Origin of the sequence: Xenorhabdus anantnagensis (assembly GCF_028598555.1) — a bacterium.
Taxonomy (GTDB): domain Bacteria; phylum Pseudomonadota; class Gammaproteobacteria; order Enterobacterales; family Enterobacteriaceae; genus Xenorhabdus; species Xenorhabdus anantnagensis.
The window spans coordinates 1-57671 of sequence record NZ_JAQRFN010000001.1 but is presented as its reverse complement, the minus strand read 5'-3'; the positions used below and the strand labels follow the sequence as shown (position 1 = coordinate 57671).

The 57671-nt window shown below is 39.9% G+C and carries 48 protein-coding genes and 3 pseudogenes (1 of these 51 running past the window's edge); 24 read left to right on the top strand and 27 right to left on the bottom strand.

Annotated features, from left to right (window positions below):
* Positions 1–1105 carry the 3' portion of an HlyD family secretion protein gene (locus PSI14_RS00255; RefSeq protein ID WP_273573832.1) on the top strand. Its footprint begins 146 nt before the window's first position, so only the last 1105 of its 1251 coding nucleotides appear in the window; its start codon lies off the left edge, out of view; the stop codon is at positions 1103–1105.
* A gap of 123 nt (positions 1106–1228) precedes the next feature.
* Positions 1229–1396, top strand: a pseudogene (locus PSI14_RS00250) (IS4 family transposase); the annotation flags it as partial.
* A 1-nt stretch (position 1397) separates the two neighbouring features.
* Here the strand turns inward: PSI14_RS00250 and fghA are convergent.
* The 3 genes from fghA to PSI14_RS00235 form a co-directional block, all read right to left on the bottom strand.
* The gene (gene fghA / locus PSI14_RS00245) at positions 1398–2243 is read right to left on the bottom strand and encodes an S-formylglutathione hydrolase (RefSeq protein WP_273573831.1); all 846 of its coding nucleotides are present in this window, start codon (positions 2241–2243) and stop codon (positions 1398–1400) included.
* A 100-nt stretch (positions 2244–2343) separates the two neighbouring features.
* A complete protein-coding gene (locus tag PSI14_RS00240) occupies positions 2344–3453 on the bottom strand; it encodes an S-(hydroxymethyl)glutathione dehydrogenase/class III alcohol dehydrogenase (RefSeq protein ID WP_273573830.1) in 1110 nt (369 codons plus the stop codon).
* Between the two features lie 384 nt (positions 3454–3837).
* On the bottom strand, positions 3838–4545 hold the full coding sequence (locus PSI14_RS00235) for a YrpD family protein (protein WP_273573829.1): 708 nt from the start codon (positions 4543–4545) through the stop codon (positions 3838–3840).
* A 585-nt stretch (positions 4546–5130) separates the two neighbouring features.
* On the opposite strand from PSI14_RS00235, the gene sfnG reads away from it, so the two are divergent.
* Positions 5131–6213: a dimethylsulfone monooxygenase SfnG gene (sfnG, locus tag PSI14_RS00230; RefSeq protein WP_273573828.1), complete on the top strand. Its 1083-nt coding sequence runs from the start codon at positions 5131–5133 to the stop codon at positions 6211–6213.
* 349 nt (positions 6214–6562) lie between these two features.
* On the opposite strand, the gene PSI14_RS00225 is transcribed toward sfnG, so the two are convergent.
* From PSI14_RS00225 to PSI14_RS00215, 3 genes are all read right to left on the bottom strand, one after another.
* Entirely contained in the window at positions 6563–6814 is a 252-nt protein-coding gene (locus tag PSI14_RS00225; RefSeq protein WP_273573826.1) for a hypothetical protein, read from the bottom strand.
* Between the two features lie 224 nt (positions 6815–7038).
* Positions 7039–9147 carry a peptidase domain-containing ABC transporter gene (locus PSI14_RS00220; protein ID WP_273573825.1) on the bottom strand — a complete coding sequence of 703 codons (2109 nt, stop codon included), beginning with the start codon at positions 9145–9147 and terminating at the stop codon, positions 7039–7041.
* Positions 9144–10415, bottom strand: a complete 1272-nt coding sequence (locus PSI14_RS00215; protein ID WP_273574087.1) for an HlyD family secretion protein — start codon at positions 10413–10415, stop codon at positions 9144–9146. The genes PSI14_RS00220 and PSI14_RS00215 overlap by 4 nt, the downstream gene beginning before the upstream one ends.
* Before the next feature lie 534 nt (positions 10416–10949).
* Between PSI14_RS00215 and PSI14_RS00210 the strand changes: the two genes are divergently transcribed.
* A complete protein-coding gene (locus PSI14_RS00210; protein WP_273573824.1) occupies positions 10950–11141 on the top strand; it encodes a hypothetical protein in 192 nt (63 codons plus the stop codon).
* Positions 11142–11325: 184 nt separating this feature from the next.
* Here the strand turns inward: PSI14_RS00210 and panP are convergent, their stop codons facing one another.
* Positions 11326–12915 (bottom strand): pyridoxal-dependent aspartate 1-decarboxylase PanP, encoded by a 1590-nt coding sequence (panP, locus tag PSI14_RS00205; RefSeq protein WP_273573823.1) that lies wholly within the window; start codon positions 12913–12915, stop codon positions 11326–11328.
* A gap of 126 nt (positions 12916–13041) precedes the next feature.
* Positions 13042–15081, bottom strand: coding sequence for a thioesterase domain-containing protein (locus PSI14_RS00200; RefSeq protein ID WP_273573821.1), 2040 nt, complete (start codon positions 15079–15081; stop codon positions 13042–13044).
* Position 15082: 1 nt separating this feature from the next.
* Between PSI14_RS00200 and PSI14_RS00195 the strand changes: the two are divergent.
* Positions 15083–15202, top strand: a pseudogene (locus PSI14_RS00195) (IS481 family transposase); the annotation flags it as partial.
* A gap of 225 nt (positions 15203–15427) precedes the next feature.
* On the opposite strand, the gene PSI14_RS00190 reads toward PSI14_RS00195, so the two are convergent.
* Complete coding sequence (locus PSI14_RS00190; protein ID WP_273573819.1) at positions 15428–15823, bottom strand: structural protein; 396 nt, start codon at positions 15821–15823, stop codon at positions 15428–15430.
* Positions 15823–16137: a phage holin, lambda family gene (locus PSI14_RS00185; protein ID WP_086109151.1), complete on the bottom strand. Its 315-nt coding sequence runs from the start codon at positions 16135–16137 to the stop codon at positions 15823–15825. The genes PSI14_RS00190 and PSI14_RS00185 overlap by 1 nt, the downstream gene beginning before the upstream one ends.
* Positions 16138–16957: 820 nt before the next feature.
* On the opposite strand from PSI14_RS00185, the gene adiA reads away from it, so the two are divergent.
* The 10 genes from adiA (at position 16958) to PSI14_RS00135 (ending at position 34292) form a co-directional block, all read left to right on the top strand.
* Positions 16958–19231 (top strand): arginine decarboxylase, encoded by a 2274-nt coding sequence (adiA, locus tag PSI14_RS00180; protein ID WP_273573817.1) that lies wholly within the window; start codon positions 16958–16960, stop codon positions 19229–19231.
* 17 nt (positions 19232–19248) lie between these two features.
* Positions 19249–20577 (top strand): arginine/agmatine antiporter, encoded by a 1329-nt coding sequence (gene adiC / locus PSI14_RS00175; RefSeq protein WP_273573815.1) that lies wholly within the window; start codon positions 19249–19251, stop codon positions 20575–20577.
* Between the two features lie 513 nt (positions 20578–21090).
* Positions 21091–22182: a PfkB family carbohydrate kinase gene (locus PSI14_RS00170; RefSeq protein ID WP_273573814.1), complete on the top strand. Its 1092-nt coding sequence runs from the start codon at positions 21091–21093 to the stop codon at positions 22180–22182.
* Positions 22179–23123, top strand: coding sequence for a pseudouridine-5'-phosphate glycosidase (locus tag PSI14_RS00165; protein ID WP_273573813.1), 945 nt, complete (start codon positions 22179–22181; stop codon positions 23121–23123). Before PSI14_RS00170 ends, PSI14_RS00165 begins: the two co-directional genes overlap by 4 nt.
* 101 nt (positions 23124–23224) lie before the next feature.
* A complete protein-coding gene (locus tag PSI14_RS00160; RefSeq protein ID WP_273573811.1) occupies positions 23225–24481 on the top strand; it encodes a NupC/NupG family nucleoside CNT transporter in 1257 nt (418 codons plus the stop codon).
* A 129-nt stretch (positions 24482–24610) separates the two neighbouring features.
* On the top strand, positions 24611–25039 hold the full coding sequence (locus PSI14_RS00155; RefSeq protein WP_273573809.1) for a universal stress protein: 429 nt from the start codon (positions 24611–24613) through the stop codon (positions 25037–25039).
* A 110-nt stretch (positions 25040–25149) separates the two neighbouring features.
* Positions 25150–25587, top strand: a complete 438-nt coding sequence (locus PSI14_RS00150; protein ID WP_273573808.1) for a universal stress protein — start codon at positions 25150–25152, stop codon at positions 25585–25587.
* Between the two features lie 451 nt (positions 25588–26038).
* Positions 26039–27043: an endonuclease gene (locus PSI14_RS00145; RefSeq protein ID WP_370688799.1), complete on the top strand. Its 1005-nt coding sequence runs from the start codon at positions 26039–26041 to the stop codon at positions 27041–27043.
* 961 nt (positions 27044–28004) lie between these two features.
* Complete coding sequence (locus PSI14_RS00140; protein WP_273573805.1) at positions 28005–29081, top strand: hypothetical protein; 1077 nt, start codon at positions 28005–28007, stop codon at positions 29079–29081.
* A gap of 180 nt (positions 29082–29261) precedes the next feature.
* Positions 29262–34292 carry an RHS repeat-associated core domain-containing protein gene (locus tag PSI14_RS00135; protein ID WP_273573804.1) on the top strand — a complete coding sequence of 1677 codons (5031 nt, stop codon included), beginning with the start codon at positions 29262–29264 and terminating at the stop codon, positions 34290–34292.
* A 209-nt stretch (positions 34293–34501) separates the two neighbouring features.
* Here PSI14_RS00135 and PSI14_RS00130 read toward each other — a convergent pair whose 3' ends face one another.
* Entirely contained in the window at positions 34502–34714 is a 213-nt protein-coding gene (locus tag PSI14_RS00130) for a hypothetical protein (RefSeq protein ID WP_273573803.1), read from the bottom strand.
* A gap of 149 nt (positions 34715–34863) precedes the next feature.
* Positions 34864–35115 (bottom strand): histidine kinase, encoded by a 252-nt coding sequence (locus PSI14_RS00125; RefSeq protein ID WP_273574086.1) that lies wholly within the window; start codon positions 35113–35115, stop codon positions 34864–34866.
* A 74-nt stretch (positions 35116–35189) separates the two neighbouring features.
* Between PSI14_RS00125 and PSI14_RS00120 the strand changes: the two genes are divergently transcribed.
* Positions 35190–35384: a hypothetical protein gene (locus PSI14_RS00120; RefSeq protein ID WP_273573802.1), complete on the top strand. Its 195-nt coding sequence runs from the start codon at positions 35190–35192 to the stop codon at positions 35382–35384.
* Positions 35385–35698: 314 nt separating this feature from the next.
* Here PSI14_RS00120 and PSI14_RS00115 read toward each other — a convergent pair whose 3' ends face one another.
* The 9 genes and pseudogenes from PSI14_RS00115 to yegD all read right to left on the bottom strand — a co-directional run bounded on the left by PSI14_RS00115 (position 35699) and on the right by yegD (position 44918).
* Positions 35699–35857, bottom strand: coding sequence for a DUF2474 domain-containing protein (locus PSI14_RS00115; protein WP_273573800.1), 159 nt, complete (start codon positions 35855–35857; stop codon positions 35699–35701).
* Positions 35838–36845 (bottom strand): cytochrome d ubiquinol oxidase subunit II, encoded by a 1008-nt coding sequence (gene cydB / locus PSI14_RS00110; RefSeq protein ID WP_273573799.1) that lies wholly within the window; start codon positions 36843–36845, stop codon positions 35838–35840. Before cydB ends, PSI14_RS00115 begins: the two co-directional genes overlap by 20 nt.
* Complete coding sequence (locus PSI14_RS00105) at positions 36835–38184, bottom strand: cytochrome ubiquinol oxidase subunit I (protein WP_273573798.1); 1350 nt, start codon at positions 38182–38184, stop codon at positions 36835–36837. Before PSI14_RS00105 ends, cydB begins: the two co-directional genes overlap by 11 nt.
* Before the next feature lie 635 nt (positions 38185–38819).
* The gene (locus PSI14_RS00100) at positions 38820–39686 is read right to left on the bottom strand and encodes a 2OG-Fe(II)-dependent halogenase WelO5 family protein (protein ID WP_273573797.1); all 867 of its coding nucleotides are present in this window, start codon (positions 39684–39686) and stop codon (positions 38820–38822) included.
* A gap of 2 nt (positions 39687–39688) precedes the next feature.
* Positions 39689–40636 carry a fatty acid desaturase family protein gene (locus tag PSI14_RS00095; RefSeq protein WP_273573796.1) on the bottom strand — a complete coding sequence of 316 codons (948 nt, stop codon included), beginning with the start codon at positions 40634–40636 and terminating at the stop codon, positions 39689–39691.
* Between the two features lie 191 nt (positions 40637–40827).
* Positions 40828–41919, bottom strand: a complete 1092-nt coding sequence (locus PSI14_RS00090) for an amidinotransferase (protein WP_273573794.1) — start codon at positions 41917–41919, stop codon at positions 40828–40830.
* 338 nt (positions 41920–42257) lie between these two features.
* Positions 42258–43124 carry a DMT family transporter gene (locus PSI14_RS00085; RefSeq protein WP_273573793.1) on the bottom strand — a complete coding sequence of 289 codons (867 nt, stop codon included), beginning with the start codon at positions 43122–43124 and terminating at the stop codon, positions 42258–42260.
* Positions 43125–43174: 50 nt separating this feature from the next.
* Positions 43175–43366, bottom strand: a pseudogene (locus tag PSI14_RS00080) (recombinase family protein); the annotation flags it as partial.
* 199 nt (positions 43367–43565) lie between these two features.
* A complete protein-coding gene (gene yegD, locus PSI14_RS00075; RefSeq protein WP_273573792.1) occupies positions 43566–44918 on the bottom strand; it encodes a molecular chaperone in 1353 nt (450 codons plus the stop codon).
* A gap of 370 nt (positions 44919–45288) precedes the next feature.
* Between yegD and PSI14_RS00070 the strand changes: the two genes are divergently transcribed.
* From PSI14_RS00070 to PSI14_RS00060, 3 genes are all read left to right on the top strand, one after another.
* On the top strand, positions 45289–46431 hold the full coding sequence (locus tag PSI14_RS00070; RefSeq protein WP_273573791.1) for a hypothetical protein: 1143 nt from the start codon (positions 45289–45291) through the stop codon (positions 46429–46431).
* A gap of 305 nt (positions 46432–46736) precedes the next feature.
* The gene (locus tag PSI14_RS00065) at positions 46737–48158 is read left to right on the top strand and encodes an aminotransferase-like domain-containing protein (RefSeq protein ID WP_273573790.1); all 1422 of its coding nucleotides are present in this window, start codon (positions 46737–46739) and stop codon (positions 48156–48158) included.
* Positions 48159–48284: 126 nt separating this feature from the next.
* A complete protein-coding gene (locus tag PSI14_RS00060; RefSeq protein WP_273573789.1) occupies positions 48285–48854 on the top strand; it encodes a HutD/Ves family protein in 570 nt (189 codons plus the stop codon).
* A gap of 92 nt (positions 48855–48946) precedes the next feature.
* Here the strand turns inward: PSI14_RS00060 and PSI14_RS00055 are convergent, their stop codons facing one another.
* The gene (locus PSI14_RS00055; RefSeq protein ID WP_273573788.1) at positions 48947–49606 is read right to left on the bottom strand and encodes a 50S ribosomal protein L11 methyltransferase; all 660 of its coding nucleotides are present in this window, start codon (positions 49604–49606) and stop codon (positions 48947–48949) included.
* 434 nt (positions 49607–50040) lie between these two features.
* Here PSI14_RS00055 and rnd point away from each other — a divergent pair, with 434 nt between their 5' ends.
* A complete protein-coding gene (rnd, locus tag PSI14_RS00050) occupies positions 50041–51198 on the top strand; it encodes a ribonuclease D (protein ID WP_273573787.1) in 1158 nt (385 codons plus the stop codon).
* 169 nt (positions 51199–51367) lie between these two features.
* Here the strand turns inward: rnd and minE are convergent, their stop codons facing one another.
* The 3 genes from minE to minC are packed head-to-tail and all read right to left on the bottom strand — an operon-like array spanning position 51368 to position 53160.
* A complete protein-coding gene (gene minE / locus PSI14_RS00045; RefSeq protein WP_045970705.1) occupies positions 51368–51637 on the bottom strand; it encodes a cell division topological specificity factor MinE in 270 nt (89 codons plus the stop codon).
* 3 nt (positions 51638–51640) lie between these two features.
* The gene (minD, locus tag PSI14_RS00040; RefSeq protein WP_273573786.1) at positions 51641–52453 is read right to left on the bottom strand and encodes a septum site-determining protein MinD; all 813 of its coding nucleotides are present in this window, start codon (positions 52451–52453) and stop codon (positions 51641–51643) included.
* A 23-nt stretch (positions 52454–52476) separates the two neighbouring features.
* Positions 52477–53160 carry a septum site-determining protein MinC gene (gene minC / locus PSI14_RS00035; protein ID WP_273573785.1) on the bottom strand — a complete coding sequence of 228 codons (684 nt, stop codon included), beginning with the start codon at positions 53158–53160 and terminating at the stop codon, positions 52477–52479.
* Positions 53161–53320: 160 nt separating this feature from the next.
* On the opposite strand from minC, the gene PSI14_RS00030 reads away from it, so the two are divergent.
* The 4 genes from PSI14_RS00030 (at position 53321) to ycgN (ending at position 55934) form a co-directional block, all read left to right on the top strand.
* The gene (locus tag PSI14_RS00030) at positions 53321–53602 is read left to right on the top strand and encodes a YcgL domain-containing protein (protein WP_273574085.1); all 282 of its coding nucleotides are present in this window, start codon (positions 53321–53323) and stop codon (positions 53600–53602) included.
* A gap of 54 nt (positions 53603–53656) precedes the next feature.
* Positions 53657–54754: a lytic murein transglycosylase gene (locus PSI14_RS00025; protein ID WP_273573784.1), complete on the top strand. Its 1098-nt coding sequence runs from the start codon at positions 53657–53659 to the stop codon at positions 54752–54754.
* A gap of 67 nt (positions 54755–54821) precedes the next feature.
* The gene (locus tag PSI14_RS00020) at positions 54822–55478 is read left to right on the top strand and encodes a fumarylacetoacetate hydrolase family protein (protein WP_273573783.1); all 657 of its coding nucleotides are present in this window, start codon (positions 54822–54824) and stop codon (positions 55476–55478) included.
* A 21-nt stretch (positions 55479–55499) separates the two neighbouring features.
* Entirely contained in the window at positions 55500–55934 is a 435-nt protein-coding gene (ycgN, locus tag PSI14_RS00015) for a cysteine cluster protein YcgN (RefSeq protein WP_306309164.1), read from the top strand.
* Between the two features lie 34 nt (positions 55935–55968).
* Here ycgN and PSI14_RS00010 read toward each other — a convergent pair whose 3' ends face one another.
* Positions 55969–57249, bottom strand: a complete 1281-nt coding sequence (locus tag PSI14_RS00010) for a site-specific integrase (RefSeq protein WP_273573782.1) — start codon at positions 57247–57249, stop codon at positions 55969–55971.
* Between the two features lie 31 nt (positions 57250–57280).
* Positions 57281–57529, bottom strand: coding sequence for an excisionase family protein (gene xisR / locus PSI14_RS00005; protein WP_273573781.1), 249 nt, complete (start codon positions 57527–57529; stop codon positions 57281–57283).
* Positions 57530–57671 lie beyond the last annotated feature (142 nt).

Genomic DNA, 57671 nt, shown 5'->3' with positions numbered 1-57671 from the left:
AGAAAAACGGCTAGGCTTGATAGGCAATCTGCAATCTGGGCGTATTGAAACCATACCCGCTCCATTTGATGCAATTATCAAACAAGTCTTGGTCAAAGAAGGACAGCGGGTAAATGCTGGTCAGATATTAGTCACGCTTGATACCCGAAAGCTTGATATTGAGCTTCGGCAAGCGCAAGTTGAGATGATCAAGTCCTCGTCTGTTGTTGACCAATTGCATGACTGGGAAAACAGTCAGGAAGTCATCCGGGCCAGAAGAAACGTCGAAAATGCGAACCATACGATTATGGAATTGAAAGATACTCTCGCAAAAACACAGGCTCTTTTTTCACGGGGCATCATTCCACGAATGGAAGTGGAAGCCCTCCAACAGCAACATCGCCGACAACTAATGGAACTCGCTTCAGCACAGGACGATCTTAAGTCCATTAGACAAAAAGGAAGTCTTAATAATTTAAATGTCGCAAAGATGGAGCTTCAGAATGCAACGAGCCGCTATCAGGCATTACAGGAACAATACTTACATAAAGAAATCAAAGCGCCATTTTCAGGGGTCGTGCTTAGGGCCAAACAGGGAGAAAGTGGGAAGTTCTTAACGATTCAGACAGGAGTTCGCGTTACCGAAGGAATGCCCTTACTGGAAATTATGGACACTGCACAATATCAGGTATTGGCACAGGTTGAAGAAGCCGATCTCGCCAAACTCAAAGAAGGACTGACAGTAAAAATCAGTGGGGAGGGATTTTCTGATCACCCTCTGGATGGAGAAATTGAAACCATTGCCATGCAAAGTGTGAGTACGGACAAACCGGGATCGGCGATTTATTATGATGTTGTGATTAAAGTGACTTCATCCATGAGTCAGGGTTATCCCATCAGACCCGGTATGAGTGCCAGAGTCAATATTGTTATTTATCGCAATGAACAGGGAATTGTCGTACCGGAAGCAGCACTGATTCATGATAGCAATGGACAATTAATAGTAAATTGGCGCCCGGATTTAAAACGTCAGGCCGTGTCTCGTCAGGTAACTGTTGGGGAGGCTATGCCGGAAGGTATGGAGGTTCACGGACTGGAAGAGGGATTTATTGCCCTGCCTCATTGAAAACAATTTGCGGGGCACAGCTTTTAAACGCCAGATACGACGACAAACACACAGCAAATATCACTTACTAAAGTGAGCTGGTTTGACGATTCAAGTGATCTTAAGCGTTTTACCTATCCTACAAAGATGATCGATAGATTGCTGGAGAATACAGCATTACATCACGATCTCCCTCCCACATTTAATCGCCTTATTTCTATGCTGACCCGACAGTTATCCCTGTACGTTATTGTCATTGACTGGAGCGGCTATCCTTCTCAGGAATATCATGTGCTCCATGCCAGTTTAATAATTATTTCTTTCCAATATACTTTTGCATCGCTTTGGCATGATGAGCAATATGCTCTTCGATAAAGCTGGCGATAAAGTAGTAGCTATGATCATATTCTGGTCGAAGATTTATCGTCACCGGATAACCGATTTTATCGCAAATATCTTGCAATAAATGGGGACGTAATTGTTCATCCAAAAAGTCGTCATTGAGGCCTTGATCGATCAGAATAGGGAGCCGTTCTTTTGCATTCTTGATCAGTTCTACAGTGTCATACTGTTTCCAATCAGAGGTGTTTTCGCCAAGATAGGTCGAAAATGCTTTTGTTCCCCAAGGAACCTGGCTGGGAGCCACAATAGGTGAGAAGGCCGAAACGCTGCAATAACGTCCCGGATTTTTCAATGCAATGATCATTGCACCATGGCCTCCCATTGAATGCCCACTGATTGCTCGTATATCAGTCACTTCAAAATGTGTTTCAATCAAATGGGGTAGTTCTGAAACAATATAATCATACATACGATAGTGTGAAGCCCAAGGCTGTTTTGTTGCATTGAGATAAAAGCCTGCACCTTTTCCAAGGTCATAGGCTGGATCATCAGCGACATCATCACCTCGAGGGCTGGTATCTGGAGCAACAATAACGATACCCTGTTCAGCAGCATAACGCTGAGCCCCTGATTTTGTGATGAAATTTTGCTCTGTGCAGGTCAAGCCAGAGAGCCAGTAAAGGACTGGCAATCTTCTCTCTTTAATCTGAGGGGGCAAGAAAACTGAGAAACGCATCTGGCAACCCAAAACCGTTGATTCATGCAGATAGACATCCTGCCATCCACCAAAACAGGCGTGATGTTCAATTCTTTCCATTATTTTCCTCTCTAAGGCCATTTATTGCGTGTCAGATACCGTGTTGCAAGCCAACACGGTTTTCTTTCTACGATAGGTTTTTTCTGTAATAACGAATTAATCAGTAGTGAATGACTGTTCGGATCGATTTGCCTTCATGCATCAGTTCGAAAGCCTCATTAATCTCTTCCAGAGGCATCGTGTGGGTAACAAAAGGCGCTAGCTTAATTTCACCTTTCATGGCGTCTTCCACCATTCCCGGTAATTGGCTGCGTCCTTTTACTCCGCCAAAAGCAGTGCCTTTCCATGTACGCCCCGTAACTAATTGGAATGGGCGGGTAGAAATCTCTTGTCCGGCACCCGCGACACCAATGATTACAGATTGCCCCCATCCTCGGTGTGCGCTTTCGAGAGCAGCACGCATGACATTGACATTACCGATACATTCGAAAGTATGATCAACACCCCATTTTGTCATATCCAGAATAACTTGCTGAACAGGCTTATCATGGTCATTGGGATTGATGCAATCAGTGGCGCCAAATTGTCTGGCGAGTTCGAATTTAGTTGGATTAGTGTCAATGGCAATAATGCGACCCGCTTTTGCTTGGCGAGCGCCTTGAATAACGGCAAGCCCAATCCCACCCAGTCCGAAAACTGCAACAGAATCGCCCGGCTGCACTTTGGCTGTGTTGTGTACAGCCCCAATACCCGTAGTGACGCCACAACCCAACAGACAAACATGTTTATGGTTTGCGGCTGGATTTATTTTTGCCAGTGATACCTCAGCGACGACAGTGTATTCACTGAATGTCGAGCACCCCATGTAATGATAAATAGGTTGTCCATTGTAAGAAAAACGAGTTGTGCCATCTGGCATGAGGCCTTTACCTTGGGTATCGCGGACTGAGATACAAAGGTTAGTTTTTCCAGACTGACAGAACTCACATTTGCCACATTCCGCTGTATATAATGGAATGACATGGTCACCCGGTTTTACACTTGTGACACCTTCACCAACCTCGACAACGACTCCAGCGCCTTCATGCCCCAGGACAACAGGGAATATTCCTTCAGGATCGCTGCCTGAAAGGGTAAAGGCATCCGTATGGCAGACACCGGTATGGCTGATTTTTATCATTACTTCACCTGTTTTTGGTGGAGCAACGTCAATTTCGACAATTTCGAGTGGTTTGTTTGGCCCAAAGGCAACAGCAGCTCGTGATTTCATATAACCCCTCATTTTTGTTGCTAAGATAAGTTGATACAAAAAGTGAATGCTAAATTATCCATTCAATCAGCTTCAACACCAGAATACTTTAACACTTCTATTTATCCTTATCACTTGGTTGGGTTTTTGAGCTATGGACAAACATTCAAAAACAGTGAGAATTGGGAAGTTCACCACATTATTCATTATTCATTCGACGAACAGATGATATTGGGGGATGAAATCGTAACTACAGTAATAGGTTTGCTGTTCTTGTTAATTTGAATAGGCGCACACTGAATTCTTGATCCAAGATGCATAGTTATTTGGCAGATTATTATGATAAAAGCCAATTCCTAAAATGCATTAGAAACTGGCTTAAATTAAAGGTTAATGATTTTATTATCATACTTTTGATTTTTGAATTGTAATAATAGCTTTACCATGACCCACACTGATAGTTGCTTGTTTTTTTGCATAAGCTACAGGCTTGACAATGGTATTGTCTATTACTATATCATCAAATTTAACCCGGTATTGTTTATCAACTTTAATTCTATTGCCAGTGACAGTAGAGAATAACTTCCAATTATTTATTTGGTTAGAATTTATATTGGTCTTAGGTATTTCCAAAATGGCCTTGCCAATATAACCAATATTTGAAGTTCCCTGATATGTTGCTCTGGTCGCGCCATTAAAATATCGATATACAGTCAACTGTACTTGAGTGCCGGGTAAAAAACCATTTAAATTGCCAAATTCATCTGAGCCTTCAGTAAAAGTTCCACGTTTAAACCCAGCTACTGACATAATTGGTTGCCAGACATTATGTGTGGCGTTATATTCAAAACCAATATCTGAGTCAATAGAACCTGAGAAACTGGCATAGATACTTGGTGTTCCGTCATATACGTAAAACGCATGTTTAGTTTTCATCACAGGTAAAGTAATTTTTGTTGTTAATATATTTCCATTACTATTAATATTAGCTCTTCCTCCAATGCCCTCTATAGTCTCATCACGAAGATATAAAGATTGGGTTTCGGCATTATCAATTTCAGATGTGTCCACTTCATGCGTATTAATATCTGGCAGAGATTTTTCGCTTGTCATAAAAGACTCCTGTATTACTAACTATTAATGAAATGATAAAATAAAAGACAATTTTCAACGTGTTTTTATACTACTCGTATAACTCTACATTACACATTTTCAAAAGAATAGAGCATTTGATTGATGAATTTTAATTCAATGGTTTTTTTATTGATATAAACTTAATTAAAATCGATGGTGGATTCGACTAATAAGTGCAGTTTATCAAAAAGGCAATTACAGCTTCAGTATTAGGCAAGGAAATCGGGGGAGGGTGGTGTTTCGTTCAATCAAATATGGATCATCGGACAATATACTCGTATGCTGGCTAATAATATCCATAATCACGGGAGGAAATTATCAGGGGATGAGCTGTCCTTGCAGACACAGAGAGATAGGGTGCAACAAGGTGGTTCAATCTGTGCCGATAAGTCACTGGGGATATGGGCAGGAAACAATATCGCTATTACTACATATTAAGGGAGTAAGTAGGCAGTAGGTGGCGTCAGGACGTAACCTGTAAATCGGTACAGGTTGTGTTTTCTGACGGGAGAGCAGCAGCAGAGCCATGATGAATATATTATTCTGATTTCAAATGGAGGTCTTATGATTGGACTCAATTCTCAACCCATTCAATTTGCTTATTGGGTGCCTAATGTTTCAGGTGGATTAGTTATAAGTAAAATCCAGCAACGTACTCACTGGGGACATACTTATAATCGCAAATTGGCCCAAATCGCCGAAAGTGTAGGCTTTGATTATGCATTGACCCAAATTAGATTTACTGCTGGATATGGGGCTGAAAACCAACATGAATCGGTTACTTTTTCGCAAGATCTGCTTTCGGCAACCAATAAACTGAAAGTTATCGCAGCCCTTTTACCGGGAGCTTGGAAACCGGTGCTTGCTGCTAAACAGATAGCAACAATCAGTCAGCTTTATGGGGCTCGTATTGCTGTTAATGTTGTTAGTGGTTGGTTTCGTGGTGAATTTAAAGCGATTGGTGAACCGTGGTTGGATCATGAAGAACGTTATCTGCGTTCTGAAGAGTTTATTCGTTGTTTGAAAGGGATCTGGTCACAACCCGCGTTTAGTTTTTCTGGTGATTTTTATCGTTTCCATGATTACGTCTTAAATCCTAAACCCCTTGCACCACTACCGGAAATTTTTCAAGGCGGGAGTTCCAGAGCGGCCAGAGACATGGCGGCACGTGTTTCTGATTGGTATTTTACTAATGGTGGCAGTGTAGAATATATTCGGACACAAATCGAAGATATCAAAGCTAAAGCGTTATCGAATAATCATCAGGTAAAAATAGGTGTTAATGGCTTTGCTATTGCCCGTGATGATGAGCAAGAAGCTCGCGCAGTACTACAGGATATTTTAGATAACAGTGACTTTGAAGCAGTGAAAAGTTTCCATCATGAAGTACAAAATGCGGGAAATGCCTCGCCGGAAAAAGAGGGAAACTGGGCAAAATCGACTTTCGAAGATCTTGTACAGTATAACGATGGCTTTAAAACCAACCTTATAGGCACACCGTTACAAATAGCTCAGCGAATCATTGAATATAAGAAAGCAGGTGTAAACCTGATGTTACTTGGATTTCTGCATATGCAAGAGGAGCTGGAGTATTTTGGTAAAAAAGTGATTCCGCTTGTTCGTGAGTTAGAGCAACAAACTGATTAATAATATAATTACTTTTTGTAGTGGCTCACAAAATCAGGACACTTATCGGGGGCGAACTTAATCTTATCGTCATGTTGAATATTGGCGTCATGCTTAACTGTCCGGCGCTCAGTCATATTCATTATCGTGTAAACAGGCATACCAATATATTCCATGAGTATGCCTGTTAATTGGTTATCGGGTTCATCACAATTATCTGTTTAATAATGTTATCGAAAAATTTGTAGGAAAACTGGGGTATGCTTGAAATAGTGTTGGATATTCTAGTTAAAACAAAGTGCGTTAAAACAAAGCGCCGGATAAAAAAACCGGCACTTTGCAATTACTATACAATGAATTACATTTATATCTACTTAGTTAGAAGAGGGGTAATTTTCCCATAAAGCCAATCGGCTCCTACTTCTAGTCCTCTTTCTAATCCTCTTTCTAGTGCTCTAACTATAGAATTTTTTATAAGTTCTCCATTGTCCTTACCTGATTGAAAATCTGATAGCCCCCCGCAAACAATATCCTTACCCAATCGTATAGCTTCTTGTATAGCTTGAGAAGCTATAGAACCACCTGAAACATGATTCAGCAAGCCATTATCAATTTCTTTCATCATACTTTCCTTTTGTTAAACGTTTAAATAAAACAACTACAATATAATTCATTCCCAAAATATAAACATTACTGATATAACATTAATCTTGCTATTATCGGTCTTGTTTTTTAAGAATGAATGGAAAATCAATATGGTAATAAACAATGAATTATATTCATTAAACCAATTGATTTTTTATTCTTTATAAAAAATACCTTCTTAGGATATAAATATTTATTTCATTATAAACAATCAGCTATTTTTATAACTCTATCTGCCGATCTTATCGTTGATTCTCTGTGAGCTATAAAAACCTTTGTGATATTTAGCTGTTTTATTGCATGATTTATATGTTCTTCACTATTCACATCAAGATGACTTGTCGCTTCATCCATAAAAAGAATACGTGGTTTATGGTAAAGTGCACGAGCAATAAAAATCCTTTGCTTTTGTCCTCCAGAAAGACCTTCTCCTAATTCACCGGTAAGTGTTTCATATCCCATTGGCATATTCATAATATCTTCATGAATAAAGCTTATTTTAGCACATTCAATCATCCACGTTTCATCGCTACTTTCAGAAAAACAACATATATTTTCTCTTATCGAACCAGAAAATAACTTGTCCTCTTGCATCACACAGGCAACCATCTTACGGTAATTATTTATTCCTAACTGTTGTATATCTATATTGTCAATAATAACTTTTCCTGATTCAGGTTCAAATAATCCGCATAATACTTTCAGTAACGTCGTTTTTCCTGCCCCGGAATGTCCTGTTATCGCTACACTTTCGCCTGGTTTGATACAGATATTCAGATTGCTGAAAACTGGCAATGATTGACTATCGTAACGATAAACTAAGTCCTGAGTTTCAAGTGAAGCAGGAGTCATTTTTGGAGCGTATGGTATCACCGGTTTTGTTTTTTCCACTTCGTTTAATGCAATATCTGAAATGCGTTCATTGTGCAAACTCATTATTCGTAGCCGGAGTAAAAAATTTGTCAGAGATGTTACACGATTGGAAAACAATCCCCGGAATACCCCAAATGCCACAAACATCCCTATGGTCATCTGATTATTAATAACTAGCATAGTACCCAACCATAAAATAGCTATTTGATCACAAGCCATAATAAACGTATTTGTACCACCAAAAAACAGATCCATTTTCGTGACTTTTATACCTGTATTGATTTTATCAATAACAAGATTAAGCCAGTGGGTACTACGTAATTCCATCATTCCCTGCATTTTAACCGTTGAGATTCCGTACAACGTTTCCATAAAATATGAACTGGCGCGTGCTTCCCTGATTAGCATTTCTTCTGATGACTGACGGTAGTAATTATAAGTAAAAAGCCTGATTAGCACATAGAGTACAGTAAAGGCCAGAACAACCCAAGTTAGGTAGCCACCATATAAGATCATCATGATTAGCACACCTATAATCATAATACCGTCCATGATCGCACCGACTACACTGGTCGAAAACGTGGTGCGCAGTGTATCAAGTGAATTAAAGCGAGATTGAATATCACCCAGTTTTCTTCTCTCAAAATAAGCTAAGGGAAGGTGTAAAAGGTGCGAAAACAATCCTGCTTTCCACTGAACGTCTATTAACGTTCCCATTATCAAGGATGACCAGGCACGTATCATGCCCACGATAGTATTCAGCAGAATAAAGAACATCAACCCAGTACAGATAAGCGTCAGTAATCCACGATCACCCGAAGGAATAACATGATCCATAACTAACTGTGTTCCCACAGGCATTAACAAATTGATAGATTCAATGACGATAGATAAACAAAAGATTTTTATCAAAGCACTTTTTATGCCTTGTATACTGCGAATAAGCGTCCTCAATTTCACCCGGTTTTGAATTGTCTCAGCCTTAAACTCACTACTCGGCCAGACTTCCATGGCTACTCCGGTAAAATGCCGGGAAATTTCGGCCAGTCCAACCACCCGCCGTCCCCGAGCTGGATCATGGATAACACCTCGATTTCTACGCGTACTAATCAATACCACAAAGTGATTAAAATCCCAGTGAAGAATACAAGGCGTTTTTAAAGCACTTATCTCTTCAAGATCCAATGATAATGCTCGAGTTGTCATACTTAATTGGTCAGCAATATCTTTAATCTCTGCCAGAGTGGTTCCCCGAGCCGAAATGTTAAATTTCTTCCTAAGTGAAATCAGATCGATATTTTTCCCATAGTATCCACATATCATCGCTAAACAAGCTAATCCACATTCTGATGATTCCGTTTGATGGATTATTGAGACTCGTTTCATTAAGCCAATGTCCAATTTTTTAATGATGTTATTAAATGTGGAGTTAATCATTGCTCAGGTCCCATAGCACTATGTTTCATATCGTAAAATGGTGAAAGCATCCACTGATAAATTTTTCTATTTTCCAGAAAAAGAGTAGATTGAGCTTTCATTCCATTTTCCAGATTTAAAAAATGACCATTATATTTTACACGCTGTTTTTCAGGCTTAACGATTACTTTGTAATAAGTAGTAGAATTTGCTTGCATATTTATAGGTGAACCTTGATAAGTTTGCATTTCCTTAGGGGATGCCGGGGCTTTTGAAATAACGTCAATGACTCCTGGGAATTGACCGAATTTCTCTGAAGGAAAGGCTTCATATCTAATATTAACTTTATCACCTTTTTTTATATATGATACAGCATCGTTAGGTACCCATATAACAAGATAGTAGTTTTTGATAATCTCAGGAATAACTTGCGCTAAACTATCGCCAACATTCACCATTTGTCCTTCTGTGACACTGAGGGAATTTATCTTGCCGTTCGATGATGAACGGATAATAATCGAATCTCCCGCGTCAATATTTGTTAATTCTTTTTGTAAATCATATCGTTTTAATTCCATTTGATTAATTCGGTTATCAAATTCTGTTGACTGCGTTTGTATCTGGCTTTTAAGATTAATTATTTGTAATGAATTTTGATCATTTTGATGAGTTAACCCTAATAAATTACTTTGCCTTTGGTAATATAAATTAACCTGATTCATCATTTGATCTTTATTTATCAGGCCTCTTTTTTGATATTTTTTATAATCTTCCATGTTTTTTTTGATAGCTTTAACGCCTTCTGTTTCTTTTTTAATAATACTAGAAGATTGATTAAAAAACTTTGTATATTGCTCTTTCTGCTTTTCTAAAGAATCTAATGTCGACTTTTTATTATCTTTAATGCGAGATATAATCAGATTGATATTTTCTATTTGTTCTTCAATGTTTTTTCGTTGATTATCACTGACAACACCATGTTGGGTTGTTCTGCTTACATCAATCAGATAAATAGGATCGCCTTTTTTGACCATTTTCCCTTCTGTCACAAATTTCTTTACTATAAATCCCTGTACGGGTGAACTAATATTGCCCACTCTCGGATAAGTAGTAATTTCACCACTGACATTTATGCGGCGGGTATAAGAACCAAAAATAACAAAGGTCAAACAAATAATTAGAAAAAAAACTCCGCCTCCAATGACTAACCACACTGGTATTCCCGGAAGTAAAATTGCTTTTCCATTCCATTTAATTTTTTTATTATCAATTGCTTCTTGCCGAAACAACATATTATACCTCATTGAGAAAACGTTACTTTTTCGTTATAAGCATCACACAATCTGCCTCCTGCTAAATTGGGGTTCGCCTTTATATTATCAAGATATCATCAAGTTTATTTTTAAAGTCATTCAATATCTGTCTTTTGCTGCTCAGGAAAGATATTGATATTTCCTTTGCGTAAAATCAACCACTATCATTATATTATTTTATTATATTATTTACCTAAGGTGGTTATATAACAACTTTTCTATACACACCTTAAACAGAAAGATATTTAGATATCTTTTATTGATTTTATAATAGCCTGATGTTAATTCGCAAAGTATCCAGACAATCCAGACAATATTGTACAAGCTAAACTTTGAAAGTTATTATGTTGATATGAAATGATTAATGCAAAATTTGTTATCAGAAGCAACGAAGAACTTGGACGGTTACTTATTTTTATTCCTGTTTAGGTAATGTTAAACACGATTTTTGTACAATTGAACTTCGTAATTGTGAGATTATAACGTTATTTTGAACATGGAGGGCATGTCATGAAGAAAGTAATTGCATTTATTTTGTATTTCCTCATCTACTTTACTTTTGTTTGGCTCTTTTCTATTTTTTTTTCGGAAAAATTAGAAGTTTCAAGCACCATTACAGAAGCATTAATTTTTTCCGGCGTAATGGTGTTTTTCTTCATGAAAATAGTTAGAGACAAAAAATCTATCACGAAAATAAATTAAGGAGTTTTATAGTGAAAGAACTTACCACAAGGGCTTGCAAACGGCACTTTGAGTTGGAATTAATCCTATTTCGCACCCTTACCATCTCTGTTAAGGGTGCGCTTCAGGCACTGTGTTTCCCCCTCTTAACCAAATGACAAAAATAGGATCGAGTTTTTTCACACTCAGATATCAAGTCATACACTTAACTGACTAAATCCTGCAAATCCTGCCAGAATGGGCTTTGTCGTGCCAACTGACGCTGCTCTTCAAGCATGTTCCCAAGCATTTCCAACGTTGTCAGTGGGTTCGCCAGCACGACACGCAAAACTGTTGTCGGCTGTCGGTTCCATTGCACGGGCTTAATGCAGGTGCGCGAAACAAAAAATTTCCCCGCAGACCATTGCATAGCCTGGATACTTTGGTTAAGTGCATTAAGCGATTCATGCAGTTGCTGTTTCACCGATTCTGGGCCTTCGCGCAGAGCCTGTAATACCATGGGTGGCACATAGCGGTAGGTCAGCAGGCAAAGCTGTGGCTCACTGATTAACTCGAACTCCTCTTGCTGGCGGATGAGATCCGCAAATTGCCGTGCTTTTTCGATGCTTGCATCTATTAAGCGTGCCAGTCCCTGTCGGCCAAGCAGATGGAAGTTACTGTGTAACATAAGTGACATCGCACTACGTGAACCTTCCAGAGTATGGCGTCCCAGATCCTTAGACCCTTTGCGTACAATGTAATTCGCATGCTGAGCAATAGCATCGGTAAGGGTAGGCTGACGGAACAACACCATGCCTGAACCCATTGGCACATACATTTGTTTATGAGCATCGATCGTCACGGTATCGGCACGTTCGATACCTGCGAATAGATGTTGATAGCGTTCTGACAGTAGGCTTGCGCCTCCCCAAGCGGCATCCACATGAAAATGACACTGTTCCCGTTCAGCGATATCCGCCAGAATGTTCAGCGGATCTATCGAACCGGTTTCTGTGGAACCAGCTATTCCGACAATAGCCATCGGCTTGATATTGCGTTGGCGCAGTTTCTGTAATTGGGTAAGCAGGTCATCAATGCAGATCCGCCCATCTTTGTCAGTATCAACTTTTACCAGCGCATCTTGTCCCAAACCAAGCACGTCCACGGTTTTTTTCAACGAATAGTGCCCCAGTTCCGATACCAGAATTGCTAAACCACTATAACCATAATGCAGTAGTCCTCTGGCTAACCCCTCGCGTGCAAGACCAGCAAAATCATCATCGGCTGGCATGAGCTGATTGCGACATGCCCACATCGCAGTCAAATTAGCCAGAGTCCCACCAGAACAGAAGGTCGCCAGCGCGTGATCGCCGTTGTGAAGCCACTGTTTATAGAAAGATTCGTCGTGGTTGTATACCAACTTATGCATCATGCCCAGCACTTGGCGTTCCAGCGCCGTCAAAATATGCGATGTTTCCAGTTTGACCAAGTTTTGGTTCAGTGCTGTCAATATCTTGCCGAGTACAGGTAAATGTTTGGGGAGAGCCGATGTCATGTGACCAACAAAAGTTGGTGATGATACGGGTACAACGTGATTGAGGATATCTTTGCTCAAATATTGGGCATATGTCCCGGTATTAACCGGAGAGTCCGGGATGATCACTGAAGAGAATTTACTTTCAAGCTCTGTCAGTTCATGCATTGGTTTGTTTAACTTGCGGAGGCAATAAGTGACAGGGTCACCTGCAATATCCGTTTCCAGTTCGAGCAGCGTTTGCCATTCTTGCTCATCCAGACTGTCAAGAAAATGCAGCATAGTTTGCCTCTTTAAAGTCACTAATAATATCGATCATATTTTCTCAAGTTTTATCCGCCCCGTGACAGGGCGGTGATAAGAGCCACATTACTCTCTGTATTACTGCGAATTATTATTCATTTATTCCTATCGCACGAATCCATGAGGTTTTACTTGCCTAAACAAGAACGCGGAATTGGAGTTGGTCATGTAATCCAATTTCTGCCACAATCCAGAAAGCCATTGCTCAATTTGTGGGCAGGATAGCATGGTCATATGATTACCGGGCACAAGCATCGTGTTTAGTTCAGTGGCGTGAAGGCTCCACTGGGTTTCGCGAGTTTTTCTTTCATCCAAATTGCCTTTTTCTGCATTGATCAGATGAACAAGCCCCTCATAACGAGTACGAGGTATATAGCCAGTATTCAAATTAGCTTGCATAACGCGGATAACCCCTTGCAATAATGATATGGGCGTTTTTGCGGGGAAAAGGCCAGCTTTTACCAAGGCATTGTGCAGAAGCTGAATTTGTTCATCCGATGTCAGTCCGTCAAAATCTTGTTTGGAGAGCGGAAGAGGCTGCTCTAATATCATATTATAGATATCAATCAATTCCATGAGCGCCTCAATACGGTTGACTGATTTGGGGACGCTATCTTGCTGGTTAGGTTCATCGGTATCAATAAGGATGAGATCAGATACACGTTCCCCCTCAGCTTGTAATTGCAGAGCCATCTCAAAAGCGATCCAACCACCAAAAGAGTGGCCTAGTAGGTGATAAGGGCCATGAGGTTGAATTTGTCGGATATTCTGGATGTAGGCACGAGCTGCCCCTTCAACACTGGTGTAAGGAAAGTTATGTTCGATAGTGAATCCACGCGCCTGTAAAGCGTATACAGGGAGTTGCTGTGGGAATGATAGAGCCAATTCGAGCAGACTAGACGGGCTGGCACCCGCACCCGGCACACAAAATAACGGCGATACCGATTGAGAACCCTGTTGAATGATAACGTGTGGGTCGAAAGACGGAACTACCCGTAAATTTTCGGTGATTGAATCCACTATTTGGTTTAGTAAAGGGGGATGCATGATGGATAAATGCGTCCCACCAATAGGATGGAGTACCGAATTATGCCCAACTATGCTGTGCCAACCGCGCCAAATATCTTCGTTGACTAACTCATCCGCAGTATAAAGGTGGATAGGTAAAGATGATTTTTGCGCGATATACTCCTGACCAAGTTGTGTCGTCATCTCAGCGGTGTAGAAACGGAGGAGAATATCCTCACGTGTGATACCTGTTGATAACCATTGATGCTCAATGCAGTGATCAAGAACCTGCTCCAAATTACTTAAGTTGTGAAGCTCTCCCAAAGCATGTTCATCGACAATACTCTTTTGAGTACGCAGTAAATCAATAAATAACTCAATTCGCCTTGCATCTTTATCTACAGATTGGTCGGTAGTCGTTGCTGGCTCATTATAATCTTTATTGGAATGATTATAGGAATCGATCATACCGAGAAACTCAACCGTCTCGCCGTCACTGATTAACTGTTGAGCCATTTCATAGGCAATCAAACCACCAACCGACCATCCCGCCAGACGATAAGGCCCTTGTGGCTGGATGCGGCGAATCGACTGAACATGACAGCTCGCAAGAGCTTCGATTGATACAGGAGGGTGCTCAAGTGTGTGGATGCCAAGGGCTTGCAACGCATAGACGGGAAGTTCCGGCGGCAGTAAAGCAGCCAGTGGGGAATAAACGAGTGGGTCGCCGGAAGTTTCGTGTACCAAGAACAAAGGCGGCAAAGAACCGGTTGGGCTTAGCGGTACTGGGTTTGCATCAAATGGAGATGCTGTGTGGTCAACGTGCTCACCAACGGCTAAAGTAAGATCCCTCAATGTGGGATGAGAAAATAAAGTAGTCAATGTAACCTCCATATCTTGTTTACGCATTTGATTCAACAACTGTACAGCGAGCAGCAAGTGACCGCCAAGTTCAAAAAAGTGGTCGTGGCGACCAATTTTTTCCAATCCTAATAAGTTTTGCCAAATCTGGGCCAGCGCGGTTTCTGTTTTGCCGACAGGGGATTCATAACCACGTACCACGAAAGCGGATGGTTCGGGAACGGGCAACGCCTGACGGTCGAGTTTGCCATTAGGGGGCAGCGGGAAAGTTTCCAATGTGACGCATTACAATAATGAACGAAGCCATCAGGGTAAAATGTGTTGTGGGCGTACGTCTATGGATACTTTACAGGATGGCAAACGGATCTGGGCAGAGAAGAATCTAAACCGAATTTAATCTGACGGACATCTGTATAAATAATCGGTAAATATCAGGCCAAGTCTGAGCTAATACATTGTAGCAGGTGCATTATTTAACCGACTATTGTTTGGTCATTGCGATTGTTGATGAAGGATACGATATTGTTGAGTTACAACTTGAAACTTATTGGGGATACTCGAAAAATCACCGCCAAAATATAGGCGGTGATTGCTTTTATAGTGATTATATACAGGTTGAACTTTATAACAATTCAAATGCTTGCTTAATAACCGTATCGGAATAAGGCTGTTGACCGTTTTCCATTTGGATAATAGCTTTAACCAGTCGGTTCATTGTGGCGACATTTTCCACATCTACCACCGCGCTGCTGGCTATACCAACAGATTTACACACATAAGCAATGTAGCTCTCGGTATTATTTTCATTCGGGGGTGCCCAGCGGGAAATAAACTGGCGAATGGTGTTATCTCCGTATTTGCGTTCATAATTACGCAGAATTTTCAGCATTGCCCGTATGCCATATTCCGGCGCCACAAACTGACAAAATGATTTGTCTGTTTGGGTATCACGCAAACCCTGCCATTTATCACCGTGGCGAATATTGCCCGGATTGTGGTTACGAATCCCTCTTGTCATTATTTATCTCCCAAACGTTTATTGATGGCACGGAGAGCAAATTCTCTGATTTTTTCTACGCCAATAAAACCAACAGCACCGCCGAGTGCGGGTGAAACACTGCTTGGAATGCCGAATAGTTCCAGTCCACTGGAAAACCCCCACGACAGCGCTCCGCACAGTAGCGGCTCGACCCAGCGATTTTTCCGCTCCACACCGTCATAAATAAGTCGGCCATAGCAAATCATGATGGCTAAAATGGAGCCAGAAATTTGCGGCCAGGCATTTTTCAGACCGTTTAATAAATCGGCCCATAAATCAGGATGTTCTTTCATTGTTAGTCCCATAATCGAATGATGGGCGTCATGGAAGCAGAGTTTTCAACTAGTTCAATCTTGAAGAGATCAGGCTGTACAACCTTCAAATCAGCTCAATCGGGGTTAGCTTCCAGCACTTACTCAATGACGTCCCGTACTTTTCCATAGTAATGTCAGTAAAGAAAATCTTCATTGTTACGCCATTGTGCTCTGGCTCTTACTAAATTTCCGGTTAAATTAACGTCATAATTAGATAATTTTCATGGTTAAAAATGAGGGATGTTGAATTTACTCAAATTAGGTGAATCCAAGGTACATTTCAATATAGCGGTTTCAATTTATCTTTTTTTATACAATTAATATATTTCTCAAATACTCAATAAATGAGTCGAAACGCCCAAATTTATTGCTTCTAATAATGAGGTAATTTGGCAAAACCCTTTATTGGTGATGGGGTCATTTGGATGCTATGAATAATTCCATCAAGATCCCACAGTGTCTTGGTATGCCATATAACGATAATGCGCATTGTATTTTTCGAAATTTATATAAAAAACAGATAGAATGTAAATAATTAAATTAAAAAAGTAATCCTTTAATAATATTAAAACAATGGTGATTAATGTTTTTTCCTTTTATTTCAATATGCATGATATGAGTTATGTGCAGAATGGCTGATTTTCGCCGATTTGCTTAAATTGCACAAATTTAAATAAACACTATATTGAATAGTTAATCTATATGACTATGTTGTTATATTTGCCATTCAATGGTCATTGCCAAGTAATTATAAATTTATCCTGTCAGTTTAAGTAGAGATAGTGTAAGGAATAATGTCATGAAAGTATTGATAGCAAAAAACGAAGTAGGTACGCGATATCATAGTCACTATGTTGACAAAGCAATACATAGGTTGGCAGATAAATTAATCGAGAAAGATATTGATGTTGTTATTGCTGATTCTTTTGATGATAGCTATACAATAATTTCAGCCAATGAGCCGTTCGATTGTGTCATGATCAGCTTTGCACTCATGGATGATGATTTATATTTTCATATACAGAAACTATTAAATAAATTATTTGAGAGACAGGAAAATGTTCCGGTCTTTTTGTTAAGTGATCGAGAAAAAACAGTATTTTTGCTAAAGCATGAATTATTGGAAAAGTTAACTGAATTTGCCTGGATATTGGAAGACTCCGCAAACTTTATAGCTGGTCGTGCCATTGCGGCCATGCAGCGTTATCGCCAACAATTATTTCCTCCTTTAATGTCAGCATTGATGAAATACAGCAAAACTTATGAATATTCTTGGGCTGCGCCTGGGCATCAAGGGGGGGTAGGATTTAATAAAACACCTGTTGGTCGCTTCTATCATGACTATTATGGGGAAAATCTTTTCCGCACCGATATGGGAATTGAGCGGGCCTCTTTGGGTTCATTGTTAGATCATTCCGGTGCATTTGGTGAAAGTGAAAGATACGCAGCCAGAGTATTTGGTGCAGACCATTCTTATTCTGTCGTGGTAGGCACGTCAGGCTCTAACCGCACAATTATGCAGGCTTGCATGACCGAAGATGACGTGGTCATCATTGACCGAAATTGCCATAAATCCATTGAGCAGGGGTTGATTCTGACAGGTGCAAAACCTGTCTATATGCTGCCGAGCCGTAACCGTTATGGCATCATCGGGCCTATCTATCCACAAGAAATGCAAATCAAAACCCTACAGAAAAAACTGAAACAGAACCCACTGACGCAAGGCATGGTCAATCAAAAACCAGTCTATAGTGTAGTGACAAACTGTACTTATGATGGGGTCTGTTACAACGCCAAACGTGTACAGGAATTGTTGGATAAAAGTGTCGATAGAATACATTTTGATGAAGCATGGTATGGCTATGCGCGGTTTAACCCGATTTATCATGATCACTACGCAATGCGCGGAGAACCGAAAAACCACTCAGGGCCGACGGTTTTTGCCACCCATTCATCTCACAAGTTGTTGAATGCGCTATCTCAAGCCTCTTTCATCCATGTGCGGGATGGGCGCAATCCCGTTGATTTCTCAAGGTTTAATCAAGCCTACATGATGCACGCAACAACATCGCCTTTGTACGCAATCTGCGCTTCAAATGATATTGCGGTATCCATGATGGATGGTAATAGCGGCTATTCCCTGACTCAGGAAGTTATTGAAGAAGCTGTTGATTTTCGTCAGGCATTAGCGCGTTTGCATCGGGATTTCAGCAAGGAGGGAAGCTGGTTCTTTAAGCCCTGGAATCAGGAAAAAGTGACAGATCCTGCTACCGGCAAGAAAATTGCCTTTGAAGATGCCCCAAGGGAATTACTGACGAAAGAACAAAGTTGCTGGGTAATGCGTGCGGGAGACAGTTGGCACGGATTTGAAAATTTACCTGATGACTGGAGCATGCTTGATCCGATTAAAGTCAGCATTCTGGCTCCGGGTATGGGCGATAATGGCAAGCTGAAAAAACAAGGTGTACCGGCTGCATTGGTAACCGCATGGTTAGGCCAGCATGGTATCGTGCCCACCCGTACCACGGATTTCCAAATTATGTTCTTGTTTTCAATGGGGATCACCAAAGGAAAATGGGGAACATTGTTTAATACCTTACTGTCTTTCAAGCACCATTACGATGCCAATACGCCTTTGGGGCATGTTTTGCCAGATTTGGTGAACCAGCATCCAGAAGTGTATAGCCATTTAGGATTGAAAGAATTGGGCGATAAAATGTTCGATTATTTACGCCAGAACAATCCGGGTGAAAAACTGAATCAGGCATATGCCGGCTTACCCAAAATGGAAATGACTCCGCGAACCGCTTATCAAGCTATCGTGACCAATAATGTGGAAATGGTGGCACTGGACGATCTTCCCCATCGCATCGCTGCAAACTCTATCATCCCGTATCCACCCGGTATTCCAATGCTGCTTTCAGGCGAAAATTTTGGTGATAAAGCCAGCCCTCAGATTGGGTATTTGCATGCATTACAAAAATGGGATCATGAATTCCCCGGTTTTGAGCATGAAACAGAAGGCACAGAAATTATCAACGGTATTTATCATGTTATGTGCATAAAAAAATAAAAACGGGAAGATAAATTATGTCTACAGTTTCAGAGGCGAGAAAAGTCGGATTGATCCCTGTTACCCTGATGGTTGCGGGGAACATTATGGGTTCGGGCGTTTTCCTTCTGCCTGCCAGTTTGGCTTCAACAGGAGGCATTGCCATTTTTGGGTGGCTGGTGACTATCCTTGGTGCCGTGGGGTTATCGATCGTCTATGCCAAGATGTCTTCACTGGATGACAGTCCGGGTGGTTCTTACGCTTATGCACGACGGGCCTTTGGCCCTTTTTTGGGGTATCAGACTAACCTTCTGTATTGGCTGGCGTGTTGGATCGGCAATATCGCGATGGTTGTAATTGGTGCTGGCTACCTGAGTTATTTTTTCCCTATCTTAAAAGATCCCATTGTCTTAACCATCACTTGTACCGTAATACTTTGGATATTTGTCATTTTGAACATCATTGGGCCACATGTTATTACCAAAGTGCAGGCTGTGGCGACAACGTTGGCCTTGATTCCGATTGTGGCGACTGCGGTATTTGGTTGGTTTTGGTTCAGCGGTAAGACCTATATGGATGCATGGAACGTCAGTGGATTGAATACCTTTGGCGCTATCCAGAGCATTTTAAACGTAACATTATGGTCTTTTATAGGCGTAGAAAGTGCTTCCGTTGCTGCTGGAGTGGTTAAAGACCCCAAGCGTAACGTGCCGATTGCGACTATCGGTGGTGTGCTTATTGCTGCCGTCTGTTATGTTCTGTCCAGCAGCGTAATTATGGGCATGATCCCCAACGCGGCGTTGAAAATCTCATCTTCACCTTTTGGCGATGCTGCCAGATTGGCACTGGGAGATACTGCGGGAGCAGTGGTTGCCTTTTGTGCTGCGGCAGGTTGCTTAGGATCATTGGGTGGCTGGACATTACTTGCAGGACAAACGGCCAAAGCTGCCGCAGATGACGGGCTGTTTCCTTCAATCTTTGCCAAAGTGAACAAAGCGGGAACACCTGTTGCTGGTTTGTTGATTCTGGGCATCTTAATGACGATTTTCCAGCTCAGTAGTATCTCCCCAAATGCAGCGAAAGAGTTTGGGTTGGTTTCTTCCGTCTCGGTTATTTTTACCCTGATCCCTTACTTGTATACCTGCGCAGCTTTGCTGCTGGTTGGTCATGGTCATTTTGGGAAAGAGAAAACGCAATATATTGTCATTACGTTTATTGCCTTTATTTATTGCATCTGGGCAGTTATGGGAACGGGAGCAAAAGAAGTGGTATGGACATTGGTTGTGATGATGATAATAACGGCTATGTATACCTTTAATTACAATACAAAACATCCTGTACCTTTCCCGTTGGATAAAAACGATTAACTTAGGTTTTGGGTATCACATATTTTTTCAGGTGTTACATATTTTTTCAGGTGTTACATATTTTTTCGGGAGTCACATACTTTGGTAGTAATTTTGGTGCTGAAATATCAGCACCTTTTTTTATATTATTAAACAAGATGGAATACATATTTTGTTGTGAGATAAATCATCATTTGATGTAACAAACAATTCACTGCCCGTTCAAAAAATAAGAATAATAGAAAAATAAACATATGTTGGTTTTATTCTATGCTTTATGGATCTGATTGTTTTTATTGTTATTATCACAGAATAAAACATTATTCATTCGACTAAATGATATAAAATATCTTCTTTTTGTAAATTAATGCTATAAATATAGTGATGTCTGTCATGGTTATCGGGGGTGAGCCTCTTTTCATACGGCCTACGATCACTTCCTCACATTGACAATAAACCACATAAATAAACTTTACTGTCACGCAGCGATGGAATAGAAAATTGTCATGTTCAAAACATCAACAAGGACATGACATGGCAAATCGGGAGAAACAGATATTGCGGATCATTAGGCGAGATCCTTTTATTCAACAGCAGGAAATCGCCGAACTTCTTGGAATTAGCCGTTCATGTGTAGCGGGACATATTATGAATCTGAATAAAAAAGGGGATATAAAAGGAAAGGGCTATATTCTTTCAGAAAATAGTTATGCGGTAACGGTCGGTGCGACCAATATGGATGTTACCAGTTACGTATTCTCTGAACTAATCTATGAGGACTCTAATCCGGGAAAAAATAAATCCACGGCAGGGGGAGTGGGGAGAAATATTGCTCATAACATCGCTTTGTTAGGTAACGAAAGTTATTTGATTTCTGTTATTGGTGATGATTTTTATGGGGAAACGCTATTTGAGCAAACAAAATTATCAGGTGTTTACACGGATTATCTTCATAAATTGGCAGGTGAAGTTACGTCAACTTATAATTCATTAATTGATGAACAAGGAGAAATGCGGGTTGCGGTCAATGATATGAATATATTGGAAAAACTGACACCTGCTTTATTATCCCAATCTAAAACTCTAATTCAGAATGCGGGTGTATTGATTGTTGACTGTAATTTAACGGAAGATGCATTAGAGTGGTTATTCTGTCATGCAGAAAATATTCCGATCTTTGTTGATACTGTATCGACATTTAAAGCAAATAAAATTCGTCATTGGCTATCTCATATTCACACTTTAAAACCCAATCGGCTTGAAGCTGAAATACTCAGCGGGATAAAAATCATGACATTGGCAGATGCTGTTGATGTGGCTGCTTGGTTCCATCAACAAGGCGTTCAACGATTGGCTTTGAGCATGGGAACAGATGGCGTGTATTACAGTGAAATGGGGGGTGTCGCGGGATATTCGCCAACCATTCCAATCAATATTGTCAATACCAATGGCGCTGGTGATGCAATGATGGCTGGTCTTGCTCATTGTTGGCTGGAACGGATGACACTGGAAGAGAGTATCCGTTTTTCGCAAGGCTGTTCTGCGCTTACTTTATCCTCAGAATTGACTAATTACCCGAATTTATCCTGTAGTAAAGTGAAAAAATTGTTGGAATTAAAATCATGAATAAAAATATGGCATTAAATGAGTATTTAGATATTTCTCCAGAGGTCGTTCACGCATTGACAAATAATCGGCCTGTCGTTGCATTGGAATCTACTATTATTTCCCACGGCATGCCTTATCCGCGAAATAGGGAAACAGCTTTGCAGGTTGAGCAGTGTATTCGGGAAAATGGAGCTGTTCCGGCAACCATCGCTATTATTGAGGGGCGAATAAAAGTCGGGCTATCTCATGATGAAATTGAGTTATTGGCAAAAGAAAGGCATCTGGTCACTAAAGTCAGCCGCCGTGATTTACCTTTTGTTATTGCTGCGGGAAAACACGGTGCAACGACCGTTGCCTCAACCATGATTATTGCAGAAATGGCGGGCATTGCTGTATTTGCAACAGGAGGTATCGGTGGTGTTCATCGTGGCGCAGAACGCTCCTTTGATATTTCGGCTGATTTGCAAGAATTAGCCATGACCAATGTTGCAGTCGTGTGCGCAGGTGCCAAATCTATTCTTGATTTGGGATTGACTATAGAGTATTTGGAAACGCATGGCGTGCCTGTGGTGGGTTACCAGACAGAAAAACTCCCTGCATTTTTCTGCCGTACCAGCCAATTTCCCGTCAGTGTCAGGCTTGATGATCCTCAACAGATAGCTCATGCCATGAAAGTAAAATGGCACTCAGGGCTGAAAGGGGGAGTTGTGATCGCCAATCCTATTCCTGAGCTATTTGCTATGTCGGAAGAACAAATTAATGATGCGATTGAACAGGCAGTTAATGAAGCAGACAAACAGGGAATTTTGGGTAAAGAAAGTACTCCTTTCTTGCTGGCCAGAGTGACAGAAATAACGGGTGGAGAAAGTTTACAGGCGAATATTGAGTTAGTTTTTAATAATGCTAAATTGGCTGCAAAAGTTGCTCTTGCCTATCAAGAGATAAATAAAAAACAATAATTTCCATCAAACTTTTTCATCCAAAATCATAATAAAATAAATGCCAGTTTGAAAAGTTTGGTAACCTATTTTTCTGCTGGCTAAAAAATGGGAATATAATCATGGATATTCTACGCAGCTTACTGGGTATGGTAATACTGCTTTTTATTGGTTATCTGTTTTCTGTTAATAAAAAAAGAATAAAATTACGTACCGTAGGGGCTGCATTATTTCTTCAAATAAGCCTTGGTGCGATTATGCTTTATATCCCGGCGGGAAAATGGTTAATTAATAATGTGGCTAATGGTGTTAATGCCGTTATTTCTTATAGCTCAGCAGGAAGCTCATTTATCTTCGGCGGTTTAGTTGGCCCTAAAATGAATGAGTTATTTGATGGTGCCGGGTTTATTTTTGCATTTCAAGTATTACCCGCGATAATTTTTATTACCTCGCTGATATCTATACTTTATTATCTTGGTATTATGAAATGGTTCATTAATATCCTGGGATATGTATTCCAAAAAACAATGAAAATAAGCAAGATAGAAGCCTTTGCAGCGGTGACAACAATATTCCTTGGGCAAAATGAATTGCCGGCAGTTTTAAAACCGTTTGTTAATAAAATGAACCGTAATGAGCTTTTCACTGTAATGTGCAGTGGTATGGCCTCGATCGCCGGTTCGATGTTGGTTGGTTATGCTGGATTGGGTGTACCGATAGAATATCTTCTGGCTGCATCATTGATGGCGATCCCTGGCGGCATTTTATTTGCCCGTTTACTCAGTCCGGCAGTCGAGCCATCACAAGTCCAATTTGAACAGATTTCATTCAGTGAAAAGCGGCCTGCCAGTATTATTGAAGCAACCGCAGGTGGTGCAATGCTTGGACTGAAAATCGCGGTTGGTGTTGCAACTGTAGTCATGACCTTTGTTGCCCTGATAGCCCTGATCAATGGCTTTATTGGTGGCTTTGGTGAATTGTTCGGTTGGCAAGGTGTCAGTCTGGAAAGCCTGTTTGGTTATCTCTTTTCCCCCTTGGCTTATATTATGGGTGTTAACTGGGAACATGCAGATTTAGCCGGAAGTTTGATTGGGCAAAAACTGGCAATCAACGAATTTGTAGCTTATGTGAACTTTTCTCCCTATTTAAACAATCCTGCTGTGGCTCTGGATGCCAAAACCATTGCTGTTATCTCATTTGCTCTTTGTGGTTTTGCCAACTTTGGTTCAATTGCCGTTGTCGTCGGAGCATTTATCACGGTTGTCCCTGAACGGACTTCAGACATTGCACGGCTTGGTCTTAGGGCATTGCTGGCTGCGACTTTGTCCAATCTGATGAGTGCAACCATTGCTGGGATGTTTATGAGCTTATCAGGCTAATCTCTATCTAAGAATCAGAATAGGAGCTAACATGTTTCAGGTGTTATATAACTCACAGTAAGTTTCCAGCATTTCAATATACTAAAGAAATCAGGATAACTTGGTATTTCAGTAAGTAGGAGCGTGCATATGTACAAGACTATTTTAGTACCAGTAGATATTTCAGAAGAAGATCTAACCAACAAGGCAGTTGACTGCGCGCTTAAGATCGCCAGAGAAACAGGGGCTAAATTACATGTCTTACATGTATTACCCATTTCATCAGCGATTATTAATGCTTATGCACTAGGCTATATGGAAATTAAGGACAAAGCGACTATCAAGGCAGAACAAGACTTGAAAAAGCTGGTTGATTCCATGGAATTACCAATTGGTCAGATCTCCTATTCGATTGCATTTGGCTCTCCAAGAGACGAAATCACTTCTACAGCGAATGAAATTGATGCTGATTTGATTGTCATTGGCTCAAGGCGACCCAATATCACGACTCATCTGTTAGGTTCCAACTCTGCTGGGGTTGTCAGATATGCAAAAACATCTGTATTAGTAGTGCGATAACGATTAGCAAAAAAATGTTAGCAAAGGGAATGTTAATTTAGCGTGGTTTTTGTTGATTTTGAACTGATGCTCAATAGCTGGCAGTTATATCCGATTACAGAGGAGTATATATGTATAACACGATTTTAGTTCCAATTGATATTTCAGAAGATATATTAACTGATAATGCAATTAAGCATGCCGAATTTTTGGCAAAAATATCTAATGCAAAGGTTCATCTTTTTCACTCTGTGCCCGATATTTCCAGATTTTCCGTAAGTTATAGTTATCACTATGATTTATTAAGCGCTTTTGCCAAAAAAGCAATAGCGAATTCTGAAGAGGAACTTAAAAAAGTCGTAGAACGTATTGATTTGCCTAAAGATAAAGTATCTTTCTCCGTTGCCTTTGGTTCTCCACGGGATAAGGTGTTGTCTACAGCGCGTGAGATTAAAGCAGATTTGATTATTGTCGGATCTCGTCGGCCTGATATCTCGACTCACTTACTGGGTTCAAATGCATCGGGCATTGTAGGGTATGCCAATATTTCTGTTTTGGTTGTGAGATAATCGGCTAAATCTGGATTAAAAACTGATAAATTGTTTTCTTATTAACCAAAAATTTATACAACCGTGCTATTTTCTGGCACGGTTGTTTTTTAACGGACATTTATCCTACTAAATTCAATATTCAATTAAATATTTTGAAAATGCCTTAGTGCCACAGGCTACTCAAATAAATAGAGTTCAATAGTTTAATAAACGTAATATTTTTACGCTTAACATTCTAATAAAGTATGTTAATTGGTGTACTAAGTCATATTAATTAAAATAATGAGTTGATGTCTTCCTAATCATTAAAGAAAAATCGACGAATAATATTTGTCATTTCATGGTATTGTCAGGCAAGATCATGGCCGGATGTTATGCGTAATAGATGTTATGAATAACAAATGTTATGAACAATAAGTAAATAGGTATTATTTTGAATAGTAAAATTACCCAATGGGCACGTTATCTTTTGATTTTTGGATTAACCATCTCTTTTCATGCATGGAGCGCTCCAACCAGTTTCGAGCAAGCCAAAGTAGAATCAAGAAAAAATGTTTATGACGGGCAAATAAAATCAGGCATAGGCACATTATATTGTGGTTGTGATTGGCATTGGGTTGGCAAAAGTGGTGGGCGTGTTGATCTGGCTTCTTGTGGATATGATATAAGATCACAGCAAACAAGAGCTGAACGGACTGAATGGGAACATATGGTTCCGGCTTGGGTATTTGGACATCAGCGTCAATGCTGGCAAGATGGCGGACGAAAAAACTGCGTTGATACTGACCCCGTATTTCGCATGATGGAGTCAGACATGCATAACTTGGCTCCAGCAATCGGTGAAGTTAATGGTGATCGCAGTAATTTTGCTTACGGGATGGTCGCCAAAAATACACCTAATATGTACGGCTCATGTAGCAGTAAGGTGGATTTTAAATCACGCTTGTTTGAGCCACGCGATAAAGTGAAAGGCATGGTTGCCAGAGTCTATTTCTATATGCATGACCGCTATAACCTGACTATGTCACGCCAACAACAACAATTGATGATGGCATGGGATCGCAAGTATCCAGTGGATGCTTTAGAGCGTGAAAGAGATAACCGAATTGCCAAGATTATGGGACACCATAACCCGTTTGTGACCGGCAGCAAAAAATGGGAATTAGGCCACAAAAATTCAGGTCAAGGCTTATTACCGCAGAAAGGGCAAGAGGCGCAGAATAGTACGTCAAGGCAGAATAGTACGTCAAGGCAGAATAATTTGCATGGGGGGAATAATCAGCTAACAGCCCAAAGAACCTCAGCAAAAACAACGAAAAATGGTGTGATTAAGGGAAATAAAAATAGCCAGATTTATCATTTTTCGCAATGCTCTGGTTATAAAACAGTGGCAGATAAAAATGCAATTTATTTCAACTCAGAAGCAGAAGCCAAAAAAGCAGGATATCGCTTGGCAGGTAATTGTAAAATTTAACCATTAAGCTTGCTATATTAGAAACCGGCGTTTGAGATGATATCACGAATGAAAATTGACGATCTTAACGCTGGTTTTTTTATGGGCTTTATTGAGCGTCATGCGGTTACACTGTTTCTGACAATTGTTTCGTACGGAGCCACTTGCGTTGGATATGAGCACGGTAGTATCAAAAGTCTCTCTATTTATTAGTACTAAAGAAAAAATCAGTACATGGTTTAGACTATTCTAAGATTTAGACTATACTTATTAACAAGAATATGTAGTTTGAATAAGGCACATAAATATACTTTATGTGTTTTAGTCTATTCTTACACCCCAACAAACATAACTTTAATATAATTTACTTATTGCTTTTACCTCGTTCGCGTTATTACATTCAATTTTATCTAATGGATAATAATTTAATGATTATTACAGAAATATTACTTATAAATCATTTTAATCTAAGGATATAAAAAATGAAAAATGCAATCAAAAATATTTTTTATGTTTATATTGTATTCCTATTTTGTATAGTCTCACAAGCTTTTGCTTTCTCTTCTCTCGACTATCGTAAGTTCTCTCGACTATAAGATTGAACAAAGAGATGTATATTTAAACACATATATTAATTCAAAAAAAAGTCATAAATATTAACACAATACCCAGTGATGAATATCCAACTGAAAAAATTAGTTTTACTCCCGCTAGTGATCTCATATCCCGCTATATAACATTCACTTTCAGAGGAAAAGATAAAAATAATGATTATAATATCGCTGTAATGTCTGACCCTCAACCTTGGCGTTTGAACAAGCCTGATTGGGATCTTAATGCATCTTCGAGCCAGAAACCTTGGCCTTGGTAAAGGTAAATGATGATGTGGTTGTAAATGATGATATGGTTAAAAAGATAAATAGTATTCATGCTCAATTTGTAAGTGTTTTGTTTAATAACATTTAATATAAAGGAGTTTGTTATGAATAATATTCAATTTCACGATAAAAATAACAATTGGAATAGTATCTCAGATTTAAAGATAAGATTGCGCCGTAATAGTATTAATAATGAAATTTCAATATTTGCCAATGGAAGAAATATGGCAACGGTAGATGTCTATTTTAGGTTAAAAAATACACAAGATAATATTATACTAGACATTAGTGAAGAACTCTTAGATGATCTTACAGAGAATATTTTTCTTATTGACTATAATACAGGGGAAAAGCTTATTAGGAACGCAGAAGAAAAAAGTGATTTTAAATGGTCGTATAGGAATATTCCAAATGAATTTACTGCAATCCCAAGTTTTACAGTTCCTAATCCTTCAATGCTTACTGAAATGAGTAGTGTAAATCCAATTCAGGGACTTAAGAGATTTACCTTTTATGTATATTGTTCAGCTAAAGAGGTAAATCAAGTTAAACAAATTGGGGCATTGGTACAAGCCCCGGATCGGAAGCATTCTACAGCATACGGAGATATTGGTAATGATTGCGTCCAGTTAAAAGCAATAGATGAAATAACTTATACAGCGTCTAGCTTAGAAATAGAACGTAAGTTTATTTTTAGTAATCTTGGTGATTGGTTAATTAGAAAAAAGTTGGGAGGAAATTGGTTACAGTATAATACATATGTATCGCTCAAGGTAAAAGACAACTATGGAAAACGATATATTGCGAAATTACAATCTGATGACATGCCAGATGTTGGTGCTTATCAATTATATCATAATGACATCGGGCATGATGGATATTATATACATTTTCTTTGGCCCTTAGGTGAAAAAAAGTGGATCTCTATCGGGAATACTAAGTGGATAGAGTTGCCTATAAATTTTGAGTTAGGGATCATGATTAGACAAAAGCCTAATGCCATTTGCTTTTCTGTATTATATGTGAGTAGTTCGTCTTTTCCTTATCTACAGGATACCTGGAAAGATATAGAAATTTTTATCTATGATCAATATGGAAATAGAGGAAGGTTTTTGTTGAAGCACAATAATAAAAATGAAGTAGAAAAAGGAAAAACACATATTGAGGATGTAAATGAATGATGAATTAGAATAAAAAGTAATTTAAATAAAAAATTGTATTAATTCCCGCTATGGTGTATTTATGCTGAACTGTGCAATGGGTTTTTATTATAGGAGAATTCGACTAATTAATTCTATTTATATAAGTCAATGTATAGATATCCTAATATTTCCATGAAATAAAGATGAAGGAAATAGACGATGAATAGTAACTTTTTTTCTCATGCCCATAATTTCCAAAGCGCCGCGATCGGTAGTGTTGATCCCCGGACCGGCCTGTTTAATTATTTGATGCCGGTTGCTCATCTTATCGGCAATAATTACCTCGGTCCGGAACAGGCAATTATGTTGTCTTATAGCCCGCTGAATACGAATGATATTGGCTTTGGCACGGGTTTTTCTATCGGACTGACTCAGTATGATGCCCATAACCGGCTTTTAATGCTCTCGACTGGCGAGCGCTATAAAGTGGATGAAACTACAGAGACTGTCTTTTTAAGGCAGTACAAGCAAGATGTTGTACGTTTTGAAAAAGATGTGACTAAAAATGTTTATCGAGTGATTCATAAATCCGGCCGAGTTGAAGTGCTGAGCGGACCCCAAAATGCGTTTGATCTTAAAGTGCCGATACAGATAGTTAATCCGCTGGGTTACTCTTTAAAATTAAGTTGGAATTTTAATTTGGGCACTATTCCCTATCTGTCTTCAATAGCCGATGAAGAGAAAGCGTTGTTAAAGATCGATTATGAATTAGGCTCCTATACCCGGATAACGATCTGGCCAAACACCCCTGAATCCTATGATATTCAATTATTATTTGATAATGGATATATGGTCAGTGTCCAAAAAGGTGCTGCGGGTCAAATGTTGAAATGGGAGATGGACTATGACATGGATAACCGGTTTTTAACACAGGTTTTGTCCCCGACGGGGCTGAAGGAGATTGTGGACTATACTTCTGACGGTCATCGGCATCCAGACAATGCGAATCTGCCGGCATTGCCCTACGTCGCTCGGCACACTCAATCGCCCGGTCATGGCCTTGATATTGTGCGCACTTATGAATACACCAATTTTAATTTTCTGGGTTATGGGGCAGTAGGAAATTGGGGCCGTGATGAGGATTATCTTTATGGCATCTTTACCGATTACCAATATGGCTCGACCGAAAGCTGGCAGGAGGGGGAAACACAGCGCCATATCACCCGGAGCTATAACAATTATCATCTGTTGACCTCAGAAGGAATCCAGCAAAATGATTGTAAGCGTCACCATAAGACAGAGTATTATGCACAGATTGGTGTTGATTTTGAGGATCAGCCACCACAATTTCAGATGCCGAAATCGGCGATTGTCAGCTTTAATGAGGCAGCCAACGGGGAAAACCATCAGACACAGTTTGATGGCTCAGGTAATCCCACCGTGCAGATTGCCCCGGATGGCACACGTACCGACTGGACTTATTATCCCGCCAGTGGAGAGGCGGGTGCCTGTCCGCCAGATCCCCATGGTTTTGTGCGTTTCGTCAAGTCCAAGACCGTCACGCCGGGTCAGTGTTCCCCCGAAGGGATCTATGAGGAAGCGCCTGTTCACAAGACGATCTATCGCTATACCCAGTTGCCGGCCCGGCCCGGTTCACCCTTGTCTTACGTTGTCGTGCGCACCTATCAGGGGGCGTTCAGTGCAGGCCAGCTGCTGCATGAAAGACAGACTCACTATGTGAATGACGTTACTTCGCCTCATCATGGCCGTCTTCACCGAGTTGATGAAACGGTGCATGGTACACAAGATGGCGGTCAGGCATGGACGAGCCAGCAAGTTTTCAGCTATGTCCTTCAGGGAGAGGCGCTGGTGCAGGGCATTCAGTGGACAGGGCATGACCAACTCAGCATAGCTACCCAACGTACACAATCGCGAGTCAGTGGCAAATTATGGCATGAGGTGGACGCGCAGGGCCGTACAACTCGTTATCACTATGATACTTTTGGGCGAATCCTGAAACGCATCAGTAATGAGGGAACCGATTATGCTCAGGAGATAACGTATGCCTATGCCATTGAAGGTGCCGGTGCGGTGACGACAACACAAACTGATGCTTGGGGTAATCAGGTGCGTACCCGCTTTGATGGGCTGGGACGTGCTTATCAGCAGGAAAAACTGGAGAAAGGGCAGGAAAAACAGGACTGGCGTCTGGTATCTGAAACAGTCTATGACAATGGGGGGCGTGTAGAGAAACACATCCGCCATGACTGGCTGCCCGTCGGTGAGGGGACGGGCGCGATTGCTCAAGTTTCTTCCGGTCAGCGTTTTGAATATGATGACTGGGGACAGAGATATCTTGTGATAAAGGATACTGGAGAGCGTCTCCGACACGATTACGATCCTGCTACCCGGACTGCGCAGATCACCCAGTTGGCTGAAGGGCTGCATTTTGGCAAAACAACCGTGGTATATAATGCACGTCATCAGCCTGTCATCATTACACGCTATGACAGCCAAGGGCAGCTTTATAGTCAACAGATCCACCATTATGATGGTCTGGGACGATTACGGGCCACCATTGATGAGTTTAGCCAAAAGACAGAATATATTTACGATCTGTTTAGCCGGGTTTCAGCCATCAAACACAGTGATGGCACGGTGATCCGAAAAAACTATGCCCCATTCAGTACGGGCAATTTACTGACACAAATTGAGGCTGGTGGTCATGTATTGGGGACACGCGATTTTGACAGCCTCCAGCGCAATATTTCCACCACCTGTGGTGGGCGTACCTACCGTTATACTTATCAGGGGGGCATTCCTTATCCCAGTCAGTCCACTGATCCTTTGGGTCAGACAGCGACACATCACTATGAGCCTTTATTAGGGAACGCCCTGACGAAAGTGGAGGCAGAAGGAATAGAACAACGCTTTAGTTATGATCCCAAAACGGGGGCGATGACTCAGGCTTCTGCCTCGCAGATTGCTACACATGAGATGAGCTATACCGCCTCGGGGCAGTTGCGTCAGACCCGTTACCATTTTGAAGATAGGCAAGCCAGTGTCGCCCGGGCGGTCGACTATGCCTATTCTCCCATTGGCCTGATGACGGATTACAAGGATGTGACGGGGAAAAAATGTTATACGCGCTTTGATTCGTTTGGACGTCCGATTGCAATGCGAGATGCGGATATTGAGATCGCTTTAACCTATGATACAGCCAGTCGTGTAAACAGTTGGACAGTTCATGACAAACAACACAACCAAAAATTAACGATGACCCTGAATTTTGATGATTTTGGTCGTGAGGTCAGTCGTCAGATCCGGACTAAAACCGATACACTGACTTTGGAACAGGGCTATAACGTCAAGGGACAGGTGACTTCCCGTAGCACCCGTTCGCAGGTGTCCGGCTTGTTACGACAGGAAACCTACACGTATGATCCCGCGCGCAGCTGGTTGATGGAATATCACTGCACCGGGTCGGAGCCTTCCCGTGATGCCTACGGTTTTAGCATTGCCCGTCAGCGTTTTACCTATGATGTCCTGGGTAATATCCAAACCTGTATGACTACACTTAAAGATGGCAGCAGCGATACGGCAACGTTCACTTACAGTGAGGCAGACCCCTGTCAGTTGCACGGGATAACTCATACCTACCCCGGTTATCCCGCCATTATCACATTGGCTTATGACAAGGCGGGGCGATTGGTTCAGGATGAGGCAGGGCGTCATTTAACCTATGATGCACTGGGACGGTTAACCTCAGTGCGTTTAAAGGCGGCCACAAGTGATTACGCTTATGACGCGACCAATCACCTGGTGCTGCAACACATTGATACAAAGAAAATTGGCACAGAAAAAATTGGCACCGGGAAAACCCATGAGCTTTATTATCAGGGCGCGACCCGTGTAGTCGAGATCTTGCGGGAAAGCGGGGCGGCGACCCGTCTGTTACATGCCCATGGGGAAACTGTCGCGATGGTTACCGGTCCAGAGGTGCATTTGCTGGGGACGGATAAACACGGCAGCGTGCTGCTGAGCCACAAGGGAGATGGCACCGAAACACGTTACCGTTATTCTCCGTATGGACAGCAGGTGCCAGATGAACGTGCCCCCGATCTCCCCGCCTACAATGGTGAGCGTCTTGATCCCGTGTGGGGAAATTACCACTTAGGCAATGGCTATCGTACTTATAATCCCGTATTAATGCGGTTTACTGCGCCGGACAATCTGAGTCCATTCGGCGCTGGTGGTATCAACAGTTATGCTTATTGCCTGAATGATCCGATAAACCGAACTGATCCCAGCGGACATATGAGTCTGGGGGGCATTTTGGGCATTGTTTTCGGCACTATCGGGTTAGTCCTTGGTATCGCCATGGCTATTCCCACAGGGGGGGCATCACTGTCCATCGGAGGGGCTGTCTTGGCCGGACTGGGATTATCCGCTGATGCCACAGGGATAGCCAGTACGGCAACCGAAGACAGTGACCCCGATGCCTCTGCGATCCTCGGTTGGGTTTCCATGGGGCTCGGTGTGGTCAGCATGGGGGCTGGTGCAATCGGTGGCTTGGTTACCGGTATGCGACGAGTGGGAAATCGGCTGATAACCAGTTTTAGCCATGGGATGAGTGGACGAGGTTCACCGCCAACTACTGCACTAGCCGCTTTTGATAGAGCAGTAAGCGCGGGGTGGATTCAAGAAATCGAACATCCTGTAGGTAGTGGTTTTCATACATTACAGCTTATGCGACCGTCAGTTGAACATATAAGCGTTGCAACAATTGGGACAGATTTTTCATTATTGCGCAGAGCAGGATTTAATCCATACGATCCGGTAAGCCAAATTGACAATGCATTGGGTCTATCTTATTTAGACATTACAATCAATACGGTACGTAACTTATATATGCCATTCATAAACGGGGAAACAATAATTAATGGGGGTAGAAGGGTTATCAATACCATGATTAACGACATAAGTTTACGTTTAACTGCGGGTTCTAGTAGATTTGCGGAGCGATATGACCCTCTATTTATCCAACTAGAAATGAGACTTTGGAGGAATATGAGATTGTCTGGCACTCCAAGCAGTTGGCTGATGGCTGATGCGCTATTCAATCATAGATTCCCACTTGTAGAGCTATACCTTACAGCACAGATTCGTTCTAATCAAAATGCAGTTTATGATATTGATATGTTTCAACTTTATAATGAAGGAGTGTTTCCAGGTATACGTAATCGATGATTGTTATAGCATCTTTGTTATCATTGAAAATACTTTCTCTTTCGATAATGAATAGAAAAAAATCAGGTAAATCTATTTATGCTAAATAAAAAATGAAATGATTATTGCAAATTTTATTGTAAAACATTAAACACCCTTTTGAGTATTACAGCGTAAGAACCCAAGAGGGTGTTTTTCTGATACTCAATACGTTAATAAGTAGTATCAATTTATATTTTAGGACCATGATAACCGGATAAAATTAATTCCCATTCTTGTTGAGCGAACCAAGGTTGGGTATTTCCATTATAATGCATTTCATCGGGCAGGAAGACGCTATATTCAGAAACAATGCCAGTGTAATTTGGCGAATTCCATGCATCAATCAACATACGGTATTCAGGGGCCTGTTTGTCTTTCTTCGGAGCAGAACGAGTAATCATGACGGCGTGACCTTACTTGTATTAAGAGAAGTATTTAGAGATCCCCGTAACTCTTAATTTTTTACCTCATAAGATTTATCCCCTTACAGAGGAAATTGAACTTCAATCTCTGTGCCGCTTTTTTTATGTTTTTTAATTTTCATCTGGCCTTAAATCAGAAATATCCGTTCCCGCATAATGGCTAATAATGATTCATGTAAATCATAATGGTTTTTCTCTGATCGTAGTGAAACCAGCATTTCTCTGAATTGCTGACTGGCGATATCCAGCTCTTCTTTAATCCTTCTTAAGGAAATTAATCCCTGTCGTGAGAATTTATCAGTACGAAAGTGCAGGCTATTAAGCTGAATTTTTAGAAATAGGAAAGATTGTGCCACCGTGTCATGCAGATCTCTGGAAATAGCTTTTCGGGCATCAAGGATGCTTTACTGAATTTTCTTGTGCATCATATTCTTGAGTGACAGATATTTTTACAATGCATCAGCAACAGACTGGATCAAATTACGTTCGTAAGAAGATAAGGCGTGATCCTGATGTATCAAAATTTGAATTATACCGTGAAAAGTATGCTTATCATATAAATCCCATTTCATCATCTGTGGAAGTTGGATGTTTTAGATGTGAGTTTGGTATTCAAAATAATATTTCCTTTGTGGATGATAAAGTATAACTCTGACTTCACTAAAAGGAACCAGCTGATTAAGCCGATAAAAAATCATATGAAAACTATCAGAGAGTGCAGTATTAAAATTAAGTTGAGAGTGAAGGGATATTAGAAAACGCAGGTATTGCTTTTCTTGTTTCAAAATAACTATTTTTCTTTGAACCCTTGAGGGATATAACACAAATAAATTGATAACGATAGCTGTACTGTATAACCAACCTGTTATTGCCACTGGATTGTCAAAGAAGGTTTTCATCAGTTAAACAATCCTCTTGTTGTCCTGATAAAAACCTTAGCTTAATTTATTAAAAAGGTTTTTATCACTTGATTTTCATTCCCGCCATGCTCATTAAGGCGCGAAATAACGTTGATACGGCGTATAAAGCCAGTACACTGCAAAGCCAAATTGTTACCATCCAGCCCAAGCGTTTCCATAATGAAGGGCGTTGTGATGTTGTTTTAATGGTAGCCTTGTTCATGGGTGATTTTTCCTCGGAAGACATAATAACTCCAAAAGGTATAAGTCAGAATGATCGGGATGATGAACAGGGCACCAACCAGCATAAAGCCCAATGATTGAGGCGGGGAAGCCGCCTCTTCATAGCTTATGAAGGGGGGAATAATGTTCGGCCAAATACTGATCCCCAGTCCCGTGAAACCCATGAAAATCAGTAATAGTGCGGTCATGAATGGAGTGTAATGGCTTGATTTTGGGGTGGCTTTCAATAGTTGCCAGCTTGACCACAATACCAGTAATGGTACGGGCATGAAGAAAAATAGATTTGGTAGGCTGAACCATCGCTCTGCAATTGTTGGATGAGCGAGTGGTGTCCAAATACTGATAATGGCAATAATCGCCAACATTAGTAATGCCAAGGGGCGGAGGACACGATACATCTGTTGTTGCAGATGGCCTTCCGTTTTCATCACCAACCAGCCACATCCCAATAAAGCGTAGGCAATGACGAGACCAAATCCACAAAATAGAGGAAAAGGTGCCAGCCAATCCAAATAACCACCGGTATAAACACGATTTTCGACAGGAAAACCTTCAATTACTGCTCCAACGACAGCCCCCTGCATAAAAGTGGCAAGGATTGAACCGACAATAAAGGCCTTATCCCAAAGGTGTTGATGTCTTGGCGTCGCCTTGAAACGAAATTCGAAAGCAACACCACGAAATATCAAGCCCAATAACATAATGGTCAATGGGATTGTCAGCGCATCCAGAATCACAGCATAAGCCAATGGGAACGCGCCAAATAATCCTGCACCTCCCAGCACCAACCAAGTTTCATTGCCATCCCAGACAGGAGCGACAGAATTCATCATTAAATCACGATCGGATTGTTCCTTAATCGTTGGATATAAAATGCCGATTCCAAGATCAAATCCATCCATCACGATATACATCATGGTGCTGAATATGATGATCAGGAACCAAATGAGAGGAAGATCAATGCCCATTTACTGACTCCTTATTTGGGATTTGTGGCAGACCTTTACGGATGAGTTTCATCATATAGGCGTAACCAACACCGAAGACGGCTGCATAGACGGCAAAGAAAATAAGCAGGCTAATACTCATGTGGATTTCGCCATGTGCTGATACCGCATCTTTAGTGCGCATCAAGCCATAGACGACCCACGGTTGACGGCCAATTTCTGTAGTAAACCAACCCGCCAAAATCGCAATAAGGCCAGAAGGTGCCATTAAGAGCATAAAACGGAGGAAGAGCGGGTTTTCATACAGGCGCTTTTTATAACGTAACCATAACCCCCAGATTCCGGCAACAATCATTAAAATTCCCAATCCCACCATGATGCGGAATGACCAAAACACCATAAAAACATTTGGGCGATCTTCCGGGGCGAATTCTTTCAGTGCCGGAACTTGTTTATCCAGACTGTGTGTCAGAATCAAGCTGGCAAGATAGGGGATCTTGACCGCATAATGTGTTTTTTCCGCTTCCTGATTGGGAATACCAAACAGAATCAGCGGGGTGGCTTCACCAGGCGGGTTTTCCCAATGCCCTTCCATAGCGGCGATTTTAGCCGGCTGATGTTTTAACGTATTCAACCCGTGCATATCGCCAATCATGGCTTGTAATGGCGCAATAATCAGGATCATCCACATCGCCATTGACAACATTTTCCGCATAGCGGATGAATCATTTCCTTTCAGCAAATGCCAGGCAGCAGAAGCAGCAATGAAAAACGCCGAGGCCAAAAATGCCGCTGTTCCCATATGCAACAAGCGATAAGGAAAAGATGGGTTGAAAATTACCGCGAACCAATCAACGGGAACAACTTGATTATCAATAATTTCATAGCCTTGTGGTGTTTGCATCCAGCTATTAGAGGCCAATATCCAGAATGTGGAAATAATCGTGCCGAGTGCCACCATACAGGTCGAGAAAAAATGCAATCTTTCTCCGACCCGATGCCAGCCAAACAGCATGACGCCAAGGAATCCGGCCTCAAGGAAAAATGCTGTCAGCACCTCATAAACCAGCAACGGGCCTGTAATCGTCCCGGCAAAATCAGAAAAGAAACTCCAGTTGGTGCCGAATTGATAGGCCATCACCAAACCGGAAACGACTCCCATACCGAAATTGACCGCGAAAATTTTTGACCAAAAGTGGTATAGCGTTTTGTAGTCCGTATTACGTGTTTTCAGCCATAAGCCTTCCAATACCGCCAGAAAGCTGGCCAAGCCTATTGTGATGGCAGGAAAGATAATGTGAAAAGAAACCGTGAATGCAAATTGTATCCTTGCAAGTTCAAGGGCATTTAACCCTAACATAGTGACCTCTTATTGAAATCTATTGGGTATATGGGTAAACGAAATGAGAAAGTGCGGATAAGTAGAACATAGGGACTAGAGGTATAATAGTGACAATTTTTTGTTTATTGACTATAACAGTTTGCGCGAAAGCCAATGATATGGCGTGTTACGAATAAAAAATGGTCATGTATTCAATATCATCGGTACTCAGTTTTCAGCAGCCCGATCCCCTGAACGTTTCTGAAGAAAATCAATTACTGCGATCTTTAACCTTCATGCAGATACACCTGTCTGGCTTCATTTACACGAAACATTACAGCCCTCTTTATTTAAAACGTAGTGAACCTGAAATTCATATAGTTTATGATGCAGCTGTTTATACTTTGCTAAAAAAGCATGGACAGCTACATCATCATTGCGAACAAGTCCGGTCTCGTCTTCAATATGTTGTTCTTTGGGTATAATCCTTATTTTTTACGAGGGCGTTTAGATGGCGACTGTGGAAGTTAAATGTCGATTTTGCAATCAAACAAAGGATGTCAAAAAGCAGGCTCAGTATTATTGAACCTGCTTGTAGCGGGGGTTGAGGTCCAATGATGTAAAAAACCACGTTTACAGGGAATGATTTTCAGTTAAGAATAAAAATCCAAAATTTATGTCCACCAAATAAGTTCATCCTCTTTGTTAAGTCCCATAAAACATGTAATAAGCAGTCGTTTTTCCTGTAATTGGTTAGCATTACCCGTTAAAACAGCATGAATTAAATTTCCATTCAATAAAATTAAATCTCCAGGAGCGATATCAATAATCATACTTTCATGTTCTTTAAGAATATCTTCTGGATATGGGAAGCCGCTATGAGATAGTCCAAGTGCTGAACGAGAAGTGGGATCTGGATCTATATTCCACACTTTCAGTTGCCCTCCACCTTGTGGAACTTCCGCATAAAAATTGACTGCCATTACTTGATTAATAGATTGAATTTCAAAATCTTTTTGCAGAGGATCGCTAAGTTGAGCTAAATCATCATGGGGTAATAGGAGAAATTCTCCGGAATTATTCCAGTAAACGGCTTTAGAATTACTAGCTGCAATCCCGAGATGAGTTGCTGGTCGGATATGTAATAACTTTTCTGATTGAGAATAGATTATTTTTTCCACAAAAAAATCAATAGGGTTAATTGTATCTCGAAATAATTCATTTATTGCAGAGCGGAAATATTCAACTTGTTCTAAATATTCAAGAGTTGTTTTTTCTATATGAGATGCTCCAATAAAATATCCCTCTACTCCATCAATACCTTCTCCAAAACGAGGTTTTCTAGCAGAGGAACTCCAAAAATTATCAATGATTTTCTGTCGTTTTTCTTTTGGTAAAAAATTACGAATACGACACGCTGCAAGATTACTTTCTAAAAGAGATTCTACTGCATTTATATCTATACAATTTTCCGTTTCATGTATTATAAATTCTGTTTTTTTCAATTTATTTCCTGTTAAAGAAAGTTTTTCGTATATCATGTTTATTCCTTGTTCTTATCATTTTTATGCAGTAATTTTCTTTTTATATGTAAAAAACCTAAAATTGCGGGTACTGGGCTAATTATTCTATCTTGTTCTTTAAATTTATCATAATATCTCTCTCGTAATTTAGGTAATTGACTCCAATGAGTGCCGCCTGATATATGGTGTTCCTGATGATATCCATCATTGAATGTCAGTAAATTATATAATATTCCATAATAACTAACAGAGTTGGAAAATTTATTTTCTGGATTGGCTCCATAATGTTCATAATAATTTTGTATATTTACTAGAATAAAAGAAAATAAAATAGAAGGTAAATAGCAAAGCAATGCCCATTTCCAAGATACACTAAATAAAAAAAGCAGGCCAATAAATATTGCAAGTCTATCTAATCGCAATTGATTAATTTCTTTTCTGTTATTAAGTTTGTCTTTTGAAATTAAATTTTTAAAATGACTATCATATTTACTTAACTTATGCCCCCATGAAAACAAAGACCATAATATATGTGGAATTATATTTAATAAAGTTCCTATGCCACCAATAATGGCATATCTCCATAGTGTATTATGTTCATTTTCTTTGCCATTTAAAAAAGTTGATGATAAATCTTTTATAGGATCTCCATTATCATTGTGATATTTATGATGATTCCTAACATGTGTTAAATGATAGGCTTGAATAGATTGCCCTATATTAATTGAATTTAACATAGAAACAAAATTATTCATTATAGATGATACAAACCACGGATTATGAGTAAAGAAATGAGAAATAACAATGATATTGTAAGTGGTAATTAATGACACTATAGTAACATTAACTATCCAGCTGTAAATAGATAACTCATTCCAATTAAATGCTAATGTGATATTTATTATTACATTCAATATACTTAATAAGAATAATATAGCATCTTTTTTAGAAGATTTCCAAATTTTCATATTCATCCTTTTTCATTAATATGGTGCATTAAAAATCTATTTTATTTTTCAGACTAAATAAATCTACTAATCATTAGAAATAAGTAGATCATTTTCGCAACTTATCATGATTGAGATAAAGTAGGAGTGATCTACTAAATTTTATAAATTAAATTCTCTATTTTGAAATAAAATTGGTTAAATTCTAATGCTTAAAAATATGATTGTAGACTGCCTCGACGCCTTACATCTAGAGTTGCGCAGTGGAAAGAACCACCAAAACTATTAAAATGTCTAAAATTACATGGTATTGGCGTAAATCCCCAGCGCTTCATTGCTGCTATCATTGGTTCATCTTGTTTTTCGACAATGACTCTATTTTCATCCAACATCAGAATATTCATATTAATCCATTTGCTAGTCATATACAAAGGATGATCATCAGGTATAATTGGATTTGGTGCATGAAAAACATCCCACTCTTTGAATAAGTCAGGAATTTTTGATACTTTTTTAGGGTTAACTAGTAACTTGCCTGGTGCCATAGGTACAAATGTTGCGTCAATATGCATTGGATTTGGATCGTCAAATTCAAATACATGTATTTTATATTCATTTCCAATATGCCGCCTTAGCCATTCAATACCAAAATCATTTGTTACATGGCTTTTTTGAGCAATAATATCTCTACCACAACGATAGAAATCTGCTGCATCAAAAGTTGGTTCAAATTCAGTAACAGCCAGGGAAACTTTTCCTTGTATATTACTCTCTTTCTCCCAATTCAAATTATATAGCTCATCCGTTAGTTGTGGTTTAGGTGCAGCATTCCACTTAGCGCCAGACTTAAAATATTCTTTTAATAAAGTTTTATAAGCAGAAGATTCAAAATAGCGAGATCTCCACGCCAATGGGCATTCAATTATATTATCACCAATTACCAAAAGTACATCTCTGGGCATAGCGCAATATAAACCAGTACTGCTCCATCCCGGTGCACCAAAAACCGCTGATTGATCTTGTATATCAGGACGACGAACTTTGACCCCTTCACTTTCAAGTATATGGACGAATTCTTCCAATTCTTTAGAAGCTAATTCTATAAGTTCCTTAGGGAAAGAACGCCCAGAATTTCTTTGGAAATTAACGACTTGATTAGAAGGTAAAACAGGTTCTAGTGCCATATGCCATGAAGGAAATCTGGCGCCATTAACAATACCTACGATAACCTCTTCAAGTGGGTCCCACTCAGCAAATGAACTTACTGGAGACTTAGGTAATTCTGAATAATGCATATTTTTCATATTATGACCTTATTTATTAAATCAAAAAGCAAATATTTATTTAACAAAAGAAGAATACAATTTAAAAATAAATATTGACAATCCCTATTAACAATCATTTTTTAATAATATTTCAAGTTTTGAAGGAATAATTTTATAATGTTATGATTAGCGAGGTTTCACTTAGGATGAAGGTATGCGGGAATACGAGAAAATTACATCATTATAATCTTATGAAATAAATTAATGGAATAGGTGGATAACTATGATATAAAAGGAGTAGCAGGATGAGACGCTAACGCTTTATCCTGCCAGATGTTTTATTTTTATTAACGTAATTTAATTAATATGATAAACAATTACAAATGTTTTTTTTCTTTTACATGAAAAATAATGACCAAGCCAAATATTATTGCAATCATACCAATAATACTTAAATTAGATAATTTATTACCCAAAAACAAATAATCCATTATTGCAGTTACACCTGGAACAAGATAAAACAAACTAGTCACATTGACTAAATTACCAGTCATAATTAATCGATAAAGTAATAATTGGGCGGCAACAGAAATAACTAAACCAAGCCATAATACAGGGATAATAAATCCTATCGTAGGTTCAATATGAAAAGGTTTAAAAGGAACAAACAATAAACACATAAATAGACTAACACCATATTGTAATGGTAAAACTTCAGATGGCGGTTGTTGGATTTGCTTCTGAAATATAGCACCTATACTCATACAAATTAGTGCAAATAAAGCAAAGAAAGTTCCCGATAGAGAGAATTTAGCGCTTATTATTCCTTGAAATACAACAAGTATTAATCCAATCAAAGATACTAATAATCCTGTAAAACGACGGATAGAGAAATGTCTTTCCATAAACCAAAGTGTGATAATTGGTTGTATCCCCATTATTGTTGCTAAAACGCCAGGAGTGATTCCATGTTCTAATGCGAGGAAATAAAAAATAGAATACCCACCGATGATTAATAAACCTACTCCAGCCACTTTTTTGCTGCTTCCTGGTGCAGGAAGATAACGTTTTTTTGATATGCAGAGTAACAATAAAAATAAAAAAGCAATAGAAAAACGTACAGTTAAAATAGCAAATGAAGAACTATGATTTAATCCCCAACGGGAAAATATAGCGCCACTACTCCATAATAAAACAAAAAGAAAAATTGACCCATAGTTACTCCAAAGTGTTTTTATGTTCATATAACTTTTCCTGTTTATTGGAATAAATACAAATTGTTATCGTAAAAAATTTTGACCAAGACCAAATCGCCATCCTCGACTTTAAGGCGTAACAGCTCCAGACTTTTTCTTTCCGCATGGCTACCGGATGCTTTATTACTAAAAATACGGCTGTCTTTCACTCCGGCCTCTTTAAGTGCTTTTACCTGAATATCGAGGAACTGTTGGCTGGTTGATACCCTTGCGTAACCAAAAAGTCTCATGAAAAAGTCTCCAAAATCGAATGTCGGACAATTAACATCCATTACGTCAATATATCGATTTAATGGATACATAAACAATACCCTTGAAATCTAGGCTTATTGCCGGAGGGGATTCGAAAGGGGGAATTGAGACCATTGCATGTTTTTTTACATCATTGGACTTCAACCCCCACAATTGGACTTCAACCCCCACAGCCTATCAAGCAAAACAAATTTTTGCCCAGCGTGCCAGGCCTGTCGTCACTGAGCCGAAGTAGTTACCACCAACCAGCGGGATACCCGGCAACTCTTGTTCAACTGCCTGACGGAGGACAGGTGAACTGGCTGAACCACCTGTCATAAAGATCACATCGGGTTGAATTCCACCTTGTGCTACCGCTTCGCTAACCAACTTTGCCATTTTCTCTTTAGTGGATGTGATCGCGGCAATCATTTGATCACGTTGGATGTTAACTTCAATAATCTCTGATAATAGATTAAGTTTAACTTGATGCTCAGACAGATTTGAAAGTGCAATTTTAGCTTCTTCTGCACTGCGAACAAGGCTATAGCCTAATGTGTCTTGGTACACTTTCAATAAGCGGGCTAATTTCTCAGGTTCTTGGGCATCTCTGTGCAAGGATTTTAATGCTGTCAAATTCTGGCGAGAGTAGAACTCTTTCTGAGCCTGTACATCATTAATGGCGATAGGGTTCCAGAATTGCGTCAGTGGCATATCAATACCAGAAGCAACTTTGCTTCCCAATCCAAAAGGGTGCATCAGCTGTTTGAAGGTCAGGTTAATATCTAAATCATTTCCCCCGATACGCTGGCCAGTGTGTGCCAGTAAGCTGTCATTGCGCTCAGATTTACCTCGCCAGCTTGGCCCCATTTGAATGAGGGAGCAGTCAGTTGTTCCGCCGCCAATATCAACTACCAATACAGTTTTGTCTTCTGTCAGTGTAGCTTCATATTCCAAACCTGCTGCCACTGGCTCAAATTGAAACTCAATATTACGAAAACCAGCGCGTTTTGCCGCATTAAGTAGAATTCCCTCAGCTTGCTGATTCGATTTATCGCCACCACGTCCATGAAAATTAATTGGACGGCCAATTACGACATCGTCGACAGTTTGCTGTTTATTAGCTTCGACTTGTTGTTTGATATTCACCATCATGGCGCAAACCAGATCCTCAAAAAAACTAATTTGAGTATCTCTTAAACCCATTGCACCCAAAAAAGACTTCGGTGATTTAACGTAGTAAACGTCTTGAGGATCTTCTAAATATCGAGCCAATGCTTCTTGCCCAAAGACGAGATCATCTGGTAGGAGTTCGATACCTTCCTCACGATTTACAGTAATTGCGCTACGAAGCAGTTGTTCACCTGCTTGATTAATTGGGCTGATATTCCAGTGGCGAAATAAATGCTCGGAAACTGATTCTCGGGTCGGTGCAGCCAGAGCGGAAGGCATGTAGAAGTTATCATTTTCAATAGCAATTAGCTGTGGCGTATCTCCGATCATCTCTGCTACCGCGCAATTGGATGTGCCATAGTCAAAACCGATGAACATAGGTTTCCTCATCTTTAATCGTGGAAAATTCTAAAAGGGCGACGATGCTATCCTAAATAGCAGCCTTGCTGCAACTTGAAATCCATTGGGTATATTTGGTAAGAAACTATTTCTAACTGGAATGATTTTTTCAAGTGAACTACGGTTTTGAAATTTTGCTTAGGATAAATCTATGCGTCATATTAGATGCTTATCTAATGTAACTTACAACATTAGATGTTTTCCATTTATGGAATTATAGTATATTTAATTCTAATGTTGTGATAACGTCATTATTGGCTTAATTAGCCTATTGTTTGAGTCGATTTTTTTATTAAAAGTAACATTGCTAATATATTAATTAATTCTAAAGTTTGTTTGAGGTGATATCATGGAAAAGAATATTATGGTGGTTTTCGGTTATGAAAAACTTAGGGAGAATTATTTAAAAGAATTATATAGTCAAAGGGAAAATGGCGATGTATATATAACTATAGATATTTTAAATCATATTATAGGGGTTGATTTTTCAAGAGATGACAATAAAGATTTAAAATCAATGAGATGTCTTATAGAGAATGACGGTGGAACTGAATATCATTTTTATAATACATCCAGTAATCATTCTGATACTTATTTAATTGATTATATATCAAGATTTTATCAATATGTTTCCGGCCTTGCCTGTGGAAATAAAATGCATTTGATGACAAATGAAAAAATAATGGAAATAAAGAGAGCTATAGATGAAAATTCAGTTAATTGTTTATTGCGTAGTTGGAGTAATTTTCTAAAAAAGGAATTTTATCAGATATCACTCCATGATACTTTTTCTAGAAGAACGGAAAGTAGTAATAAAAATGGAAGTGGGAAATTTTATGCTAATTACATGGCGGGTTTTCTAGCAAAAAATATTCCTTTTATGTATGTAAATGAAAGGGAAAAACACGAGAAAAAGATGAAGCTTGGAAAATCAACTGATTATAAAACACCATTTAATGCTGGCTTGTTTAATAGTCTCAGAGACAAGGATTACACTGCTAATGCTTTTGGAAATTATCTTAGGAGTGATAAAGAAGGTATTTCAAATATTTTGAAGCTTAAGGAAGAAGCTGACCAAATTAAATTGGATAAAGATAGTAAGCAGGATATTTATGATAAGAAAATTCATGGAGAGATAATTTCAAAAACTTTCATGAGATCATATTGGAGAAAAATATCAAAACTTTCTGTTGATTGGGTTGAAGCAGAAGCAAAAAATCCTAATTCACCAATCAAGGGATTACTGTTTTACATGGAGAAAAATATTCCCTTTAATAAATATAATGCAAGGGAAAACATAAACAAACTAAAGTTTGAATCTAATTATAGACATTGTGATTACAAAAATATTGGTTCTCTTGATTATCATTCTGCTATTACTGACTCAGAGTATAGATATGCACAAAAAAGAAGAAATCAGAATATAGAGGAAGTTCGTGTTAATGATAAAAATATCCTTAACCGTATTAGAAAATTTATGAATAAAATATAATAAATACTGATTTTAATCTGCTAAAAATAGACATATGAAGCTCATCTTTTTAGGACTGATTTATTTATCTTGGTCATCAAGTGATTTCTGTTTCTGAGGATACAAAGTATAATATTGTAAATTTTCAGATGACTACCTATATACCCAATGGATTTCAAGATGCGTCGCGGCGGCAAGGGAGCGAATCTCCGGGAGCATAGATAACTCTATGTTCATAACAACGGTGACTATGGTGAGTGAGTGCAGCCAACAAAGGGGCCACTTGAAAGACGAAGGGTATAACAGTTTAAACAAAGGCCAAGCATATGACGCGTTACGAACAATTGGCTGGAATGATCCGCCAACAAATAGAGGATGATATTTGGCAAGTGGGTGATAGGTTACCCTCGCTGAGGGAATCGGTGAAATCATCAGGCCTGAGTTTAATGACGGTGCTACAAGCCTACCAGTTGCTTGAAAGTCAGGGATGGATAGTGGCGCGCCCACAATCAGGGTATTATGTTGCCACCCGATTAAAACCTTTTGCGGCAGCAAAGGGGGGGAAAGAACTGAATTTAAGTGAAAATGTGGAGATCAGCGCGTCTATTTTTGATGTTTTGCAGGCATGCAAAGATCCGCAAATCATTCCTTTCGGTTCGGCATTTCCTGATCCTTCTTTATTAATAGAGCCTAAATTGTCAAAAATATTGGCTTCAGTTGCCCGTCGCTTTGTTCCGCATAGTTCCTTGGCAAATCTGCCTCCGGGAAATGAAAAATTACGGCGCAATATATCCCGTCGCTATGCTTCCCACGGTATCCATGTTTCTCCTGATGAAATTGTCATTACTGCCGGGGCAATGGAATCATTGAGTTTCAGTTTGCAATCGGTAACTTCCCCGGGTGATTGGGTAGTGATTGAATCACCTGCTTTTTATGGGGTGCTACAGGCGATAGAACGGTTACGCTTGAAAGCCATTGCCATTAAAACAGATCCGCATACAGGCATTGATTTGGGTACATTAGAAGAGATTGTGCAGAAATATCCCATAAAAGCCTGTTGGTTGATGTCGCGTTTTCAAAACCCATTGTGCAGCACCATGCCATTTGAAAATAAGCAGCGATTGGTAGAGATTTTGAATCAGAACCAGATCGCCCTGATTGAAGATGATGTATATGGTGAATTGTATTTCGAACAAGAGCCTCCGGCACCAATAAAAGCATGGGATACAGAAAACAATTTCATGCACTGTTCATCATTTTCAAAATGTCTTGCTCCCGGTTATCGGGTAGGCTGGGTTGCAGCGGGCAAACATGCGAAGAGAATTCAGCAATTACAGATGATGAGCACGGTGTCTGCCAGTACGCCAACACAGTTGGCGATTGCGGATTATCTGGCGCAGGGGGGATATGATAATCATCTGCGTCGATTGAGGCGGCAGTTGGAGCAACGACAAAGCCGGATGTTATGGGCAATCAGTGAATACTTTCCTCAATCAGTGAAAGTAAACAGTGCGCGTGGTGGCTATTTTCTCTGGCTGGAATTTGAACCATCTTTTAATGCCAACCGGCTTTATCAACTGGCATTGGCAAAGAATATCAGCATTGCGCCGGGCAGCATGTTTTCCACTAGCTCTCAATTTGATCATGCCTTTCGCTTGAATACTTCATTTGCATGGAGTGAAATTCAGGTTTTGGCAATGAAAGAACTGGGGAATATATGCCACATGCTTTTAAGGGAATTCGGGTAATCAATCACATTTCGACTATCTTGAGATTGTCGTAAGGGAAATTATTTGCGAATGTTTCTGTTAATAATTTGATACTGATTATCTTATGGCTCTATAAACAGAATATAAAAATGGTGAGGGAGTGGCATGAAAATGAAATGTTTCGATTATGCAACATTACCAAGAATGCAATGGTCTGAAGAGAAAGGCGAAACAAGGGATATTGTTTGCTGGCCAGTGTCTGATGATTTCGCTTGGCGAGCCTGTTTTACGACCATTCATCAAAGTGGAATATTGGGGCAATTTCCTGATATTGATCGCTCAATTGTTTTATTAAAAGGGAAGGGAGTTCGCTTGACCAGTCCGGGTTTTTTGGAGCACGAACTGGTGAAAAAAATGACCCCATTTAATTTTTCGGGTGATATTCTGGGTCATGCGGAATTATTGGATGGCCCCGTTCAGTGTTTCAATATAATGACTCGTCGTTCCTGCTGGAATTCCGAGGTTTCATTGGTTTCTGATGAACGTTTATTGCCGACAGCGCACAGTGGTGTACTTTATGTCTTAAAAGGTCGCTGGGAAATAACAGGAGCGAATTATGCCCAGCTTGCTTTTGGTCAAGGTGCATGGTGGTTGCCGGATATCCGGGAAGGAGTAATTAAGCCACTGATTGCAGATAGCCAGTTATTGTGGGTTGATTTACGTCCAATTGCGTGAATGAGGTAATTATTTAATATGAGTGGGAAGAGCGGCTTGGTTTTATATCAAGCCGCAATCAAAAAATTCTGTGCTTCCGCTATTTATCGAATTTATTTTTTTATTTCGTGAAAACTCCACCATACCCCAAATTTTTCCTCTCTTTTTTCTTTGTGCATAACGGAATTTTTTTGAAGCATTTTGTAGAATGCCTCCGTTGGGCCAAATTCTGCAAATGTCATAAACATGACTCCTCCATCTGTCAGATAATGACGATACTGACTAAAAAGAGTTTCTCCATAACTCAAGATAGTATGCCCGGAAAGTTTTTTTTCTGACCAAGATTCAGGAGAAATAGGCCCATTAGCAAATATGTAGTCATATTTATTATCGACAGACTCAAAGAGATTACTTTTCATAAAATGGATATCAGTAACCTTATTCAGATAAGCATTGCTTTTAGCATGGTGCAATATATAGTCATCGATATCTGTTGCTATTACCAAAGATGCACCATTAAGGGCAGAGTAAATGGCAAGAACACCACTGCCAGTTCCTATATCAAGAACTTTTTTCCCGGTAAGATCATGATGTTTAATATTTTTTATAAGTAATGGTGTAGAGTGCGTTTGTAATGGAGAAGGAAGAAACACCTGAGGAATAACAGATAATTTAATTCCTGCCAGTGTCATTTTTACAGGAAGTTCTTTATTCGCTCTTAATTTTTCCTGTTCCAACCACCATTCTATATAATTTTTGCAGTTCTTATTCATAGCAAGCTCTTTTTATTTGCAAATATGAAGGATAGATATTTGTGAAAGCCAATACAGTTTCATTTCGAATGACGGAAATAATGGTGCCATCAAGTCTATCAACATGCAGTTAATTGCCGCTATTACAGATTTTGTTATGGGAGTTTTTTGATGGGGATTATCTTAAGCGAAGCTGAAATTATTTAATATGAGTGCAATAAACGGCTTAGTTTTATACTCTTCGTCTTTCAAGTTGCCTCTTTGTTGGCTGCGCTCACTCACCCAGTTACTGTTGTTATGAACATAATGTGAATTCATCAAAATTGTGGCAAGTGGAAAGCATGTCTAATACTATAGAAACAGCTATCCGCGTAAAGGATGTTTAGAGATTTTTATTGTTTGTACATAACTGTGTACATTGTTGAGTTTTTTAGAATTTATGGCCATGTAATATAATGTATTTAAAGGATATTTTGTTGTCTAATTGTAATTACCAGCTGATAACTACCGATGCCCAATTGCAGTCAATCTGTGAGCAGGCAAAGAAGCACGCAAGAATTGTACTAGATACTGAATTTGTACGTACACGGACGTACTATCCCCAATTGGGCTTGATACAACTGTTTGATGGTGAACAGCTTTCTCTGATTGATCCCCTCGAAATTTCGCAATGGAAGCCTTTTAGGGAGCTATTAACTGATCCAAACGTATTGAAATTCATCCATGCTGGTAGTGAAGATTTGGAGGTTTTTAGTAATAGCTTCCAGTGCTTGCCAGAACCCATGATTGATACTCAGGTACTGGCAGCATTTATTGGTCATCCCATATCATGTGGATTTGCAACATTGGTTGCTGAGTATTTACATATTGAATTGGATAAAAGTGAATCCCGCACTGACTGGTTGGCTCGTCCATTGAGTGGAAAGCAATGTCAATACGCTGCGGCAGATGTCTACTATTTATTACCGCTCGCCAATATTTTGATGGAAAAAACAGAGCAGGCAGGATATTTGGATGCGGCAAAAGATGAAAGCAATCTGATAGCCCAACGCCGCAAAGAAATACAGATGCCGGAATCTGCTTATAAAGATATTGGTAACGCATGGCAATTGCGTCCAAGGCAATTGGCTTGTTTGAAAAAATTGGCTGCATGGCGATTAAAACAGGCACGGGAGCGTGATCTGGCGGTCAATTTCGTGATCCGTGAAGAAAATCTATGGCAGGTTGCCCGTTATATGCCAACTTCTTTGGGAGAACTGGATGCTTTGGGATTGAGTGGGCAAGAAATTCGTTGTCATGGCCGCCGATTGTTGGCGATGGTTGCGGATAGTAGGGATACTCCAGAAGAAGAGTGCCCGGCTCAAATTATCAATTTGATTGATTACCCCGATTATCGCAAAGCGTTCAAGGAAATTAAATCATTAGTCACTCAAGTGGGGGAATCCCATCATTTCAGTGCAGAGCTGTTGGCTTCCCGCCGTCAAATCAATCAATTACTTTGCTGGCATTGGAAATTGAAATCGCCGGAGTATCAACCTGAGTTAATCAGGGGCTGGCGTGGCAGGTTATTGGCTGAACCTATTACTGAAATATTGGCAAGCTATTCAGAATAGTAATATGAATATCAGAAGGGTATGCGAAAAGCGGAAAAACAGGTGAAAGGCTAAGTAAAAAGATATCGTTCAAATGTGTGCCTGAATGTTAAATCGGGATACTAATGTATCCCGATTTATTATTCTTGAAAAATCACTGTCTTAAATTAAATAGCGTCATTTGAGGCTGTTATTTGGGCGATTCCTCAACCTCAGGTAATGTTACATTAAGTTCCAGTACAGAAATATCATCATTTTTTTGCTCAAACTGTACAGAAAGCATATCTGGATCGATTTGTACATATTTACAAATTACAGCCAGAATATCCCGTTTCATTTCGGGCAAATAGGCAGGCTCAGAGTCACCACGGCGCCGTTCTGCCACGATGATTTGTAGCCGCTCCTTGGCGATATTGGCTGTCGGTTTTTTTCTCGACAGGAAGAAATCTAACAAAGCCATGCGTTACCCCCCAAACAGGCGTTTTAAAAAGCCCTTTTTTTCTTCTTCGATGAAACGGAAAGGCCGTTCTTCACCGAGTAAACGTAAAACAGTATCTTCGTATGCTTTACCCGCGTCAGAATCTTTGTCCAAAATGACAGGTTCTCCTTGATTGGATGAGCGGAGAACAGATTGATCTTCTGGAATGACACCAAGCAAAGGGATACACAAAATTTCCAGTACATCTTCCATGCTAAGCATATCACCACGGTTTACGCGTCCTGGGTTATAACGTGTCAGCAGAAGATGTTCCTTGATAGGGTCATTACTCTGCTCTGCACGGCGTGATTTGGACGCCAAAATACCTAAAATGCGATCAGAGTCACGAACAGAAGAAACTTCCGGGTTTGTTGTAATAATTGCTTCATCGGCAAAGTAGAGAGCCATCAATGCGCCGCTTTCAATACCTGCAGGTGAATCACAGATAATGAAATCAAATCCCTGTTGATCCAATTCATTCAGAATTTTCTCGACGCCATCTCGGGTAAGGGCTTCTTTATCACGGGTCTGGGAAGCGGGCAGAATATATAGATTTTCTGTGCGTTTATCTTTGATAAGTGCTTGATTCAAGCTGGCATCACCTTGAATGACATTCACGAAGTCAAAAACCACTCGGCGTTCACAGCCCATAATTAGGTCGAGGTTTCGTAAACCGATATCAAAATCGATAACGACGGTTTTTTTCCCTCTTTGGGCGAGACCGGTAGCAATGGCCGCGCTTGAAGTGGTTTTGCCAACGCCACCTTTACCAGATGTAACAACAATAATGCGTGCCATGAAGCGATTCCTTGTTATAAGGGCTAGACTAAGGTTTCAATAGTTAATTCATTGTTCACCAAGCGTAATTTTGCTGCTTTACCAACAAAACGCTCCGGGATTTTCTCGCTGAGCCAATATTGACCTGCAATAGAGGTGAGTTCAGCGTTTAAATGGGTGCAGAAAATCTGGCTTTCTTGATCACCAGATGCGCCTGCCAATACTCGTCCACGCAGCACACCATATATATGAATATTTCCATCAGCGATTAATTCTGCACCAGCGCTCACATTATTTGTCACAATGAGATCACTGTTTGGCGCATAAATTCTTTGTCCTGAACGAACAGGTGTATTAATTATACGAGTTTTTTTGAAAATAGGTTCGGTCGGTTTATTTTCTTGAGTAATAACTTTCTGACTTTTACCTTCTTTCAATAAAGGAAGTCCTGATTTTAGAACAATGTTTCGTTGTTCTTCATCTTGACAACCGCTGAAACCAACAATGCGCAACCCAACTGATTCAATAGCTCGGTGGAGTGCGGGAAGATCTGCACCAACAGGGAGAGCTGATATATTGATAACAACAGGAGCATTTTTCAGGAATTCAGGTGCTTGCTCCATTTTTTCCTGCATGGCTCTATGAATAACTTCCGGCTGATCATCATACAAATGAACGACCGAAAGCGTAAAATTACTGCCTTTTAGCTCAATTGGCGACTGTGACATCGATATTTTGACTCAGCAAGGTTAAGTTTCCCAAAGTAGTTTACACAAACATTTTCCTAGAACAGTCTCTGGGAGACGATATTCTTAAATATAATAAGCATGTTATAGTTAGTGAATTATTCAAGCAAGTCGCAGAGTTAATTTAAAAGAGTTTATGACAATGATTTGTGTAATCTACAGAAGTCCAAAACGTGACCAAACATATCTGTATATTGAAAAAAAAGGTGATTTTTCACGTGTTCCTGAAGATCTGTTAAAGACATTTGGTGAACCTCAATATTCAATGATGATTTCATTATCTGAAAGAAAAAAATTGGCGAATGCTGATATTGAAAAAGTAAAAGCCGCATTGAATGAACAAGGTTTTTACCTGCAAGTACCACCGCCTGTAGAAAGTTTGATCAATAAACATCTGGCTTCAATTAATCCATCCAAGCAATAATAATTGCTGGCGACTGCCTAATCCTGACTTGATCCAGAATTGAGGGGCTGATTTATGAAATTAATCACTGGGCTAACTTTATTGACAGCAACTCTGTTGGTGGGGTGTGGTACATCAAGTGGTAAATCAAATAGTAATCAATTGAACAGTCAATCCATGCCGGCTTTGCTATCTCAAGCAGATGTTAAGGCATTGGAGCATGATTTTCCATTGAATTCCCGCGAATCATCGCAGTTTCCTGCTTATGTGGCTTTGCTGAAACAGCAAGCTCGGGAGAAGGGAATCAGTGAAAAAACATTGGATCGGGCATTTGCCAATATCCATTTTATTTCGCGCGTCATTAAAGCTGATCGTAACCAGCCGGAAAAAAAAGTTACTTTGGATGATTACCTGAAGCGTGCCTTGCCAGCCGGGAAGATCGAACAGGGCGTCAAGCAATATGAAGACAATAAGCTCCAATTAGAAAGGATCAGCCGCAAATACGGTGTACCCAAAGCTTACATTGTTGCTTTGTGGGGTTTAGAAAGTGGTTTTGGGAAAATTCAGGGAAAAGAAGATGTCATTTCGGTATTATCCACGCTGGCTTTTGAGGGACGTCGGGAAGCATTGTTTATAAAACAGTTATTGGCAGCGTTAACAATAATTGAAAATCAATATATCAATGAAGATCAAAAGCTAAAAGGTTCTTGGGCGGGAGCCATGGGGCAAAGTCAATTCATGCCAACATCTTACTTAACGTATGGGGCTGATGGTGATGGTGATGGCAAAATTGATATTTGGAACAATAAAGAGGATGTTTTTGCCTCGACTGCCAATTATCTGCATAAGGAAGGGTGGCAGCAAGATTTACCTTGGGGATATGCCATTTCGTTACCCACAGGCTTTAATACCGCACTGAAAGGCATTAAGCCCGCACAGGGAAAAACCATTGCCCAATGGCAGGCATTGGGGATTTCATCCCCGCATTTTACTAACCTGCCTGCAAATACTAAAGGTTGGATAGTCATCCCTGATGATCTGGAACACCGAGCATTCTGGGTAACACAAAATTTCCGCACTATCATGCACTGGAATCGTTCTTATTATTTTGCACTCAGTGTTGGTATGATGGCGGACGGCATTATGCAACGTACTCATTTCCTGAATCACTGAAAATCGGATCTTGAAAGCATCAAATTTGTGATTATCGGGTTTGAAAACAAGATAAAGGAAGAATGTTATGTACCAGCATCGGGATTGGCAGGGCGCATTGTTGGATTTTCCTGCTAATAAAGTTGTTTGTGTAGGCAGTAATTACGACAAGCATATGAAAGAGATGGGCTCCCAATCCACTGAAGAGCCGGTGATATTCATCAAACCTGAAACGGCGCTGTGTGATCTGTGTCAGCCTATTTTCATCCCGCAGGAATTGGGTTCTGTGCACCACGAAATAGAGTTGGCAGTTTTGATTGGTTCAACACTCAAGAATGCCAATGAAGAGCGAGTCAGTCAGGCGATTGCAGGCTTTGCGGTTGCACTGGATTTGACATTACGTGATTTGCAGCGTGTATTTAAACAGTCAGGGCAGCCTTGGGAAAAAAGCAAAGCATTTGACAGATCATGCCCGATATCAGGGTTTATTCCTGTTAGTACTTTTGAGGATCCACAAAATATCCAGCTTTCTTTGGCTGTAAATGGCGAATTGCGCCAAAATGGCAATACGAGTGACATGCGAACGCCTATCATCCCGCTGATTAGCTATATGTCACGTTTTTTTACCTTGCGCCCGGGCGATATTATCTTGACGGGAACCCCTGAAGGCGTAGGGCCACTACAATCTGGTGATATATTAAACGTTTCTCTCAATGAACACGTTTTGACAACCAGAGTGATTTAACCATGAGGAATGACAGAAATTATGTCTCAACCTTTCTGGCAGGTGAAAACCTTAGAACAAATGACAGACCAAGAGTGGGAAGCTCTATGTGATGGCTGTGGCCAGTGCTGCCTGCATAAGTTGATGGATGAGGATACAGATGAAATTTATTTTACTAATGTTGCCTGCAATCAGCTGAATATTAAAACCTGCCAGTGCAAGAATTATGAAGATCGTTTCAGATACGAACCTGACTGTATCAAATTGACCCGTGAAAACATGAATACTTTTGAATGGCTACCAAAGACATGTGCTTATCGTCTGGTTGGTGAGGGGAGGAAACTTCTTCCGTGGCATCCATTAGTCAGCGGTTCAAAATCGGCAATGCATGTGGAGCTTATTTCTGTTAGGCATATTGCTGTACGTGAAGCAGATGTGGTGAATTGGGAAGACCATATTTTAAACAGACCAGAATAGTTATTTTGTTTTTTGATATAAAAGGGATTTTATATCATGTGACAGATGCTTGGGGCATAGATGGGACATTGGAACTAAAATCGGCATTTAGGATATTTAGTTGATTTTGGTTATTATCACTAATCCATTTGCCATAAACGTGATAAACCATTTGCGCAGAAGTGTGTCCCATTTGAGTAGCAATAAAATTTGGGTTAGCTCCCGCGCTTAAGGCCCAGCACGCAAATGTATGACGTGACTCATACGCTCTTCTATGCCTTATTCCTGCGCGTTTCAATAAATTATTCCAAGTAGCCCCGAATGAGCCAGGGGAATAGCAGTCGCCACCTTTGCCATTTTGGGCTGTTTGCCGAGGAACAAAAACAAATGTACATTCATCGGTACGAGTTCGACCAAATTCGCGAAGATGAACTTTAATTTTGTGTTGCGTTCCTAATTTTGTATGTGCCATTTGATTTTTCAATGCCTGAATAGCGGGTATAGTAAGATTGATGGTTCTATTTCCGCTTTCTGTTTTTGGTGGTGTGAAATGACCTGCAATAGCTAAGTTGCGTTTAACAGTTATAGTCCAGGTTTTAGTATCTATATCCTCCCAAGCCAAGGCACAAATTTCTCCATGCCTCATGCCTGTATTGACCGCTAAGATCCATAAATTTCGTATTTGCTCAGATGGAGCTACACTGAGTAAACGTAGGTATTCATCTTTACTGAGTGGATCTGGTTCTGTTTTACTTTTTCTTAATGGCGAAATATTATTGAATGGAGACTGTTCTATGTATCTGTTTAACTGAGCAAAATGAAACATCCCAGATAAACATGTTAGATAAAGATTGACAGTTCTTACAGACCGACCTTTTCTTAGAGAACGATTTTTTTGGTTGATGCCGCATATTTGATATCCAGTTAACAGCTCTTTTCGGATAGCTAATATGTCCTCATTGGTGATTGATGATACCGGGCGGCTTGCACCTAATATTTCGGTGCAAATTTTAATGTATGAACAATATCTATTATATGCATTCAGTGTTATCTCCATTTGTTTCAAGTTAAGCCATTTTCGTGATAGCTCTTCAAGAGTAACATTGGATTGAACGGTATCTAGTTTTATATGAGAAGATTCAGGGAATTGAGCCGCATAATCGAAGCGCCCAGTTTTTATCTGATAACAGATAGATGTTCTCAGTTCCCCAGCTATTTTTCTATTTTTTGGAGTGTCTGGCACCCTCAAATTCTCACGCACTCGTTTTCCCTTATAGATGAACCATACGCGAAGATTACCCCCATGATTTTCAACTCCAGTTGGGTATTTAGCCATTGTGTTTATTCCTCAATTCATTGATAGATGGTTAAACATTTCTCTGGCGAGGTATTGCTGGGTGTTGACGTTCTATCCAGCTGTCTACCTCGTGCCGATTATACATAATAGGGCTATTATCCTTTGGATGACAATCTCCTGAATAATGTCGATACTCACGACCTTCCATCCATGATTTTTCTCTTGCAGATTTGATGGCATTCTTTGTTAATCCAGTAATAGCCATTAATAATCCCTCTGATACCCATTTATTGGGGTTTATATAAATATATTTATCCATCCTTCATCTCCTTCCTAATAACTCTCACATAATATGCCAGCACAGATTTAGCGCTGAATTTCATGTGATTGAGGGGTTTAAATTTGTGAACATATTTATCGAGAATTGCAGTCACTGCGCTGTCGTCATATTTGGGCGGGTT

Excerpts from the sequence above, each read along its gene's own strand:
- PSI14_RS00190 (WP_273573819.1), bottom strand. The coding sequence starts at position 15,823 with ATGACAAGAGGGATTCGTAACCACAATCCGGGCAATATTCGCCACGGT.
- PSI14_RS00225 (WP_273573826.1), bottom strand. The coding sequence starts at position 6,814 with ATGAAAGAAATTGATAATGGCTTGCTGAATCATGTTTCAGGTGGTTCT.
- PSI14_RS00105 (WP_273573798.1), bottom strand. The coding sequence starts at position 38,184 with ATGTTAGGGTTAAATGCCCTTGAACTTGCAAGGATACAATTTGCATTC.
- panP (WP_273573823.1), bottom strand. The coding sequence starts at position 12,915 with ATGCTGCATTTTCTTGACAGTCTGGATGAGCAAGAATGGCAAACGCTG.
- PSI14_RS00025 (WP_273573784.1), top strand. The coding sequence starts at position 53,657 with ATGAAATTAATCACTGGGCTAACTTTATTGACAGCAACTCTGTTGGTG.
- adiA (WP_273573817.1), top strand. The coding sequence starts at position 16,958 with ATGAAAGTATTGATAGCAAAAAACGAAGTAGGTACGCGATATCATAGT.
- PSI14_RS00055 (WP_273573788.1), bottom strand. The coding sequence starts at position 49,606 with ATGAATAAGAACTGCAAAAATTATATAGAATGGTGGTTGGAACAGGAA.
- xisR (WP_273573781.1), bottom strand. The coding sequence starts at position 57,529 with ATGGATAAATATATTTATATAAACCCCAATAAATGGGTATCAGAGGGA.
- PSI14_RS00220 (WP_273573825.1), bottom strand. The coding sequence starts at position 9,147 with ATGATTAACTCCACATTTAATAACATCATTAAAAAATTGGACATTGGC.
- PSI14_RS00150 (WP_273573808.1), top strand. The coding sequence starts at position 25,150 with ATGTATAACACGATTTTAGTTCCAATTGATATTTCAGAAGATATATTA.
- PSI14_RS00065 (WP_273573790.1), top strand. The coding sequence starts at position 46,737 with ATGACGCGTTACGAACAATTGGCTGGAATGATCCGCCAACAAATAGAG.
- PSI14_RS00140 (WP_273573805.1), top strand. The coding sequence starts at position 28,005 with ATGAATAATATTCAATTTCACGATAAAAATAACAATTGGAATAGTATC.
- PSI14_RS00060 (WP_273573789.1), top strand. The coding sequence starts at position 48,285 with ATGAAAATGAAATGTTTCGATTATGCAACATTACCAAGAATGCAATGG.
- ycgN (WP_306309164.1), top strand. The coding sequence starts at position 55,500 with ATGTCTCAACCTTTCTGGCAGGTGAAAACCTTAGAACAAATGACAGAC.
- minC (WP_273573785.1), bottom strand. The coding sequence starts at position 53,160 with ATGTCACAGTCGCCAATTGAGCTAAAAGGCAGTAATTTTACGCTTTCG.
- PSI14_RS00170 (WP_273573814.1), top strand. The coding sequence starts at position 21,091 with ATGGCAAATCGGGAGAAACAGATATTGCGGATCATTAGGCGAGATCCT.
- PSI14_RS00070 (WP_273573791.1), top strand. The coding sequence starts at position 45,289 with ATGGAAAAGAATATTATGGTGGTTTTCGGTTATGAAAAACTTAGGGAG.
- cydB (WP_273573799.1), bottom strand. The coding sequence starts at position 36,845 with ATGGGCATTGATCTTCCTCTCATTTGGTTCCTGATCATCATATTCAGC.
- PSI14_RS00235 (WP_273573829.1), bottom strand. The coding sequence starts at position 4,545 with ATGACAAGCGAAAAATCTCTGCCAGATATTAATACGCATGAAGTGGAC.
- minD (WP_273573786.1), bottom strand. The coding sequence starts at position 52,453 with ATGGCACGCATTATTGTTGTTACATCTGGTAAAGGTGGCGTTGGCAAA.
- PSI14_RS00160 (WP_273573811.1), top strand. The coding sequence starts at position 23,225 with ATGGATATTCTACGCAGCTTACTGGGTATGGTAATACTGCTTTTTATT.
- PSI14_RS00030 (WP_273574085.1), top strand. The coding sequence starts at position 53,321 with ATGATTTGTGTAATCTACAGAAGTCCAAAACGTGACCAAACATATCTG.
- PSI14_RS00185 (WP_086109151.1), bottom strand. The coding sequence starts at position 16,137 with ATGAAAGAACATCCTGATTTATGGGCCGATTTATTAAACGGTCTGAAA.
- yegD (WP_273573792.1), bottom strand. The coding sequence starts at position 44,918 with ATGTTCATCGGTTTTGACTATGGCACATCCAATTGCGCGGTAGCAGAG.
- PSI14_RS00100 (WP_273573797.1), bottom strand. The coding sequence starts at position 39,686 with ATGATATACGAAAAACTTTCTTTAACAGGAAATAAATTGAAAAAAACA.
- PSI14_RS00090 (WP_273573794.1), bottom strand. The coding sequence starts at position 41,919 with ATGAAAAATATGCATTATTCAGAATTACCTAAGTCTCCAGTAAGTTCA.
- PSI14_RS00210 (WP_273573824.1), top strand. The coding sequence starts at position 10,950 with ATGAAGAAAGTAATTGCATTTATTTTGTATTTCCTCATCTACTTTACT.
- PSI14_RS00130 (WP_273573803.1), bottom strand. The coding sequence starts at position 34,714 with ATGATTACTCGTTCTGCTCCGAAGAAAGACAAACAGGCCCCTGAATAC.
- minE (WP_045970705.1), bottom strand. The coding sequence starts at position 51,637 with ATGGCTTTGTTAGATTTCTTCCTGTCGAGAAAAAAACCGACAGCCAAT.
- PSI14_RS00085 (WP_273573793.1), bottom strand. The coding sequence starts at position 43,124 with ATGAACATAAAAACACTTTGGAGTAACTATGGGTCAATTTTTCTTTTT.
- PSI14_RS00020 (WP_273573783.1), top strand. The coding sequence starts at position 54,822 with ATGTACCAGCATCGGGATTGGCAGGGCGCATTGTTGGATTTTCCTGCT.
- PSI14_RS00115 (WP_273573800.1), bottom strand. The coding sequence starts at position 35,857 with ATGAACAAGGCTACCATTAAAACAACATCACAACGCCCTTCATTATGG.
- PSI14_RS00120 (WP_273573802.1), top strand. The coding sequence starts at position 35,190 with ATGCATCAGCAACAGACTGGATCAAATTACGTTCGTAAGAAGATAAGG.
- fghA (WP_273573831.1), bottom strand. The coding sequence starts at position 2,243 with ATGGAAAGAATTGAACATCACGCCTGTTTTGGTGGATGGCAGGATGTC.
- PSI14_RS00010 (WP_273573782.1), bottom strand. The coding sequence starts at position 57,249 with ATGGCTAAATACCCAACTGGAGTTGAAAATCATGGGGGTAATCTTCGC.
- sfnG (WP_273573828.1), top strand. The coding sequence starts at position 5,131 with ATGATTGGACTCAATTCTCAACCCATTCAATTTGCTTATTGGGTGCCT.
- adiC (WP_273573815.1), top strand. The coding sequence starts at position 19,249 with ATGTCTACAGTTTCAGAGGCGAGAAAAGTCGGATTGATCCCTGTTACC.
- PSI14_RS00165 (WP_273573813.1), top strand. The coding sequence starts at position 22,179 with ATGAATAAAAATATGGCATTAAATGAGTATTTAGATATTTCTCCAGAG.
- PSI14_RS00135 (WP_273573804.1), top strand. The coding sequence starts at position 29,262 with ATGAATAGTAACTTTTTTTCTCATGCCCATAATTTCCAAAGCGCCGCG.
- PSI14_RS00240 (WP_273573830.1), bottom strand. The coding sequence starts at position 3,453 with ATGAAATCACGAGCTGCTGTTGCCTTTGGGCCAAACAAACCACTCGAA.
- PSI14_RS00095 (WP_273573796.1), bottom strand. The coding sequence starts at position 40,636 with ATGAAAATTTGGAAATCTTCTAAAAAAGATGCTATATTATTCTTATTA.
- PSI14_RS00155 (WP_273573809.1), top strand. The coding sequence starts at position 24,611 with ATGTACAAGACTATTTTAGTACCAGTAGATATTTCAGAAGAAGATCTA.
- rnd (WP_273573787.1), top strand. The coding sequence starts at position 50,041 with ATGTATTTAAAGGATATTTTGTTGTCTAATTGTAATTACCAGCTGATA.